This window comes from Xanthomonas sp. NCPPB 2922 (assembly GCF_041520885.1).
Lineage (GTDB): Bacteria > Pseudomonadota > Gammaproteobacteria > Xanthomonadales > Xanthomonadaceae > Xanthomonas > Xanthomonas campestris.
This window is the reverse complement of sequence record NZ_JBGOFY010000016.1, coordinates 1-57,671: the sequence shown is the minus strand read 5'-3', so window position 1 is coordinate 57,671 and position 57,671 is coordinate 1. Positions and strand designations below refer to the sequence as shown.

General features: G+C 66.2%; 49 protein-coding genes, 1 tRNA gene and 1 other RNA gene (1 of these 51 running past the window's edge). 19 read left to right on the top strand and 32 right to left on the bottom strand.

Annotated features, from left to right (window positions below; translation table 11 throughout):
* The 5 genes from ACD584_RS16565 to ACD584_RS16545 all read right to left on the bottom strand — a co-directional run.
* Positions 1 to 302: the start of a DUF1684 domain-containing protein gene (locus ACD584_RS16565; protein ID WP_175611440.1), read on the bottom strand. It extends 637 nt beyond the left edge of the window; the window shows 302 of its 939 coding nt (coding positions 1-302); the start codon lies at positions 300 to 302; its stop codon lies off the left edge, out of view.
* Positions 302 to 2,176 (bottom strand): DNA mismatch repair endonuclease MutL, encoded by a 1,875-nt coding sequence (gene mutL / locus ACD584_RS16560; protein ID WP_076035616.1) that lies wholly within the window; start codon positions 2,174 to 2,176, stop codon positions 302 to 304. The genes ACD584_RS16565 and mutL overlap by 1 nt, the downstream gene beginning before the upstream one ends.
* A 151-nt stretch (positions 2,177 to 2,327) precedes the next feature.
* Entirely contained in the window at positions 2,328 to 4,001 is a 1,674-nt protein-coding gene (locus ACD584_RS16555; protein WP_175611439.1) for an N-acetylmuramoyl-L-alanine amidase, read from the bottom strand.
* A 70-nt stretch (positions 4,002 to 4,071) separates the two neighbouring features.
* Entirely contained in the window at positions 4,072 to 4,572 is a 501-nt protein-coding gene (tsaE, locus tag ACD584_RS16550; RefSeq protein WP_076035614.1) for a tRNA (adenosine(37)-N6)-threonylcarbamoyltransferase complex ATPase subunit type 1 TsaE, read from the bottom strand.
* Positions 4,569 to 6,056 (bottom strand): bifunctional ADP-dependent NAD(P)H-hydrate dehydratase/NAD(P)H-hydrate epimerase, encoded by a 1,488-nt coding sequence (locus ACD584_RS16545; protein ID WP_076035613.1) that lies wholly within the window; start codon positions 6,054 to 6,056, stop codon positions 4,569 to 4,571. The genes tsaE and ACD584_RS16545 overlap by 4 nt, the downstream gene beginning before the upstream one ends.
* A gap of 24 nt (positions 6,057 to 6,080) precedes the next feature.
* On the opposite strand from ACD584_RS16545, the gene queG reads away from it, so the two are divergent.
* Entirely contained in the window at positions 6,081 to 7,148 is a 1,068-nt protein-coding gene (queG, locus tag ACD584_RS16540) for a tRNA epoxyqueuosine(34) reductase QueG (RefSeq protein ID WP_012438133.1), read from the top strand.
* Positions 7,149 to 7,265: 117 nt separating this feature from the next.
* The gene (gene xseA / locus ACD584_RS16535) at positions 7,266 to 8,606 is read left to right on the top strand and encodes an exodeoxyribonuclease VII large subunit (RefSeq protein ID WP_076035612.1); all 1,341 of its coding nucleotides are present in this window, start codon (positions 7,266 to 7,268) and stop codon (positions 8,604 to 8,606) included.
* Positions 8,607 to 8,654: 48 nt separating this feature from the next.
* Here the strand turns inward: xseA and ACD584_RS16530 are convergent, their stop codons facing one another.
* Positions 8,655 to 9,902, bottom strand: a complete 1,248-nt coding sequence (locus ACD584_RS16530; protein WP_076035611.1) for a virulence factor — start codon at positions 9,900 to 9,902, stop codon at positions 8,655 to 8,657.
* A 106-nt stretch (positions 9,903 to 10,008) separates the two neighbouring features.
* On the bottom strand, positions 10,009 to 11,886 hold the full coding sequence (locus ACD584_RS16525) for a formylglycine-generating enzyme family protein (protein WP_175611438.1): 1,878 nt from the start codon (positions 11,884 to 11,886) through the stop codon (positions 10,009 to 10,011).
* A gap of 97 nt (positions 11,887 to 11,983) precedes the next feature.
* On the opposite strand from ACD584_RS16525, the gene rnd reads away from it, so the two are divergent.
* On the top strand, positions 11,984 to 13,072 hold the full coding sequence (gene rnd / locus ACD584_RS16520) for a ribonuclease D (protein WP_076035610.1): 1,089 nt from the start codon (positions 11,984 to 11,986) through the stop codon (positions 13,070 to 13,072).
* An 89-nt stretch (positions 13,073 to 13,161) separates the two neighbouring features.
* Here the strand turns inward: rnd and ligD are convergent, their stop codons facing one another.
* Positions 13,162 to 15,711 (bottom strand): DNA ligase D, encoded by a 2,550-nt coding sequence (ligD, locus tag ACD584_RS16515; RefSeq protein ID WP_076035609.1) that lies wholly within the window; start codon positions 15,709 to 15,711, stop codon positions 13,162 to 13,164.
* An 11-nt stretch (positions 15,712 to 15,722) separates the two neighbouring features.
* Complete coding sequence (locus tag ACD584_RS16510) at positions 15,723 to 15,899, bottom strand: DUF3606 domain-containing protein (protein ID WP_014507988.1); 177 nt, start codon at positions 15,897 to 15,899, stop codon at positions 15,723 to 15,725.
* A gap of 221 nt (positions 15,900 to 16,120) precedes the next feature.
* Between ACD584_RS16510 and ACD584_RS16505 the strand changes: the two genes are divergently transcribed.
* Both ACD584_RS16505 and ACD584_RS16500 read left to right on the top strand, forming a co-directional pair.
* On the top strand, positions 16,121 to 16,525 hold the full coding sequence (locus tag ACD584_RS16505; protein ID WP_076035608.1) for an H-NS family nucleoid-associated regulatory protein: 405 nt from the start codon (positions 16,121 to 16,123) through the stop codon (positions 16,523 to 16,525).
* Between the two features lie 89 nt (positions 16,526 to 16,614).
* Positions 16,615 to 16,690, top strand: a tRNA-Ala gene (locus ACD584_RS16500).
* Positions 16,691 to 17,034: 344 nt separating this feature from the next.
* Here the strand turns inward: ACD584_RS16500 and ACD584_RS16495 are convergent.
* Positions 17,035 to 17,295 (bottom strand): hypothetical protein, encoded by a 261-nt coding sequence (locus ACD584_RS16495; RefSeq protein ID WP_040941188.1) that lies wholly within the window; start codon positions 17,293 to 17,295, stop codon positions 17,035 to 17,037.
* Positions 17,296 to 17,425: 130 nt separating this feature from the next.
* Between ACD584_RS16495 and ACD584_RS16490 the strand changes: the two genes are divergently transcribed.
* On the top strand, positions 17,426 to 17,728 hold the full coding sequence (locus ACD584_RS16490; RefSeq protein WP_175611437.1) for a hypothetical protein: 303 nt from the start codon (positions 17,426 to 17,428) through the stop codon (positions 17,726 to 17,728).
* Between the two features lie 560 nt (positions 17,729 to 18,288).
* On the opposite strand, the gene ACD584_RS16485 is transcribed toward ACD584_RS16490, so the two are convergent.
* Positions 18,289 to 18,465, bottom strand: coding sequence for a hypothetical protein (locus ACD584_RS16485; RefSeq protein ID WP_040941186.1), 177 nt, complete (start codon positions 18,463 to 18,465; stop codon positions 18,289 to 18,291).
* A gap of 315 nt (positions 18,466 to 18,780) precedes the next feature.
* Here ACD584_RS16485 and ACD584_RS16480 point away from each other — a divergent pair, with 315 nt between their 5' ends.
* Entirely contained in the window at positions 18,781 to 19,857 is a 1,077-nt protein-coding gene (locus tag ACD584_RS16480) for a sensor domain-containing diguanylate cyclase (RefSeq protein WP_175611435.1), read from the top strand.
* 39 nt (positions 19,858 to 19,896) lie between these two features.
* Here the strand turns inward: ACD584_RS16480 and ACD584_RS16475 are convergent, their stop codons facing one another.
* Together ACD584_RS16475 and ACD584_RS16470 are read right to left on the bottom strand one after the other, a co-directional pair.
* Positions 19,897 to 20,406 carry a chemotaxis protein CheW gene (locus tag ACD584_RS16475; RefSeq protein ID WP_011037457.1) on the bottom strand — a complete coding sequence of 170 codons (510 nt, stop codon included), beginning with the start codon at positions 20,404 to 20,406 and terminating at the stop codon, positions 19,897 to 19,899.
* Positions 20,407 to 20,415: 9 nt separating this feature from the next.
* Positions 20,416 to 22,074 (bottom strand): methyl-accepting chemotaxis protein, encoded by a 1,659-nt coding sequence (locus ACD584_RS16470; RefSeq protein WP_076035604.1) that lies wholly within the window; start codon positions 22,072 to 22,074, stop codon positions 20,416 to 20,418.
* A 297-nt stretch (positions 22,075 to 22,371) separates the two neighbouring features.
* Between ACD584_RS16470 and ACD584_RS16465 the strand changes: the two genes are divergently transcribed.
* Complete coding sequence (locus ACD584_RS16465; protein ID WP_011037459.1) at positions 22,372 to 22,995, top strand: DNA-3-methyladenine glycosylase; 624 nt, start codon at positions 22,372 to 22,374, stop codon at positions 22,993 to 22,995.
* Here ACD584_RS16465 and ACD584_RS16460 read toward each other — a convergent pair.
* Positions 22,935 to 27,329 carry a DEAD/DEAH box helicase gene (locus tag ACD584_RS16460; protein ID WP_076035603.1) on the bottom strand — a complete coding sequence of 1,465 codons (4,395 nt, stop codon included), beginning with the start codon at positions 27,327 to 27,329 and terminating at the stop codon, positions 22,935 to 22,937. The genes ACD584_RS16465 and ACD584_RS16460 overlap by 61 nt on opposite strands.
* Before the next feature lie 395 nt (positions 27,330 to 27,724).
* Between ACD584_RS16460 and ACD584_RS16455 the strand changes: the two genes are divergently transcribed.
* Positions 27,725 to 28,069 (top strand): DUF3301 domain-containing protein, encoded by a 345-nt coding sequence (locus ACD584_RS16455; protein WP_050912576.1) that lies wholly within the window; start codon positions 27,725 to 27,727, stop codon positions 28,067 to 28,069.
* Positions 28,070 to 28,183: 114 nt separating this feature from the next.
* On the opposite strand, the gene ACD584_RS16450 is transcribed toward ACD584_RS16455, so the two are convergent.
* The 8 genes from ACD584_RS16450 to ACD584_RS16415 form a co-directional block, all read right to left on the bottom strand.
* Positions 28,184 to 28,516, bottom strand: coding sequence for a hypothetical protein (locus tag ACD584_RS16450; RefSeq protein ID WP_175611434.1), 333 nt, complete (start codon positions 28,514 to 28,516; stop codon positions 28,184 to 28,186).
* A gap of 31 nt (positions 28,517 to 28,547) precedes the next feature.
* Entirely contained in the window at positions 28,548 to 28,991 is a 444-nt protein-coding gene (locus tag ACD584_RS16445) for a ClpXP protease specificity-enhancing factor (protein WP_076035600.1), read from the bottom strand.
* Between the two features lie 78 nt (positions 28,992 to 29,069).
* The gene (locus tag ACD584_RS16440) at positions 29,070 to 29,705 is read right to left on the bottom strand and encodes a glutathione S-transferase N-terminal domain-containing protein (RefSeq protein ID WP_011037464.1); all 636 of its coding nucleotides are present in this window, start codon (positions 29,703 to 29,705) and stop codon (positions 29,070 to 29,072) included.
* A 165-nt stretch (positions 29,706 to 29,870) separates the two neighbouring features.
* Positions 29,871 to 30,629 (bottom strand): cytochrome c1, encoded by a 759-nt coding sequence (locus ACD584_RS16435; protein WP_029216995.1) that lies wholly within the window; start codon positions 30,627 to 30,629, stop codon positions 29,871 to 29,873.
* Positions 30,622 to 31,881 (bottom strand): cytochrome bc complex cytochrome b subunit, encoded by a 1,260-nt coding sequence (locus ACD584_RS16430; protein WP_011037466.1) that lies wholly within the window; start codon positions 31,879 to 31,881, stop codon positions 30,622 to 30,624. Before ACD584_RS16430 ends, ACD584_RS16435 begins: the two co-directional genes overlap by 8 nt.
* A complete protein-coding gene (gene petA, locus ACD584_RS16425) occupies positions 31,881 to 32,525 on the bottom strand; it encodes a ubiquinol-cytochrome c reductase iron-sulfur subunit (RefSeq protein ID WP_011037467.1) in 645 nt (214 codons plus the stop codon). The genes ACD584_RS16430 and petA overlap by 1 nt, the downstream gene beginning before the upstream one ends.
* A gap of 363 nt (positions 32,526 to 32,888) precedes the next feature.
* Positions 32,889 to 33,857: a lytic transglycosylase domain-containing protein gene (locus ACD584_RS16420; protein ID WP_076035599.1), complete on the bottom strand. Its 969-nt coding sequence runs from the start codon at positions 33,855 to 33,857 to the stop codon at positions 32,889 to 32,891.
* Positions 33,854 to 34,873, bottom strand: coding sequence for a YafY family protein (locus tag ACD584_RS16415; RefSeq protein WP_076035598.1), 1,020 nt, complete (start codon positions 34,871 to 34,873; stop codon positions 33,854 to 33,856). Before ACD584_RS16415 ends, ACD584_RS16420 begins: the two co-directional genes overlap by 4 nt.
* Positions 34,874 to 34,957: 84 nt before the next feature.
* Here ACD584_RS16415 and ACD584_RS16410 point away from each other — a divergent pair, with 84 nt between their 5' ends.
* The 9 genes from ACD584_RS16410 to ACD584_RS16370 all read left to right on the top strand — a co-directional run bounded on the left by ACD584_RS16410 (position 34,958) and on the right by ACD584_RS16370 (position 44,411).
* Complete coding sequence (locus ACD584_RS16410; protein WP_070691163.1) at positions 34,958 to 35,572, top strand: glutathione S-transferase family protein; 615 nt, start codon at positions 34,958 to 34,960, stop codon at positions 35,570 to 35,572.
* A 66-nt stretch (positions 35,573 to 35,638) separates the two neighbouring features.
* A complete protein-coding gene (gene miaB, locus ACD584_RS16405; protein ID WP_070691160.1) occupies positions 35,639 to 37,096 on the top strand; it encodes a tRNA (N6-isopentenyl adenosine(37)-C2)-methylthiotransferase MiaB in 1,458 nt (485 codons plus the stop codon).
* A gap of 675 nt (positions 37,097 to 37,771) precedes the next feature.
* On the top strand, positions 37,772 to 38,758 hold the full coding sequence (locus ACD584_RS16400; protein ID WP_011037472.1) for a PhoH family protein: 987 nt from the start codon (positions 37,772 to 37,774) through the stop codon (positions 38,756 to 38,758).
* Positions 38,759 to 39,023: 265 nt separating this feature from the next.
* Positions 39,024 to 39,896, top strand: a complete 873-nt coding sequence (locus ACD584_RS16395; RefSeq protein WP_116923769.1) for a hypothetical protein — start codon at positions 39,024 to 39,026, stop codon at positions 39,894 to 39,896.
* Between the two features lie 55 nt (positions 39,897 to 39,951).
* Complete coding sequence (ybeY, locus tag ACD584_RS16390; RefSeq protein ID WP_076035597.1) at positions 39,952 to 40,437, top strand: rRNA maturation RNase YbeY; 486 nt, start codon at positions 39,952 to 39,954, stop codon at positions 40,435 to 40,437.
* Complete coding sequence (locus ACD584_RS16385) at positions 40,437 to 40,955, top strand: hypothetical protein (protein ID WP_076035596.1); 519 nt, start codon at positions 40,437 to 40,439, stop codon at positions 40,953 to 40,955. Before ybeY ends, ACD584_RS16385 begins: the two co-directional genes overlap by 1 nt.
* A gap of 329 nt (positions 40,956 to 41,284) precedes the next feature.
* Positions 41,285 to 42,163, top strand: a complete 879-nt coding sequence (locus ACD584_RS16380; protein ID WP_011037476.1) for an HlyC/CorC family transporter — start codon at positions 41,285 to 41,287, stop codon at positions 42,161 to 42,163.
* Positions 42,160 to 43,398, top strand: a complete 1,239-nt coding sequence (locus ACD584_RS16375; RefSeq protein ID WP_076035595.1) for a DUF4105 domain-containing protein — start codon at positions 42,160 to 42,162, stop codon at positions 43,396 to 43,398. The genes ACD584_RS16380 and ACD584_RS16375 overlap by 4 nt, the downstream gene beginning before the upstream one ends.
* A 14-nt stretch (positions 43,399 to 43,412) precedes the next feature.
* Positions 43,413 to 44,411, top strand: a complete 999-nt coding sequence (locus ACD584_RS16370) for a magnesium and cobalt transport protein CorA (RefSeq protein ID WP_011037478.1) — start codon at positions 43,413 to 43,415, stop codon at positions 44,409 to 44,411.
* A gap of 653 nt (positions 44,412 to 45,064) precedes the next feature.
* On the opposite strand, the gene ACD584_RS16365 is transcribed toward ACD584_RS16370, so the two are convergent.
* On the bottom strand, positions 45,065 to 46,429 hold the full coding sequence (locus ACD584_RS16365; protein WP_076035594.1) for an NAD-dependent succinate-semialdehyde dehydrogenase: 1,365 nt from the start codon (positions 46,427 to 46,429) through the stop codon (positions 45,065 to 45,067).
* Between the two features lie 83 nt (positions 46,430 to 46,512).
* On the opposite strand from ACD584_RS16365, the gene ACD584_RS16360 reads away from it, so the two are divergent.
* Positions 46,513 to 47,103, top strand: a complete 591-nt coding sequence (locus ACD584_RS16360) for a hypothetical protein (RefSeq protein WP_228438064.1) — start codon at positions 46,513 to 46,515, stop codon at positions 47,101 to 47,103.
* 154 nt (positions 47,104 to 47,257) lie between these two features.
* Here ACD584_RS16360 and ACD584_RS16355 read toward each other — a convergent pair whose 3' ends face one another.
* The 9 genes from ACD584_RS16355 to ACD584_RS16315 form a co-directional block, all read right to left on the bottom strand.
* A complete protein-coding gene (locus ACD584_RS16355) occupies positions 47,258 to 48,106 on the bottom strand; it encodes an ABC transporter permease subunit (protein ID WP_012438108.1) in 849 nt (282 codons plus the stop codon).
* On the bottom strand, positions 48,103 to 49,014 hold the full coding sequence (locus tag ACD584_RS16350; RefSeq protein WP_043921803.1) for an ABC transporter permease subunit: 912 nt from the start codon (positions 49,012 to 49,014) through the stop codon (positions 48,103 to 48,105). Before ACD584_RS16350 ends, ACD584_RS16355 begins: the two co-directional genes overlap by 4 nt.
* A non-coding RNA gene (locus tag ACD584_RS16345) (sX9 sRNA) lies at positions 49,006 to 49,081 on the bottom strand. Before ACD584_RS16345 ends, ACD584_RS16350 begins: the two co-directional genes overlap by 9 nt.
* Positions 49,082 to 49,157: 76 nt before the next feature.
* On the bottom strand, positions 49,158 to 50,288 hold the full coding sequence (locus ACD584_RS16340; RefSeq protein ID WP_175611433.1) for an ABC transporter ATP-binding protein: 1,131 nt from the start codon (positions 50,286 to 50,288) through the stop codon (positions 49,158 to 49,160).
* A gap of 102 nt (positions 50,289 to 50,390) precedes the next feature.
* A complete protein-coding gene (locus ACD584_RS16335; RefSeq protein ID WP_175611779.1) occupies positions 50,391 to 51,884 on the bottom strand; it encodes an efflux transporter outer membrane subunit in 1,494 nt (497 codons plus the stop codon).
* Between the two features lie 4 nt (positions 51,885 to 51,888).
* Complete coding sequence (locus ACD584_RS16330; protein WP_070691136.1) at positions 51,889 to 53,475, bottom strand: MDR family MFS transporter; 1,587 nt, start codon at positions 53,473 to 53,475, stop codon at positions 51,889 to 51,891.
* Positions 53,472 to 54,671: an HlyD family secretion protein gene (locus tag ACD584_RS16325; RefSeq protein WP_014508021.1), complete on the bottom strand. Its 1,200-nt coding sequence runs from the start codon at positions 54,669 to 54,671 to the stop codon at positions 53,472 to 53,474. Before ACD584_RS16325 ends, ACD584_RS16330 begins: the two co-directional genes overlap by 4 nt.
* A 202-nt stretch (positions 54,672 to 54,873) precedes the next feature.
* Entirely contained in the window at positions 54,874 to 55,989 is a 1,116-nt protein-coding gene (locus tag ACD584_RS16320; RefSeq protein ID WP_076035592.1) for a polyamine ABC transporter substrate-binding protein, read from the bottom strand.
* Positions 55,990 to 56,206: 217 nt separating this feature from the next.
* On the bottom strand, positions 56,207 to 57,574 hold the full coding sequence (locus ACD584_RS16315; protein ID WP_175611432.1) for an aspartate aminotransferase family protein: 1,368 nt from the start codon (positions 57,572 to 57,574) through the stop codon (positions 56,207 to 56,209).
* Positions 57,575 to 57,671: the final 97 nt, after the last annotated feature.

The following is a 57,671-nucleotide window of genomic DNA, read 5'->3' as shown; positions in this document are numbered from 1 at the left end:
CGCTCGCTGGACACCATGCCCATCTTGGGCGGCCCCACGGCCAGGCGGATGCCGCTGTCGGCACTGCGGCCGATGTAGTGCGCCTTCAACGACAGCCAATGCAGGCCGACCAGGCTGGTCCAGCCATCGGGCGCGCGCAGCTCGGTCAGGCGCGCCTCGCGCCAGGCGGCGTTATCGGCCAGAAACGTCTTGTCCAGCGCCACTGGCGCCGGTGCGGGTTGTGCCTCGCGGCCACAGCCGAGCACACCTACCGCCACCAGCATGCCGAGCAGCCAGCCCCTCCCCCTGTGCAGCACTGTCATCAACGTCCCCTCAGGAACCAGCGATCGATTTCGCCCAGCGTAAACCGGGCCCAGGTTGGCCGGCCATGGTTGCATTGGCCCGAGCGCTCGGTCGCCTCCATGTCGCGTAGCAAGGCGTTCATTTCCGGCACGGTGAGCCGGCGGTTTGCACGCACCGCGCCGTGGCAGGCCATGGTGGACAGCAATTCGTCGCGCGCGGTGGCGATGCGCCGGCTCTGGCCGTGCTCACGCAGATCGCCGAGCACATCGCGCAACAACGCTTCCGGGTCGGCATTGGCGAGCAGCGCCGGAATGCTGCGCACGTGCAGCGATTGCGGGCCGCTGCGGGTGATCTCGAAGCCCAGGCTGGCAAGCGTATCGGCCTCGCGCTCGGCGGTGTCGGCCTCGCGCTCGCCCACTGCCAGCGTCATCGGTACCAGCAGCGGCTGCGCATGCAGGCCAATGCTGTCGTGCGCCTGCTTGAGGCGTTCGTAACCGATACGCTCATGCGCGGCATGCATGTCGACCACGATCAGGCCTTCGGCGTTTTCCGCGAGGATATAGATGCCGTGCAACTGCGCCACTGCGTAGCCCAATGGCGGGACTCCGCTGTCGTGCGCGGTCGCCGGCAAGCCGGTGCCGGACAGCACCGGTTGCCCGTCGTCGCGCAACGCGCTGCCGGCCGCAGGCGCATACAACGCGGCGTAGGCGGCGCGCGCCTCGTCCACGCGCAAACCCAGCGGTGCCTGCGACGGCGCCCAGCTTGCATAGCCGGAGCCACTGCCAGCACCCAGGTGCCCTGCACTGCCGCCAGCAACGTAGCTTCCGCCGCCCTGCGCGGCACCGGCGCCGAGACCGAAGGCTGCCGCCCCGCCGGCGCCAACATCAGCGGGCAGCGCGCCGGCACGGGTTTGCGCTAGTGCGTCCTGCAGGGTGCGATAGACGAAGTCGTGGATCAGCCGCGCCTCGCGGAAGCGCACCTCGTGTTTGGCCGGGTGCACGTTGACGTCCACGCGCGCAGGGTCCAGCTCGAGAAACAGCACATATGCCGGCTGGCGCCCGTGGAAGAGCACATCGCCGTAGGCCATCTTCACCGCATGCGCCACGCTGCGATCACGCACCGAGCGGCCGTTGACGTAGAGATACTGCTGATCGGTACTGGCGCGCGAATAATGCGGCTGCGCCACCCAGCCGTGCAGGCGCAGGCCGGCACCGCTGTGGTCCACGCGCAACGCCTGGCGCGCGAAATCCTCGCCCAAGGTCTCGCCCAGCCGCGCGTCCGAATACAGATCGCCCGGCTTGTAGCGCCGCGACGGTTTGCCGTTATGCGAGACGCGCAATTCCACGTCCGGGCGCGCCAGTGCCAGCGAACGCAGCCACTCTTCGATATGGCCCAACTCGGTGCGCTCGGCGCGCAGGAACTTGCGCCGTGCCGGCACGTTGAAGAACAGCTCGCGCACCTCGACGGTGGTGCCCGGCGCATGCGCACGCGGCATCACCTCGCCCAGGCGCCCGCCTTCGATCTGCAGCGCGGAGCCATGCTCGGCATCCGGGCGACGCGAGGCCAGCGTAAAGCGGCTGACCGAGGCGATGGACGGCAACGCTTCGCCGCGGAAGCCCAGCGTGGCGACGGTTTCCAGATCATCCAGCGAGGCGATCTTGCTGGTGGCATGACGCGACACCGCCAGCGGCAGCTCTTCCGGCGCAATGCCGCCGCCGTTGTCGCGGATGCGGATCAGCCGCACGCCGCCCTCTTCCAGATCGATATCCACGCGCGTTGCGCCGGCATCGAGGGCGTTTTCGACCAGCTCCTTGACGACCGATGCCGGGCGCTCGACCACCTCGCCGGCAGCGATCTGGTTGATCAGGATCTCGGGCAATTGCCGGATCGCCATCAGCGGGCGCTCCCTGGCAGATGCGCTACGCGCACGCAGTGGCTGCCCGCATGGGCGAATGATGAAATCAAGGGGAAAAACGTCGGCACGGCCATCCGGCGGCGCCAGGCGCCGTCATCAAGGAATCAGTGTGGAATGATAGCCGAGCGGCTCAGCGGCTGCCGCCGGCCACGGTACCGACTGCGGCGTCGGCCTCGGCCTGCGCACGTGCCGCGAACAAGGTGCCCGGGGGCGGCTGACGGGTGAAGAACGTATCGATACCGTCCAGCACCGCGGAGGCGATCTTGCGTTGATACGCCGGGTCGATCAGCCGGCGCTCTTCATCCGGGTTGGAGATGAAGGCGGTTTCCACCAGCATCGCCGGCATGTCGGAGGTGCGCAGCACCGCGAAATTGGCGCGTTCCAGCTGCGGCTTGTGATTGTTGCCGATGCGTTTCAAACCGCCCAGCACATGGCCTGCCGCGTCTTCGGATGCCTTCATGTGGCCGCTCTGGGCCAGGTCCAGCAAGACGTTGGCCAACGTGCTTTCGGTCTGCTGCAGGCGCACGCCACCGACGAGGTCGGCGGCATTTTCCTTGTCGGCCAGCCAGCGTGCACGCTGCGACGACGCACCCTTGGTCGACAGCACATAGACCGATGAACCGGTGGCGCTGCGGTTTTCCGCAGCGTCGGCATGAATGGAGATGAAGATGTCGGCCTTGGCCGAGCGTGCCTTCTGCGCACGCATCGGCAGCGGAATGAACACGTCGGTATCGCGGGTCATGTACGCCTTCATGCCCTGCGTGGCGTTGATCTGGCGTGCGAGCTCGCGGCCGATGGCCAGCGTGACGTCTTTTTCGCGCTTGCCGGTCGGGCCCATGGCGCCGGGATCCTGGCCGCCGTGGCCTGGATCGATAGCCACCACTAGCGGACGCATGCCGGGTGCCATCTTGACGCGCGATGCCTCGCTTGGCAGCAGCGGGCGCGGCGGTACATCGTCATTTTGCGCATCGGCGGCAGCCACACCGGCCGACGTCACGGCTGCGCCCTGCGGCGCGACCTGCGCCACGTTGCCACCGTTCAAGATGACCGCCGGCGACGGCGTGCCCGTGGCGATCGCGGCGCGGGTACCGCCGGTCGTGGCGGGCGCGCCTGATGCGGCAACCGTCCCGGGACGCGGAGTCGGCACGCCAGTGGCGATCGTCGTGGGCACCGGGGCAGGCGTTACTGTCGGCATCGCCGATGCAGGCACGGGTACCGGCGTGGGCGCTGGCGCCGGGGTTGGCGGCGGAAGCGCCGAGGCGCGCTGTGCGGAGGCCGCGAGCGCCGCAGTGGCACGTGCAGCTTCCGTCTGTGCATCCAGCGGACGTGTGGCAGGCACTGCGGCTGGCGGCGTTGTTGCTGCTGGCACAGCGCTTGATGTTGAAGCAACCGGCTTGGCCGGCGCGAAATCGCCGGGCCACTCGATCACCAGCGTCGAGGCGCTGCCCAGGGTCTGCATCTGCGGCTTCAGCGCAGTGACTGGCGTTGCCAGCTCGAACACCACCCGGAAGGTCCCCGGGACCGGTTGCCCGGTGCGCACCGACGTCACCAGCCCGGCGGCGGCCGGCAGCTTCAAGCCACTCTTTGCCGAGGAGGCCGGGAAATCCACCACCAGTCGATTGGGATTGGCCAGCGACAAGGTCTTGAACCCGCCGCTGCCGGCCAACTGGATCTCTGCACGCGTGCCAGTGGCACCGGTGCTGACATCCACTTGCTTGATTTCGCCTGCCCACGCACTAAAAACCGCCAGGCTCAGGCCGGCGGTCAGGGCAAAAGCAAAGCGATGGTGGCTCCCCTGGGTCATGGAGCCGGATTCAATCACCCGAACGCACGAATTGCAAGGCAATTTCCCTTAATAATCCATAACCTGGCGTTCATTCCTCTTGTTCGGCGGCAAAAAGCGCCCGCAACTCGTCCCGCGCTGCCAGCTCGTTCACCCATGCCTGCCCGCTTGGGCTCGCGCCGCGCAGGGTCAGCGCGCGTCCCTCCCCGGCCACTGCCAATTCGACCTCCAGATCCGCCGCCGGCAAAGCGCCAGCCCCGCGCTCCGGCCATTCGACCAGCCACAGGGTGGCACTGCCCTCGTCCAGTCCGAGAAAATCCAGCTCCCCCACGTGGCCGATGCGGTACAGATCCAGATGCCAGGCTTCGCCACCGGCAGTCAGTGGATACCGTTCCACAAGCGTGTAGGTGGGGCTGCGAATCGGGCCGGTGACGCCGAGCGCGCGCAACAAGGCACGCGCCAGGGTGGATTTGCCGGCGCCCAGGTCGCCATGTAACTGCACCATGGCGGTGGCGGGCCGGGTGGCCGCCAGGGCCTGCCCGACCTGCTCGGTGGCATCGACGTCGGCCAGAAAGGCGTGCAGCGTGGTCATGCAATGGCTCCAGCGTTGGCCAGACGGCGTAGCGCCGGCAGCAGGTCGGTGGGAAGTAGGCCGCGCTCGCCGTCGGCGGCGGCGGCATCGCCGGCGCAGGCGTGCAGCAAGGCGCCCAGGCTGGCGGCATCGAAGGGCGCCCAGCCCTGGCCGAGCAAGGAGGCGATCACGCCGGTCAGCAGGTCGCCCATGCCACCCACTGCCATGCCGGCATTGCCGGCGTCGATCAGGCGCGGCAGGCGATCTGGCGCGGCAACCACGGTGCCGGCGCCCTTGAGCACCACCACCGCATCAAAGCGCGTGGCCAGCGCATGCGCAGCGCCCAGGCGGTCGCGCTGCACCTGAGCGGTGGATTGACCAAGCAAACGCCCCGCTTCGCCCGGATGCGGCGTGAGCACGCGCGGGCCCCGCGCAGGCACGGCAGTGGATGCGAGCAGGTTCAAGGCGTCGGCATCGATGACGGTGGGCGTGGCCGATGCCAGCACACCGCTCCACAAGGCGCGCGCCCAGCTGTCCTGGCCTAGCCCCGGGCCCAGCGCGACCGCATCGGCGGCCTCGGCCAGCACGGTGATGTCGGCGTCTTCCTGCACCCCGCGCACCACCGCTTCCGGGCAGCGCGCCAGCAGCGGCGCCACATGCTCGGCGCGGGTTGCCACCTGCACCAGGCCCGACCCGCTGCGCAGTGCCGCTTCGGTGGTCAGCATGATGGCGCCGCCGCTGCCAGCATTGCCGCCAACGCACAGCACACGCCCGGATTCGCCCTTGTGGGTGTTGCGTCGGCGCGGCAGCAGATGCGCGGCCAGTGCATCACGCTCCCAGCGCTGCGCAACCGGTGCCAGGCCGTCGAATGCCGAGCCCGGTACCTCCAGCGTGGCAAGGTCGCGCTCGCCGGCGTATTCCAGCGCATCGCCGGTGTACAGGCCCACGTGCGGCACGATGAACTGCAAGGTCGCGCTGGCACGCACGGCGCTGCCCGGTGCGATGCCGCGATCGGCATCGATGCCACTGGGCACGTCCAGCGCCAGCACCGGCACGCCGGCGGCGTTGATGGCATCGAACAACGCGCTCATCTGCGTATCGGGCGCGCGGTTGAGACCGATACCGAACACCGCATCCACCAGCACATCCGCATGCGCCAGCGCGCACGGGAACAGCGTGATCGCACCGCCCACGGCCAGGTAATCCGTACAGGCGCGCTGCGCCAGTTCGCTGGCCGGCCCTTGTTCGGGCAGATGCACGACCTGCACCTGACGCCCGGCCCGGTGAGCCAACCGCGCCAGCACATAGCCGTCGCCGCCATTGTTGCCGGTGCCGCACATCACCACGATGCGGCGTGCGCGCGGCAAACGTTCCTGCAACCACTGCCAGGCGGCTTGCCCGGCGCGCTGCATCAGCGTGTAGCCGTCGCCGCCGAGCAGCGTGGTGGCCTGCGCGTCCAGCATGCGCGCGGCAGCGGTGTCGTAAAGAGCGAGCGGTGCATACATGCCGGGAATTCTATACTTGTCGCCATGTCCGCCGTCCTTGCCCGCCCCGACCCGACCGATGCCGCCGCGCGCATCCGCACGCTTGCGCGCGAGGCCGGCTTTCAGCGCTGCGGCATCACCGGCATCGAGCTGGGCGAGGACGAAGCGCACTTGCGCAGCTGGCTGGCCGAAGGCCTGTACGGCACCATGCACTGGATGGCGCAGCACGGCGACAAGCGCTCACGCCCGCAGGAACTGGTGCCGGGCACCTTGCGGGTGCTGTCGGTGGGCATGGACTACGGCCGCAAGGACGACACCGAGGCCTGGGACACCTTGCACGACGGCCGCCGCGCGTACGTGGCGCGCTATGCGCTGGGGCGTGACTACCACAAGCTGATGCGCAACCGGCTACAGAAACTGGCCGAGCGCATCCAGGCCGAGGTCGGGCCGTTCGGCTACCGCGTGTTCGTGGATTCGGCGCCGGTGCTCGAACGCGCCCTCGCCCGCAATGCCGGGCTGGGTTGGATCGGCAAGCACACCTGCCTGATCGACCGCCGCGGCGGCTCGTGGTTCTTCCTGGGCGAGATCTACCTGGACCTGCCGCTACCCATCGACACGCCGGCCACTGCGCATTGCGGCACCTGCACGCGCTGCATCGACATCTGCCCGACCCAGGCCATCATCGCGCCGCACCGGCTGGATGCACGCCGCTGCATTGCCTATCTCACCATCGAGCACGACGGCGCAATTCCCGAAGACATGCGCAAGCCGATCGGCAACCGCATTTTCGGCTGCGACGACTGCCAGCTGATCTGCCCCTGGAACAAGTTTGCCCAGCGCACCGACGAGCCGGATTTCCGCGCGCGCAACGATCTGGATGTGGCGACCTTGCCGCAGCTGTTCGCCTGGGACGAGGCCGAGTTCCTGCGCCGTACCGAAGGCAGCCCGATCCGCCGCAGCGGCCACGAACGCTGGCTGCGTAACATCGCCGTTGGCCTGGGCAATGCCCCCGGCAGCGAAGACGTGCTCGCCGCGCTGGAGTCACGGCGCCATGACGACTCCGCCCTGGTGCGCGAGCATGTGGGCTGGGCGCTGGCGCAACACGGCCTGTAGCTGCGTCAGCGGAGCGCTGCTGCACGTGGGCGCCGCACTTGCTTCACTGTCCACACCAGATCGTTCGCCGCATCAACCGCTCACGCATTGCGTGCCCCGCTGCGGGATAATGCGGCGATGGCCGACCGCACCGAACAGATCCTCACTCCCAGCCAGCTCAACACGCTGGCGCGCGACCTGCTCGAAGGCAGTTTCCCCCTGGTGTGGGTGGAGGCCGAACTGGGCAATGTGACCCGCCCCGCCTCCGGCCATCTGTATTTCACGCTCAAGGATGCGCGTGCACAGATCCGCTGCGCGATGTTCAAGCCCAAGAGCACCTGGCTGAAGTTCCAGCCGCGCGAGGGGCTGCGCGTGCTCGCGCGCGGGCGCCTCACCTTGTACGAGGCACGTGGCGATTACCAGCTGGTGCTGGACAACATGGAAGAAGCCGGCGAAGGCGCGTTGCGGCGCGCGTTCGAGGAACTGCGCGCGCGGCTGGCAGCCGAGGGCGTGTTCGACGCAGAGCGCAAGCAGCCGCTGCCCGCGCATGTGCGCCGCCTGGCGGTGATCACCTCGCCCAGCGGTGCGGCCGTGCGCGACGTGCTCAGCGTGCTGGCGCGCCGCTTCCCGCTGCTGGAGGTGGATATTTTGCCGTCGCTGGTACAAGGCGACAGCGCGGCCGCGCAGATCACTTCGCTGCTGCAACGCGCCGATGCCTCCGGCCGCTACGACGTCATTTTGATCACCCGCGGTGGCGGTTCGCTGGAAGACCTGTGGGCGTTCAACGACGAGCGCCTGGCGCGGGCGATCGCCGCAGCACACACGCCCGTGGTGTCGGCGGTCGGTCACGAGACCGATGTCAGCCTGAGCGACTTCGCCGCCGATGTGCGCGCCCCCACGCCCTCGGTCGCCGCCGAGTTGCTGGTGCCCGATCAACGCGAACTGGTGGCACGTGTGCGGCGCGCGCAGGCCCGGCTCAGCCAGCTGCAGCAGCACACGCTTGGCCAGGCGATGCAACACGCGGACCGGCTGGCGCTGCGCCTGCGCGCGCGCAGCCCGCAGGCACGCCTGCAGTTGCTGCAGCGCCGCCAGGAAGACGCCGCGCGGCATCTGCGTGCGCGCATGCAGCATATCCTGGAGCGGCTACAGGCACGTGTGCAGCGCGCGCGGGCCGGTGTGCAGTCACACAGCCCGCAGCGCCACCTGGCACCCCTGCAGCAACGCCTGCGCGCTGCACATCCGCAAGCGGCAATGCAGCGGCGCCTGCAGCAGGATCACCTGCATCTGCGCGGCCTGGTGCGTTCACTGGAAGCCGTCAGCCCGCTGGCCACGGTGGCACGCGGCTATGCCATCGTCACCCGTCAGGCCGATGGCAGCGTGGTGCGCAGTGCCGCCGAACTGACCCAGGGTGATCGCCTGCGCGCACAGCTGGCCGATGGCAGCGTGACGGTCGTGGTCGACACCAGCGAGACCGGCTGACGCGCTCATCCAGGCACGCCGTGCAACCTGCCTGCAGCTGCGCGGGCTTCACGCATGCCCCGGCAGTTGCGCTACGCGCTGCCAGCCCTGCAGCAGGATGTCGGCCAGCGCACCCGGGTCACGGTCGAAGTGGTGGCCGCCCGGACGCGCAATAACCTCCACGCCACGCGCGCGCAGCTCCGGGCACAAGGTGTCCTTCTCCTGTTCGCCGTAGATGCATTGCAGCCGATGCGCATCGAGCGCCTGCAGCGCGGGGGCGATCGGGCGTTCGGCCTCGTTGTGCCAGCCCAACCAACCGCCCACCCGCACCTTGAAGTCGGCCTGATGGGCCAGGCCCAGCAAGCCGACAAACTGCACCGCATCGCGGCGCGCCGCCGGCAGTTCGGGGAATGCGAACGGCAATACATCCGCACCGAACGAATAGCCCACCAAGGCCACGTGATGCGCATGCCAGCGCTGCTGGTAGGTGGCGATGATCCGGTCCAGATCCACACCCACCTGCTGCGGCGTGCGGCTGCGCCAGAAGTAGCGCAGGCTGTTGAAGCCGACCACCGACACGCCCTGCTGCTGCAGGCGTGCAGCAATGCCCTTGTCCATCTCGCGCCAGCCGCCGTCGCCTGAGAGCAGCACGACCAGACGATCGCTGCCGGGCGCGTGCAATTCCACCAGCGGCAGGTCGGCCAGGCCCTGCGCCTGTGCGGTCTGGAAATGGCCACGCGTGGCGGCCGCGATCTGTGCCAGGCTGGCATCTTCCACCTGGGCATCCAGGAAACCCTGGTTCGGGTCGGGCACGTCGTGCAGGCACGCCAACCCGGTGTCGGTGGCGTCACCATCGGCTACCACGACGCCGCCGAGCACATCCGGCGCGGCGTTGGCGACCGCCTGACGCGCAAGCAGCGCGCCATCGCCCTGCCCGACCAGCACCGGCGGCAGGAAGGCATCCACGTGCTCGGCGCGCAGCAATTTCTTGCCGAGCCGTTCGGCGTCGTCGGCCAGCGCGCTGCAGGCAGCATGCCGGCTGCGCGCACGGGTGCGGTACCGCGCGGTGTCAACCACCGCGACCAGCGCACCATCGTCGCTGAGCAGGTCGGCCAGTTGCTGTCCCTGCTCGGCGTGTGCACTGTCCGGCAGCAGCACCACCATCGCCTTGGGCGTACCTTCCGGGCGCACCACTTCCACCGCACCATAGTTGCCGGCGGTATTGCCGTCCTGCAGATGCCGGGCAACGGCGTAGCCGCTGCCTGCAATGAACAGCAGCGCCACGATCCAGCGAAACAGTGTGATACCCCAGGTCATCGCGGCGGTCCTCGAAAACGCTGCGGCTTGGACCGGCGCAGGCCGCGCCCGGTTCCATCCATGCAGTGGCGCCGTTTTCCGTGGTTAAGCCTGGCGCCGCGCCAGCCTAGATGCCGCGCGCCAGGCGGAAGCCGATGCGCGCACTGGTGGTGTCGGACTCTTGCGACAGCCGCCAGGCCGCGCGTGTCTGCAGCGGCGAATTGGCCCAGCTGCCACCACGTACCAGGCGCTGCCGGCAACCGGGGTTGAACCACGCGGCGCCGTCGGCCGGTGCGCGGCGGTAGCTGGCGTGCCAGCAGTCGGCCACCCACTCGCTCAGGTTGCCGCCCATGTCGTGCAGGCCCCAGGCATTGGCGCGGAAACTGCCCACCGGCGCCGGCCCCCAGAAGCCGTCGCCATAGCCGACAAAGCCGTTGTTCCAGTGCCGCCCGCTGCGCGAGACGTCGTTGCCGCCGGTGAAGTTGCCCGCATCGGGCGGCGGCACGCCCGGGTTACCCCACGGATAGCGGCCGGTGGTGCCGGCACGCAGCGCGTACTCGAACTCTGCTTCGCTGGGCAGGTGGTAATGGCGGCCGGTCTGTTCGGACAGCCACGTCGCATAGGCTTCGGCGTCGCGGATGCTCACGTGCATCACCGGGCTGTTGGGGGCGGCCTGGGCACCGTTGTAATCCGATTGCCAGTCCACCCCGCTACGGCGGATGAAGTTGCCGCTGCGCTCGTCGTAGACCACCGAATGGCCGCGCCGGGTTGCGCGCGGCCGCGCCTTGGTCGCTTCCACAAACTGGCGGAACTCGGCCACGGTGACTTCGGTGATGGACATCGCGAACCCACGCGCAAAACGCACGTAATGCGCCGGGCGTTCGTTGTCCGATGCGCCCGGCTCGTAGTCGCCTGCGCCCATGCGGAACGCACCATGTGGCACCACGATCATCTGCGGGCCGCGGCCGCCGACCTTCAGGCCATCGGTGAACACCTGGCCGGGACGAAAACTGCCGTAATGCGTGGCCAGTTCCAGCCGCCGCCGAAGATCGCCGGCCACCGGGTCGCCGGGATCGGCAATGCGCAGCACCTCGGCCAGTTTTTCGCCGGCCGGCTTGAGCCCGCGCGGGGTGGTCAGGTCACGCAGGCCGGCATCGCGCAGCGCGGCGATCTGCGCGCGCCGCATGCGCTCGATACGCGCACGTGCATCGGCAATGGTCGGCGCGCGCTCGCGCACCTGGCCGGCCATCTGCAGCCAGTAGCGCGCCGCCACGAAGTTGGCCGTCTCGGCGGCCTGTTCGGCACGCCGCAGCAAGGCGCTTTCGACTGCGGCCAGGCCCTGGCGTGTGCGTGGGTTGTCCGGGTCCAGCTGGGCGGCATCGCGGAAGTTCACCAGCGCGCCGTTGCCGTCTTCGCCCAGGCGCCCGTTGCGCAGATCGTCCTCGCCGGCGCGATTGAAGCCGAGCACGCGCTGGGCCGTTTCCACTTCGAGCTGCAGCGCGCGCACCTTGGGATCTTCCGGCGCCAGGGCCAGTGCCACGATCGCCAGTTCGCGCGCCTGCTCCAGTGCGTTGTCCTGACGGTCGGTCTGCTCGACCAGCGCATGGCCGCGCTCAAGCAGACGCCGCCGCGCCTGCTCCAGGCCACGCCGGCTGGCCGCATCCTTGCCCTCGCTGCGTTGCTGAATTGCCAGATACAGCGGAATGGCATCGTCGGCGCTGCGGTAGAGGCGGTCTTCCTTCAACGCCTCGGCGGCGCGCTGGCGCACTTGCGCCAGCGGCGTCTCGCCCAGGTCCACCGGTGGTGGCTGCCACTGCGCAACGGTCTCGGCGGATTCTTCGCCACCAATGGACACACGCGGTGCGGTGGCCGGCGCTGCGCTGGAAGTGGCGGCCACGCGCGGCTTGCTGGCCGCCGCGGGCGCAGGCGTCGGCTCGCGTGAGCACGCGCCGGCACAGAGCGCGACCAGCGCCCATGCTGCGATCCGATTGCCGCACTGACCCACACCCACTCCTTGCCCGGCACTGCCCCTTCGGCAGGCGATCGCGACGTTAGGCTATTCTGCGCGCTCTACGCAAACCCTTGCTGTCGACGGAAATCACGTGCCCCATTGGATCACCCACCCCTCCGAATTGACCGAACGCCTGCAATCGCGTCCGTCCCGCATTGGCCTGGATACCGAATTCATTCGTGAGCGCACCTACTGGCCGCAACTGGCGCTGGTGCAGATGGCGATCGGTGAGGAGATCCTGCTGATCGACCCGTTGATTCCGGGCATGACAGATGCACTGAAGGACTGGCTGATCGCGCCGGACATCGTCAAGGTGATGCACAGCGCCAGCGAAGATCTGGTCACCCTCAAGTGTGCCTGCGGCGTGCTGCCGCGGCCGTTGTTCGACACCCAGATCGCGGCCGCACTGGCCGGCGTCGGTGGCGGCATGGGCTATCAGAAACTGGTGCAGGAAGTCACCGGCACCCTGCTCACCAAGGGCGAGACCCGCTCTGACTGGATGCGCCGCCCGCTCTCGCCCGCACAGCTGGAATACGCTGCCGACGACGTGCGCTACCTGTTTGCCATCCACGACGCGCTCACCGCCAAGCTGACCGCGCAAGACCGCCTGGGCTGGCTGGCCGAAGATGGCGAGCGCTTGCTCGGCACGGTGGAGCACGACGATGGCGACCGTTGGCCGCACGTGAGCCTGCGCACCGCACAGTTCCTGGAACCGGCTGCACAGCGCCGCCTGCTGCGCCTGTTGCGCTGGCGCGACCTGCAGGCACGGCAGAGCGACCGCCCACGCAGCTGGATCCTGGACAACGAACTGGCCAGCCAGCTGGCGCGCTTCCCGCCGGCGGATCTGGACGCACTGATGCGCCAGTTCGACAAATTCCCCAAGGCCCCGCGCAAGCTCGCCAACGCGGTCTGGGAGGCACTCAACACGCCCTTGCCCGACGAAGACCACGCCCCGCTGGCGCAGGCCTCCACCGATGGCAACAAGGCCACGCTCAAGCGCCTGCAGGATGCAGTGGCGCAGCGCAGCCGCGAGCTCGAACTGCCGGACGGCATCCTCGCCTCGCGCCGCCATCTGGAAACCCTGATCGAGCAGCGCAGCTGGCCGGCCGCGCTCGGGCAATGGCGACGCGACGCATTGGAAGCAGATCTGCTGCCGCTGCTGGATGCGGTAACGCCCTGAGCGGCGTGTTGCGCACGTTTGCCGCGTGACTGCGGCGGCGTGTGGCAACAAACGCATCCGGCGTGCTCTGTAAGAATGGAGCCCGTGCCTCAGCCCTGGTCCGCCCAGCGCGCCAGGTTCTGTTGAATCTGCGCGATGTCTGCCCAGGGGTCCTTACGGCGGCGACGCAACTTGTCTGGGACATCGCGCAGGGTGAAGGCGTCGGCGCGATGCAGCTTGGGCAGGTCTGACCACGGCAGCGGCAATGCCACCGGTGCGCCCGGGCGGCCGCGCAGCGAGTACGACGCCACTGCGGTGGCACCACGCCCATTGCGCAGGTAATCGACAAAAATGCGTTTGTTACGGAAGCGCTTGGTTGCCGTGGCCACGAAGCGGTCCGGCTCGGATTGCGCCAACGCGTCGGCAAAGCCTTTGGCAAAGCGCTTGGTCAGCTCCCAATCGCAGCCGGGGTTCAAGGGCACCACCACGTGCAGGCCCTTGCCACCGGAGACGCGCAGAAACGATTCCAGCTCCAGCTGCGCCAACAGCTTGCGGATATCGGTGGCGGCCCGTTTGATCTCGGCAAATGGCACATCCGGGCCCGGATCCAGATCGAACACCACGCGATCGGCCATATCCGGCCGCGCCGCATGCGAGCCCCAGGGGTGGAATTCCAGCGCATTGAACTGCACCAGTTCCAGCAGCCCGGGCGCATCTTCCACCACAAGATAGTAGGCATTGCTGCCGGTTTCTTCCTTCAACCGCACCGAGCTCACCCGCTCCAGCCCGGCGGTGTGATGCTTCTGGAAAAAGCACGGTTTTTCTGCACCGTTGGGGCAACGGATGATCGACAACGGCCGCCCCACGATCTCTGGCAGCAGGTGATCCATCACCGCGTGGTAGTACTCCCAGACATCGCCCTTGGTGGCACGGATGTCCGGGTAGATCAGCTTGGTCGGGCTGGACAACGTGGGCTCGCCCTGCGCGGGCGCTTGCTTGTTTGCACGCTTGCGCCCGCGCGCGGGCGTGTTAGCCATGTCGGCCTGCGCGGGACTGACATCCCCGGTATCGCTGTCGGCCAGGTCGGCGATGTCCTTGTCCAGACGCACCGCCTTGAGCGAGGCCTGGCGCAACAGCTGCTGCCCCCCGACACCGCGATAGAACACCTCCACCACGAACCGCGGCGCGAACCAGGTGGCGCCACGCAGATCGGTGTCCTCGGTGGGGATATGCGCGGTAGGCCGCTTGCCGCCCCCGTGCAGATGCTGGGTCACCTCCTGCATCAACGTATCCGAAAAGCCAGAACCAACCCGCCCCACATACAACCAGCCGTGCTGCGGGTCCGGCGTGGCCAGCAGCAGCGAGCCGAAGCCGGTACGGCTGCCCTTGGGCGCGGTATAGCCGACGACCACATATTCCTGGCTGGCCAACTGCTTGGTCTTGCGCCAATCATCGCTGCGACCGGCGCGGTACGGCCGGTCGGCACGCTTGGAAATGATGCCTTCAAAGTGCTGCTCGCCGGCGACCCGGAACACCTCCAGCCCATCGCCCTCCACATGCGAGCTGTAGGCCAGATGGCCGGCCGGCGCATTCGCCAGGACCTGCTGCAAGAGCTGCTTGCGTTCGCGCAGCGGCGCCTCGCTGATCTCCACGCCATCGATGTGCAGCAGGTCGAACACCGCCAGCGCCAGCGGCACCTGGCGTTCACCCGACAAGGTCGCCTGCAGCAGGTTGAAATCCTCCTTGGTGCCACGCCCGGCGATCAGCTCGCCATCCAGCCGTGCCGAGCGCAGGTTGAGCGCCTGGATCGCATCGCGGATGTCGGGAATCTTGTCGGTCCATTCCAGCGCATTGCGCGACCACAGCCGCACCTGGCCGTCGGTCACCGTGGCCAGGATGCGATAACCGTCCCACTTGATTTCATGCACCCATTGCGCCCCGTCCGGCGGCGCCTGCCCGAGCTTGGCCAGCTGCGGTGCGAAGGCGGCATCGTCGATGTCGCCGCGCCGCGCGTGCGTGAGTTTCAACGCGGCGTTGGTCCAGGCGTTACGTGCACGCGCCCGTGGCACAGGCACGGTGGTGAGTGCCTTGCGTTGGGCCTTGCCGGCCCCGGCGCGACGTACATCCTCTGCTGGCGCGGCAGCCACATCGGCCAGCAGATCGTCGGCTTCCAGCGTGCCGGCATAGGCGTCGTCTTCCTTGAACAGCAACCACTGCGGCTGGCGGGCCGGCTTGCTTGAGCGCACCAGATGCCAGCCGCCCTTGAGCTTGCTACCGAATAATTCGAAGCGCAGATGGCCCTTGGCCAGCTGCGCTTCCGGGTCACCGGCGGTGGCCCAGACCCCATGATCGAACTGGGCCACGTGGCCGCCGCCGTATTCGCCCTTCGGAATCTCGCCCTCGAACCTGGCGTAGTCCACCGGGTGGTCTTCCACCTCTACCGCCATGCGCTTCACTGCCGGGTCGTAGCTTGGCCCCTTCGGCACTGCCCAGCTCTTGAGCGCATCGCCCACCTGCAGACGAAAGTCGTAGTGGCGCCGGCTAGCATGGTGCAGCTGCACCACGAAGATCGCCCGTTGCCCCTGTGGCAGCAGCTTGCCTGGCTCCGGCTCGCGGGTCTTGTCGAAGCTGCGCTTGCGGCGGTATTCGCTGAGGCTCATGCAAGCCGGGCCTATTTGCCCAGGTGCTGGCGCACCTTGGCGGCCACTGGCCCCACCGCATCCACGGCCGCGCGCAGTTCGTCGGCGCTCACGCCAAGGGCCTTGGTCCAGTACTGCAGTTCGTAGGCTTCGTGCACATTGATCCGGTCACGATCCGGCGTGCCGACATTGCGGGTGTCATCACTCATGGCATGCTCCTGTATTGTTGCGGTTGGGCCTGCCAGCAGACGCGATGCGTCTTGCAGCAGGCGCAGCACGACAATGCGAAAGCGTCCGGCCAGACCCCGTGAACGGCCCGTTTAGCGCATGTGTAAAGCCGTGTCCGTGCAACGACCATCCACGGACCAGTGCCATAATGGCGCGCGCCCATCGGGCGGTGTCTCCACTCTTATTCCGAGGCCATACCTCTGTGAGCAATACTTCTTCGAAACTGGATTCCATCGCGCAAGCCAAAGCCAAGCTGCTGGACGAGCTGCAGAAGCTGGAAGAACAGGAAAAAACCGAGCGCGCCAGTGAGGCATCCTCTGCACATGCCACCATCGTGTCGCTGCTCGAGCAGTTTGCCGGCCACTTCAACACCAAGCAGCGCAACGACATTGCCGCGTACCTGGGCACCACCGCCGCAGCCCGCAAGGACGTTGTGAAGACCGGCCGCAGCGAAGTGCGCCCGAAGTACGAGCTTCCCGGCACCGGCGAGACCTGGTCTGGCCGCGGACGCACGCCGAAGGCCTTCGCTGCATGGGAAGGCACGGAGTCGTACAAGGAATGGAAGGCCAAGAACCCCGACCTCAAGTTCCCGCTGATTCGCGAGTAATCAGACCACCGGCCGCATCCCCCGATGCGGCCAGCCACGCAGGCAGCCCTTGGCGAACCGCGTGGCATGTGGTTAGAATCGAGTCACGTGGGGCGGTAGCTCAGCTGGGAGAGCGTCGCGTTCGCATCGCGAAGGTCGAGGGTTCGATCCCCTTCCGCTCCACCAGATAGCATCCCGAACGGGATGGAAGAAGGCCGGAAACCCTGCTGTAGGATGGGTTGACCGGCCTCCTGCATTTTTGGCCGGAGCGGATCGTTTCGTTGAAATGCGCGGGACAGTGGGGGCAAATCTGGGGGCATTGCACCCAACTGCAAATTTAGGTGCCCTTCTCCCTGCGACAGCGACAAGCCTCCGTCTAGACGAAGAAGCTGCTGGCGGCCTGTACTTGGAGGTGTGTCCGCCTGATGGCCGCTGGTGTCAGCTGGAATACCGGTTTGATGGCAAACAGAATGCTTGGCGCTATGGGGGACTCGGAGTTGGTGCTAGCGCACCGCGAGCGCTAAGTCGCATCACGCCACGCGGTAACCGGCCGGATCCAGGAACTCCGCCAGGCAGCGGCCAAGCTGCATTGCCTGCGCCCGCGCATCGCCGCGATAGCCTGCCTTGCCAGCTTCTTCAATCGTGGCGACCGCCGATGACAGATCGCGATGGTAGACATACGCCGTGGAGCTCCATTGCGGGTCGCCCGGCGCCTGGAACTCGACTGTTTCCACGCGGAACTCGCCGCAATGACCATGCAGCACGGTGCGTTGTAGGGTGCGCTGTTTCATGCGTTGCAGTATCGCAGTGGGCATCTGACGAGCACGTGTGGGCCGACGCATGACCGCGTGCAGCCGCATCGACAGCGCGCTGTTAGACATTGCGCCAGCGCGGAGGCTCTTGCCTCTTGCGGACACCAGCATGCAGCAACTGCGCTGCCTGTATGCCCGCCTGCATTCCCTGGCGGCGCGCCTCCATGCGATCGGGACTACAGCCCACATCGGGGAGTACCCGGATCGCGCCTGCCTCATCGCCGTGGTGGATGTACGCGGTGGACATCCATTCGGTGGCGCCCAGGCGTTTGGTTTCGACCGTAGTCACTCGGAAAAGACCGACGTAGCCGTGCAATGGCATAGAACAAGGGTGGTATGGCCCAGCTGCTATTTTTCTTACGGCGTGGCGCTCGATCAACCCGTCAGCGCGCCAGCGGATGAACACCTTTGATTTTGTGATGGAACTGCGTTGCTCGGTGGCGGGGCAATCGCCAGCGATTTAGCCGCGCCGCGAGTGCCTCAGCGCAGTCCTCTCTGCAGCGCGTACTCGGGTGAATGACGTGCGAGCGCAATCTTGCCAGCCACGTGGAACGAGATGCATGCATCTAGTGATACCGATGCACCTGACTTGGTTTAGAACCTGCAGTCAGGCGTCGCAAACGGCGACGTCCCAAACATGCTGCTGCAAGCGAGGATCACTGGTCGCCCATTAAATTCAACTGCAGACCCAGCGACGTTATGTGTCCGACGCACCGCACACCCGCAGCGTTGATGGCCAACTGCACTGCTTAAAATCGCGGCAGTCGGTAATCCACCAGAGTGCTGACGACCGCGTCGAATTCACGGCATCCGCGGCATCGAAATCGTGCAGCAGGATCGGACCTGTCGTCGAGCTATTGCACTGCAGCCGAACGCTACATACCGCAGTCGATTAGCAACGCTGGCGGTATGAAGCAGCGCGCCTTGCGGCGCACGGCTCACGACTTGCCGCGCAGCCAGATCGGCACGCAGCTATGTGCCCTGCTCGTCGCTGGGCTTGGGGCGGCGGCTTTCGGTATCGCGGATCTGCTGATCGGTCTGGCCGGGGCGCTGCTTGGCGGTTTCGTCCTGCTTTCTGTCTTGCTGGCCTTCCAGTTCGCCATGCTGACTGTCGGGTTCGTTTTCACGCGGTGTGTGGTCGGGCATCATCTGGGCGACTCCATTGAAAGATTGCAAACGAACGTTAGCGCTGCGCCCGTGATGTGCGCGCCACGACGGACGGCGCCTGTTGGCGCGGTTTGAAGTCAATCGAACGCGATGCCTTTGCATGGCGGAAGGCTACGCTCCGCACCGCGCGGTGCGCAGGCTACATTCGAAAGATAAAATGCCCACGCGGCTCCACGTGCAAGCCAACGAGTGTGGCAAGATCGGCGAGCAGCATCACGCTCGCCAGAGCTTGCCGCCCGATGACAACCAGCCATTCCTATTCGCGCCCCTGCGGGCCCCCTGCCGGTACCACGCTCGATGCAGACCCCCGACGCGCCGTCGCTGAACCTGGCCCATGCCACGCTGCTGTCAAGCAATGCGCTGGCTGCTTTGGGCGCACCGCCGCCGGCCAACGAAGACGACCGTCTGGCCGCGCTGCACAGTTACAACATTCTCGACACCGCGCCGGAGCCGCTCTACGACGACATCACCGCAGCGGCCGCGCAGCTGTGCCGCACGCCAATGGCGTTGATCTCGCTGATCGACCAGGACCGCCAGTGGTTCAAGTCGCGCGTGGGCATGCAACCTACCGAAACACCGCGCGACCTGGCGTTCTGTGCGCACGCCATCCTGCAGCCCGACCAGATGATGGAAGTGGGCGACACGTTTGTGGACCCACGCTTCGCGCGCAACGCACTGGTGACAGGCGGGCCACAGATCCGCTTCTACGCCGGTGCACCGCTACTGACGTCCGACGGCGTGGCGCTGGGCACCTTGTGCGTGCTCGATCGCGCCCCGCGCACCTTGTCGGACGCCGAGCGCACTGCATTGCAGGCGCTAGCCCGCCAAGTCGTCACCACCATCGAACTGCGCCAGGCCGCGCGTCTGCTGGAAGGCGATGCCCTGCGCGACCCGCTCACCGATCTGTGGAACCGGGAGGGTCTGGAACACATGCTGGAAGACGCCACGCCGGTGGCAAAGCTGCACGGCCTGGCATTCGTGCTGATCGAGATCGACGGCTTCAAACGGCTAAAGCTGCAATTCGGCAGCGACGCTGCCGACGCAACACTCGTGCAGGCCGCACGTTGTATCGAGACCGAGCCGCAGGAACCCGGCGGTGTCGCGCGCATCGGCGCAGCGCACTTTTGCATGGTGCTGCCCGGCGCAGACAGCGCGCAGGCACTGGCGAGCGTGCAGCGCCTGCAAGCCATGATTGCCGCCGCGTCCTGGCCGGCCGACACCATCAGCATCACCGCCGGGTTGGTCTGCGTCGCGCCTGGCGAGCTAGTGGACAGCCATGTCTTGATGGCGCGTGCCCGCCATGCCTTGCTCGGTGCCGCGCGTGCGGGGCGCAATTGCGTGCAGTGCTTCGATGGTTGGCAGACCGACCGCTGATCAACGCCTCACCGCCGCAGGCGCTCTGTTTCGCGGATTTCAGGCCGCCAGCACGTCGGTTTCGCCAGCAATCTCATCCACTCGCAACACCTGCTCCATCTCCAGCAGCACGACGAAGCGCTCGCCCACCTTGCCCATGCCGCGCAGCAGATCGCGGCGGATGTGCGTGCCGAACGACGGCGCTGCTTCGATGTCGTGATCGGCCAACTCGATCACCGCATTGACCGCGTCCACCAGCACACCGATCACCTGCGGCCCCTGCGCCTGCTCGGTGGCCAGAATCACGATGCAACTGCGCTTGCCAATGCTGCTGTCGGCACGTCCCAGCCGTGCCTGCAGATCCACCACCGGCACCACTGCGCCACGCAGGTTGATCACCCCGCGTACGCAGGCCGGCATCGATGGCACCGGCGTGGGCGCACGGTACTGGATGATCTCGCGAATGCCGAGAATGCTGGTGGCAAAGGTCTCGCCGTCCAGCTGGAAGGTCAGATACTGGGCTGCCGCATCGGCATCGCCCAGCAGCGCATCGGGTGTCAACGCATCCATCGGTCGTCCTCAGAAACGTGCGAACTGGCCTTCGTCCGGGCCCTCGGACATGGCGTAGGCCGGTGCGGCAGTGCCGCGCCAGGTCCGTGCACCACTGCTGCGGGTTGCGCGCGCCGCCACGGCCTTGCCGCGCTTGGGCGGCGTGGTGGCCGGCGCCTGCCCGCCCAGCCGGAAGAACGCCATGCTCTGCTGCAGCTGCTCGGCCTGCGCGCTCATCTCTTCGGCGGTGGCCGCGAGTTCTTCGGAGGCGCTGGCATTCTGCTGGGTGGTCTGGCTCAACTGCACTACCGCCGAGTTGATCTGGCTGACGCCGGAGGACTGTTCTTCGGAGGCGGCAGAAATTTCCTGTACCAGATCGGAGGTGCGCTTGATGCTGGGCACGATGGTGTCCAGCAAGCGGCCGGCGCGGTCGGCGAGCTCGACGCTGGAACTGGCGACCTCACCAATTTCCTGCGCCGCCACCTGGCTGCGTTCGGCCAGCTTGCGCACTTCGGCAGCAACCACCGCAAAGCCCTTGCCATGCTCGCCGGCGCGTGCAGCTTCGATGGCGGCATTGAGTGCCAGCAGATTGGTCTGATACGCGATGTCGTCGATGATGCCGATCTTCTGTGCGATCTGCTTCATCGCCTGCGTGGTGGCCACGACCGCCTCGCCACCTTCGATGGTTTCCTTCGCGGCCTGGGTGGCCATGCCGTCGGTGATGCGTGCGTTTTCGGTGTTCTGGCTGATCGATGCGGTCATCTGCTCCAGCGAGGCGCTGGTTTCTTCCACGCCAGCCGCTTGCTCGCTGGCAGCCTGCGAAATGCTCTGCGCAGTGACACTGACTTCTTCCGACGCGCTGGCCAGGGTTTCGGCACTGGTGTTGACCTCGCCCACCACCTGCGACAGCTTCTGCACCATGGTGCGCATCGACTCGAGCAGCTGCGCGGCTTCGTCGCGACCATGCACCTCGATGCGCATGGTCAAATCGCCTTCGGACAGCCCGTTTGCCACTTCCACCGCACGGCGGATCGGGCCGGTGACGCTGCGGCTGATCACGACACCGAGCACCCCGCCCAGCAGCACGCCGCCGCAGATAATGGCCATCAGCAACTTGGAACTGCTGCTGTGGATTGCACCGGTTTCGGCGTTCGCCGACGCCGCGCTGCGTTCGCGCAAGCTGCTCAGGTCGGTCATCAAGGTATCGACCTCATCCGAGCTGGCGCGCACCGCGCGTGACAGCTCGGCCAATTCGGGGTTGGCCTCGCGCAGTGCTTCGCGGTTGGCGGCCTCGATGAAGCGGCCGCGCTCATCCAGGTATTTATGCCAGGCGCGATCGAACTGCGCCAGCTTGGTCTTGCCCTCGTCGGTTTCGAAGCTGGCCCGCGCACGCGTCATGTAATCGACCACCTTGGCGGTGTACTTGTCGATGTTCTGCACGTGCGACTGGCGCTCTTCCGCGCTACTGGCCAGCAGCAGGTTCGCGCGCGCACGGCCGGCGTAAATCAGATTGATGTTGGCTTCCTTCACGTTGGACAAGCCCAACAATTCGCGCTCGTACAACATGGTGGACAGGTCGTTGAGCCGGCCGGAGTTGGAGTACCCCACCCAGCCAATGCAAGCGCCGATCGCCGAAACGATCAGAAACGCCACGATCAGCCGGATTCCGATTTTGAGGTTGCCTAACATTGGGATGTCTCTTGAGTGAACGTGCATGAGTGCGGTGCGTCGGCAGGCACTTGCTGACACCATCGGTGCAGCGATTGATGTGCCTTGCTAAACCAATCGTTAATGGCTATCGGCGCAGGCAAAACGTGCTTGAGACGGTTCCAGCCTGAATGTGCCGTTCACACGAATGGATGTGTCGATTTGTGACAGTTCACTCGCTTGCCACGCGCCCTATTCGGAAAAACCCTACCCGCGTTATGCACGCTGTCCAGGACAGTCCCGCAGAGACATCACAATCACCGCGTTAGGCTTGCGCGCATGTCATTGCACTCGCCTTTGCCGCGCGCTTTTTATGCAGCCGATGCGCGCACCGTTGCGCCACTGCTACTCAACAAGGTTCTGGTGAGTGCCGACGGCCGCCGTGGCCGCATCACCGAAGTCGAAGCCTATTGCGGCAGCGAAGATGCCGCTGCGCATTCGTTTCGCGGCATGACCCCACGCACGCAGGTGATGTTCGGTGCGCCCGGGCATTTGTATGTGTATTTCATCTACGGCATGCACTGGGCAATCAACGCAGTGTGCGGCGGCGCGCCCGGGCACGCGGTGTTGATCCGTGCGCTGGAACCGCTGGCCGGCTGTGATGCGATGCATGCCGCACGCGGGGCAGCGCCGTTCAAATCGCTGACTACTGGTCCAGGCCGCCTGGCACAGGCCTTTGGCGTGAGCGCAGTCGATAACGGACTGGACCTGACCACTGGCGTGGCGCGCTTGTGGATCGAGGACGACGGCACTCCGCCACCAGCGGCACCGCTTGCCGGCCCGCGCATCGGCATTCGCAAGGCCGTGGAATTGCCGTGGCGCTGGGTTGTGCCTGGCAGCGCCTATCTGTCGCGTCCGCTGCCACGTGTGAGCGGCGCACGCGCATCAGTAACCGGCGACTGAGCGAGCCATTGCTGCAGTGGCGTCTGCTCGGCGGCGCCCGGCCCACGTTGCAGCAATCGCAATGCCTGCTCACCGTGCTCGTGTGAGAGCTCTTGCAGCGGCTGGAAGCGATCGCCGCTCCAGGCGGCCATCGGTAGGCCATCCAGAAACGCCACGCGATTGCCAGGCACGCGCGCGATGCGTTCGCCGGGCAACAGGTTGCCGAGCAGATTGGCCGGGTCACTCGCGCTAAGGCAGATCCACCGTTGCGCCAACGGTTGCGCGCGCACGCGACGCATCGCGGCAATGGCATCGGGCAACGCGAATTGTTCGCCGGACACGCCGGCAATGAAACGCCCGCCACGCAGTTCGCCACGCGCTTCCAACCGCTGATACACACGCAGTAACTCGCGCCAGGGCGGCAGCCACGCGGCCTCGCGTTCAAGCAGCCGCCAACACACCACGCCATAGCGGCGCAGCAACGCGCGCGCCACGTGCTCCAGCATTTCCTGGTGCCGCTCGCTGGCCTCGGCCAAGGGCAGCGACGGCAAGTTGCGCACCGGCGCCCAACGGCCGGCATCGCGGATGCCCAACGCACTGGCACGCCGGCGTTGCCGCGACAGTGCCGAGGGGCGTTTGGACGCCGGCACCAGCAGTGCACGCAGGCCGGCATAACTGTCGCAATGCACGCGCCCGCGCATCACCAGTTCGCTGAGCGCATCTTCCAGCTCGGTGGCCATCAGCCGCGCAGCATCGGCAATCTCGTCGAAGAACAGCGCGCCCTGCTCCTGCAGCACCTCCACCACGCGCTGCGCACGCGAGCCCAGCGGCGCGTCATCGTCCGCGCGTGCCAGGGCATTCCAGCGCTGCGCTTCACGCCGCGGCAGCAGCACGATTGGCGTGCCGCGCAACGCATTGCCGCTGCGGCCACCGCCTGGACGCAGGCGCGCCCATACCGTGCGGCCGGCCGTGCACAGTTCGTCCAGCCAGGCGGGTTGGTAGTCACGCACGCGCGCGGGCAGCAGCTCGCTTTCCCAGAGCGCGGCCGGCGCCTCGAAACCCTCCAGCTGGCCAACGATACCGGCCAGCGCGTCCGGCCCGGCCACGCGGTGGTCGGCATCCAGGTGCTGCCATTCGAACAGGAAACGCGCGTAATCGCGCTGCGACACCGGCTCGATCTCGCGGCGCAAGTGCCCCAGCGTGTAGCGATGGATGCGCGCCAGCAGATGCCGCTCGCACCATTCCTCTTCAAGTGCCTGCGCACTGAAGCGACCCGCCATGACATAGCCTTCGCGCTGCAGCCCGATCAAGGCGAGTTCGACCTCCGCTGCCGGCAGGCGCACTGCGCTGCACAGCGCAGACACCTGCGCCGGCCCCACCGCCGACAGGCGCCCGCGCACCAGCTCGCGCACCGCCCACTCGCGCTGCCAGTCGTCCACACGGCAATCCGGTGGCGCCTGCAGCAGCGGTTGCGCCACGGCGTGCGGATACAACGGTGCAAACCACTCGATGCGCTCGGCGCTGATCCACAATGCAGCGCCGCCATCGACTGCCAGGCAGGTGGCGCGCCCGGCCGCCGACAACGCCGACAGCCATGCCTGCCACTGTGCATCGAGGGCTTCTTCCACCGGCAGCACACCCAGGCCCACCAGCGCCTCGTGCATCTCTTCGGCATCGCGTGGTTGCGGCCAAGCTTCTTCGCGCACGGCGGCAATCGCCTGCGGATCCAGCTGCCCCAAATCATCGCTGCTCTGCGGCGTGTAGCGCCTGCCCTGCACGGCCTGGGTGCGACGCTCTTCCAACGGGGCATCGTCGAGAAAGGCGTACGGACGTGCATTCAAGGCTTCCGCCGCCAGCGGCGACGGCGCGGCCAGATCACGTGCCACCAGCGTGATGGCGCCGGACTCCAGGCCGCGCAACACCTGCAGCCAACCCTCGCTATCCATCGATTGATGCAGGCAATCTTCCAGCGTTTGCGCCACCAGCGGATGGTCAGGCACCTCGCGCTCGCCAACCAGATTCTCCGCACATGCCACCTGGTCCGGGAACACCGTGGCCAACAGGTCTTCGGACTTCATCCGCTGCAGTTGCGGCGCAACCTTGTTGCCGCCGGAAAAGCGCGGCAGCGCCATCGCGTTGGTGGCATTCCAGCGCCAGCGCACACCGAACAGCGGCGCGTCCAGCAACGCCTGCACCAGCACGTGCTCGGCCGATGCGGAATGCAGATAACGCGCCACCTCTTCCAGCGCAAAACTATGGCTGGTGGACAGCGACAACACGATCGCGTCCTCGGTCGCGGCAGCTTGCAGTTCGAAATTGAAGGTGCGGCAGAACCGCTTGCGCAAGGCCAGGCCCCAGGCGCGGTTGATCCGGCTGCCGTAGGGCGAGTGGATGATCAACTGGGTGCCGCCGGTGGCATCGAAGAAGCGCTCCATCACCAGGCACTGCTGGGTCGGCATCGCACCCAATGCCTGACAGGCGTTCGCCAGATACTCCACCAGTTGCTGCGCCGGCTCCGCGGCCAACCCAACCTCATTGCATAGCCATGCCTGGGCCTCGGCATGCCGTGCACCGTCGAGCCGCGTGGCAATTTCTTCGCGCAGGCGCGACACCGCCAGCGACAATGCATCGCTGCGGCCTGGCGCCTCGCCCAACCAGAACGGAATATTGGGCGGCGCCCCCTTGGCATCCTCAACCCGCACCTTGCCCGCATCCACGCGCAGGATGCGGTAGCTCGCATTGCCAAGCTGGAAGACATCGCCGATGAGGCTTTCGACCGCGAAATCCTCGTTCACCGTGCCGATGTTTTCCGCCTGTGGCTCCAGCACCACGCTGTAATCGCCGGTTTCGGGAATGGTGCCGCCGGAGGTGAGCGCGGTCATGCGCGCGCCCCGCCGCGCATGCAGGCGGCGATTGACCGCATCGCGGTGCAGATAGCCGGCGCGTGGCCCCACCCGGGTGCTGAAGCCCTCGCATAACATCCGCACGACCGCATCGAAGGTGGCGCGGCTCAACGTTGCGAATGGCCAGGCGCGGCGCACCAACGCAAACAGCGCATCTTCGTCCCAATCTTCGCAGGCAGCTTCGGCGACGATCTGCTGCGCCAGTACGTCGATCGGCGCGATCGGAAACCGCAGCGCATCCAGTTCACCGCGGCGGATGCCATCCAGCAGCGCGGCGCATTCGACCAGCTCGTCGCGCGTCTGCGGGAACAGCCGCGCCTTGGGTGTGCCGCCGACCGCATGCCCGGACCGGCCAGCGCGTTGCAGGAAGGTGGCGATCGAGCGCGGTGAGCCGAGTTGGCAGACCAGGTCTACATCGCCGATATCCAGGCCCAGCTCCAGCGATGCGGTGGCTACCAGCACGGTCAATTCGCCGGCCTTGAGTCGGCGCTCGGCCAGCAGCCGCGTCTCGCGCGACAGGCTGCCGTGATGCGCCGCCACGCGCTGCTTGCCCAGCAGCTCGCCCAGGTGGCGCGCAGCCCGCTCGGCCATGCGGCGCGTGTTGACGAACAACAGCGTGGTGCGGTGCTGTTGCGCCAGCGCAGCGACCTCGGCATACACCTGCAGCAATTGGTCGTTGGACATCACCACACTCAACGGCGTGGGCGGCAGCGCCAATGCCAGATCGCGTTGACGGGTGTAACCGATATCCACGATCTCGCACGGCGCCGCCGCGCCGTCCTCGCCAACACCCACCAGAAACTGCGCCACGGTGTCAATCGGCTTCTGCGTGGCAGACAGACCCACCCGCGTGATGGGCTGCTCGGCCAACCGCTGCAGGCGCTCCAGGGTCAATGCGAGATGGCTGCCGCGCTTGTCCGCTGCCACTGCGTGGATCTCGTCCACGATCACCGTGCGCACATGGCGCAACGCGTTGCGCCCGGAGGCCGAGCCCAGCAGCACGTACAGCGACTCCGGCGTGGTCACCAGAATATGCGGCGGCACACGACGCGCCTGGGCCCGCTCGCGCTGCGGCGTGTCGCCGGTGCGCACCGCCGTACGCACCGGCACATCGGGCAGGCCCTGCGCCAGCAACTGCGCACGGATGCCCTGCAGTGGCGCCTCCAGATTCAGATGGATGTCGTTGGACAAGGCCTTGAGCGGCGAGACGTAGATCACCCGCGTTTGGTCCGGCAGCGCACCGTCCTGGGCCAGGCCGTCACGGATCAATGCATCGATCGCTGCCAGAAACGCGGTGAGGGTCTTGCCGGAGCCGGTCGGCGCCGCCACCAGGGTATGCCGCCCGGCCTTGATCGCCGGCCACGCGGCGATCTGCGCCGGGGTGGGCGCAGCAAAGGTCCGCCCGAACCAGGCGGCGACCACGGGATGAAAATGCTGCAGGACTGGATGCATGGGCGGGGCCCGAGGCGCACCAGGCAGGGCCGTGCGGCACTCGGCGTCGACAGGGGCAGAGTCTTATTGATGGGGTTTGCCGACCGCCAGAACAAGCCAGCCGCTATGGGCACGGTGAATTATTTAATGGCGACCAACGCAATCGCGCTGTGCTTGGGCATGCATGGCATAGGCAAGCCAAGCCCCCTCGGTAAAGCGCAGTCCTCGGTGCGCATCCTGCGAACACGCCCAATGCCTGAGCACACGCGCCGGCTGCGCGCACCGCTCGCGCTTGCCTGGCGACTGCGAGCGCTGTGATCACTGGCCTCGCGCCAATCTGCACGCGACAGCACCGCAACGCTGCGGCCCGGCACCCGCGATTGTCCATCGCCCGCGCGGCATGGCACATTGTCGGCATGCCCAGCCTGATTCTCTTCATGATTGCCGGCGCCGCGCTCTACGCGTTCTGGAATGCGTCGCGTGCCGCGGCCGAACGCGCCGAAGTGCTCGGCCGCAATGCCTGCCGTGCAGCCGATGTGCAATGGCTGGACCAGAGCGTGCACTCCACCAACCTGCGCATCTGCCGGATGCCCAACGGCTGGCTGGGATTCGAGCGCACGTTTCGCTTCGAGTATTCGCACGATGGCGTGGACCGCCACAGCGGCCGTCTGATCCTGCGCGGCGAGCAGCTGATTGCCTTCACCGGCCCACAGGTAGCAACCGTGCGGGCATTGCATCCGGAGCAACAACGCCTGGAGTGATGGGCACCGATCCCGTGGCGGCGCTGGCTAGCTAGTGGCGTCACTGCGCTACTACCTCAGCAGCGCGCCGCGGCAGCAAAATCCGCCAAGACCTCGCTTTACCGCAACGACACATCAAGCGCGCGAAGGCACGCCGCCAGGCAGCGGCTCGTAACCGTCTCCCCGGCCACTCAACCAACGCAGCTCCCGCTTGCCCTCCTGCCGCAGGTGCGCCTGCGCCAGTGCAAACAACGGCTGCGCCAGGTCAGCCTGCGTCAACAGGTGCAGCGTGCCGTTGACCTCGATTTTGAGGAAATGCGCCTCTTCCGGCGTGTCGGTGTAGCTACGCGCAATCAGACCGATCCCGCCATCCACGAAATGGTAGATGTCGTACTCGTAGTCGTACGCGTACTCGCCGGACGCATCCGGCGCGCTGCAATCGGTATGGCGGACGCGCGAGACCTGCATCGGTGCAGTGCTCGACAACGTCCGCGATCGCTTACTTGACCACGCGCAGGTGCGGGCGCTTGCCGGAGCTCGGCGGTTCGTCCGGCGGTGGCGGGCTCGGCGGCGACGGCGTACCGGGATCCGGTGGCTCGGTGCTGGTGCCCGGGATGTCGTCCGGCAATGCCATGCCCTGCCCGGTCTCGCGCGCATACACGGCCAGCACGGCCGGCATCGGCACCATCACCGGATAGCTCACGCCACCAAAGCGCGCGGTAAACCGCACGCTCTCGTTGTCGACGTTCAGGCCAACCACGGCACGCTCGGCAATGTTCAGCACCACGCGGCCGTCCTTGACGGCACTGGCGGGCACCTGCACGCCGGGCAGCCCGGCATCGACCAGGATATGCGGCGTCATGCCGTTGTCGTTGATCCACTCCACCAAAGCCCGCAACAGATACGGGCGGTGGCTGGTCATGCGGGGGAAATCTTCGCTCATTGCGTCATTTTACCCGCGCACGACGCGCAGCGGCGGCGGTGCCATCGGAACTCGGTCTGTTGGCATACAGCCGCACCATCAACCCGGCATGTCGCGCAGTTTCTTTTCCTGATCGGTCAGGCTGCGGATGAAGCCGGGATTGCGGAAGATGCGGTTGCCATAATCCTCGATCGCCTTGCTGTCCTTGGGCAGGCTGATCTCCAGCGCATCCAGCCGCCAGATGATCGGCGCCATCGCGCAGTCGGCCAGGCTCATTTCAGGATTGAGGAAGAACTTGCTGGCCTTGAACAACGGCACCGAGGCGGTCAGCAGTTCCTTCAGGCGCTTGCGCCCGGCTTCGGCCTGGGTCTTGTTGCCCAGCTGGATCGCCTGCACCTGCGGCACCCAATCGTGCTCGATGCGCAGCATCGCCAGACGCAGGCGCGCACGCGACAACGGGTCGACCGGCATCAACGGCGGATGCGGGTAGCGTTCGTCGAGGTATTCGCTGACCACCGAGGCGGCGTAGAGCACCAGGTCGCGTTCGACCAGGGTCGGCACCGAGTGGTAAGGATTGAGATCGATCAGATCTTCCGGAGGATTCTGCGGGTCGACTGACACCAGGTCGTAGGTCACCCCTTTTGCCGCCAGGACCAGTCGGACCCGGTGGCACAACACATCATCGTTGGACGAAAACAAAGTCAAGGTATTCCGCATACGCACACTCGTCGCCATTCAAGGCTCTCCGACGACCGGAATCCGCCGGCCGCATCGGTGCGGCCGGCCCAACGCCGACCGTCACCACGGTCCATCGAGTGTGCAATCACGTCACGCAAAAGCCAATAGTGCTGAGGACACGGTCGCCGCACTGGCGACGCCGTATCCGGCTTTTGGGCGTGATCAGTGCACGTCCTTCCAGTATTCCTTCTTCAGCAGATACGCGATGAAGGTAAGCAGGGCCAGGAACAGGATCACCCACACGCCCATGCTCTGCCGCTTGAGCGCTGCAGGCTCGCCGGCGTACTCCAGGAAGTTGGCGATGTCGCGCACCGTCTGATCGAATTCCACCGGCGTCTGCCGCCCGGGCTGGCCGAGCTTCAATGCCTGCACCGGGCGATCGCCGGTGGCCTTGTCAGGTGGGCCGAACTGCGCCTGCTGCAGGCCTTGCAGCTCCCACAGCGGGTTGGGCATGGAGGCATTGGGGAACAGTTGATTGTTCCAACCCAGTGGACGTGTCTGATCCAGGTAGAACGACTTGAGGTAGGTGTAGACCCAGTCGGTGCCACGCACACGTGCAATCAGGGTCAGATCCGGCGGCGCCTTGCCGAACCACTTGGTGGCCGCATCGTGCGGCATGGTGCCTTCGATGTGCTCGCCCACCTTGGCGCCGGTGAAATTGAGGTTGGCCATGACTTCGGCCTCGCTCAACCCCAGGTCGCTGGCCATGCGCGAGTAGCGCAGATATTTCAGCGAGTGGCAGCCGGAGCAGTAGTTCATGAACAACTGCGCGCCGCGCTGCAGCGATGCGCGGTCGCCCAGGTCGTTGCCGGCCTGTTGCACCGCCCCGCCCTCTGCCGCCAGCGCACCGCCGGCAAACAGCACACCACACAGCAAGGCGACCACGTGCGACTTCCATGACCTCACGATGGGCTTAGTCATGTGTGGTCACCCGCTCCGGTACCGGTTTGGTTTTGTCCAGCCGCGTCCACACCGGCATGGTGATGAAGAACGCGAAGTACAGGAAGGTCAACACGCGCCCGACGTAGGTTTCATGCGCGTCTGTGCCAGGGCCGGAACCGATCACGCCCAGCCACACGAAGCACACCACCAACACGGCCAGCGCCACCTTGGAGATCCAGCCGCGGTAGCGGATCGAACGCACCTTGGCGCGGTCCAGCCACGGCACCAGGAACAGGATGGCGATCGCCGAGAACATCACCAGCACGCCACCGAGCTTGTTGGGCACCACCCGCAACATCGCGTAGTACGGCGTGTAGTACCACACCGGCTTGATGTGCTCCGGCGTCACCAGGCGATTGGCCTCGGTGAAGTTGTCATGCTCCAGGAACAGGCCACCGAAGGCCGGCGCAAAGAAGATGATGAAGGCGGCGATGACCAACAGGAAGCCGACGCCGACCAGATCCTTGACCGTGTAATACGGGTGGAACGGAATGCCATCGGCCGGCTTGTGCGCATCCCAGCGGTTGCCCTTGGGCCCCTTCTTGATATCCACGCCGTCGGGGTTGTTGGAGCCCACTTCATGCAGCGCGCCCAGGTGCAGCACGATCAACAACAGCAGCACCAGCGGCAACGCGATCACGTGCAGCGCGAAGAAGCGGTTGAGCGTGGCGTCGCCGGGCAGGTAATCGCCCATGATCCATTCGGTCAGCCCATTGCCGATCACCGGAATGGCGCCGAACAACGAGATGATCACCTTCGCGCCCCAGAACGACATCTGGCCCCAGGGCAGGACGTAGCCCATGAAGGCTTCGGCCATCAGCACCAGGTAGATCAGCATGCCCAGGATCCACACCAGTTCGCGCGGCTTCTGGTAACTGCCGTACATCAGGCCGCGGAACATGTGCAGGTACACCACGATGAAGAACAGCGAAGCCCCGGTGCTGTGCATGTAGCGGATCAGCCAGCCCCACTCCACGTCGCGCATGATGTATTCGATTGACGCGAAGGCATCAGCTGCGCTGGTCTTGTAGTGCATCGTCAGGAAGATGCCGGTGACGATCTGGTTGACCAGCACCACCATGGCCAACGAACCGAAGTAGTACCAGATGTTGAAATTCTTCGGCGCGTAATACTCGCTGACATGCTTGCGATACACCGGCATCAGGCCGGGCGCGCGTTCGTTGACCCACTCGAACACGCCGTTGGCGGTACGAACCAGGATATTGCTCATCAGGCAGCCCCCGTGCTGTTGGCCGGCTTGCCGGCTGCGTCCGGATCGACGCCGATCACCAGCGTGTTGTCATCGACATAGTGGTGTGGGGGCACCAGCAGATTGATCGGTGCCGGCACGCCATCGAAGACGCGACCGGACATGTCGAAGCGCGACTTGTGGCATGGGCAGAAATAGCCGCCCTTCCACTGCGGGTCGTAGGGCTCGGGCCGGATCTCGGCCACCATCTCCGGCGAGCACCCCAGGTGCGTGCACAGGCCGACCAGGACCGAGATGTCGGACTTGATCGAGCGGTACTCGGGGTTCTTCAGCACGTAGTCCGGCTGCTGGTCCTTGTTCTCGGACTTTGGATCCTTGAGCCGGTCGTCCAGGGATGGCAATGCATCGAGCATCGCCTTGGACCGCTTGACGATCCAGATCGGTTGGCCGCGCCATTCCAGGATCAGCCGCTGGCCTTCCTGCAAAGCGCTGATGTCGGCGGTCACCGGTGCGCCGGCCAACTTGGCACGTGCACTGGGATTCCACGACTTCACGAACGGGACTGCGAGAAAACCTGCTCCGACCGCACCGACCACGGCGGTTGTCGCGGTCAAAAACCGACGACGTCCTGTGTCGGCAGGTGCGTTAACCCCATCGTTGGCCATCCGGCTCTCCGATCTTGATTAGGTAGCGTGAGGCTGCCAGCGGCTGGCGGGGGGTCCAGCCGCGATGAATCGACCGCAGTGTAGCGGAACGCTTAATGCACAGACAATGCAATGTACGCAGTCGGGCGTGCGCGATGCAAACCCTCTCGTGCAATGGCATGCAGGCGGGTATGGCAGCAGCACACCCGCGTGGGCCGCGTGCGTGATGCAGTCCATGAAACCGCGCAGCTCAAGGCGCGGCGCGCGGCGATGCAGGCATGGCCGGAACAGCGCGCATGCAGGCAGCACACGCGTGCAATCGCATTGCACTGCATCATTGGGCATCCGTGTCGTGCAGCGTGCGTGCTTGTACGCAGGGGCGCACTAATTGGCGGTGGAGGCCTGCCCGCGATAGCGGCCAGCCAACAGGCCGACGCGTTGCACGTAGCGCTGGGTCTCGCTGTAGGGCGGCACGCCACCATAGCGATCCACCGCACCCTCACCCGCGTTGTATCCCGCAGCGGCCAGGGTGAGATCGCCGTTGAAACGCTTTAAAAGCCACGACAGGTATTGCACACCGCCGCGGATGTTCTGTCCCGCATCGTAGGCATCACTGACCCCGAACCTGCGCGCGGTGCCCGGCATCAGCTGCATCAGTCCTTGTGCGCCGGCGCGGCTCAAGGCCAGCGGGTTATACGCGGATTCGGCATGAATGATGGCCCGCACGATCGACTCCTCGACCCCGAACTCGCGCGCGGCGGCAGCGATCTCCTGCTGGTAGGCACTGGTGTTGAGCCGGATCGCCCCGAAGTTGACGCCCGGCTTGGCGCCACAGGCGTAGCAGGTCTCGATGAAGCTGTAATGGATGGTGCGCAGGCCTTCGATGCTGGCCACCTGGCGCGGGCGCGCACTGGTGTAGTGCCGCACGCCGTCCTTCATATACGAATACACCTGGCCGCTGACCACCCGGCGCGGGTTGACTGCAGCCGCTGCCGGCAGTGGCGCGATGGCGCTCTCAGACACTGGCATGCTGCGGCCCGCCGGCAGCGGCGCGCTGGCGACCTCGGCCGTGCGGCGTGCGCTGACCGGCGGGCTGATGATGGTGGCCGGGGCACCGCTGTTGATGTCGGGCACAGCACGCGCCGGGCTGGCGGCCAGGCGAGCGGACGACCGGCTGGCCGAGCGGTCTGGGGTGTACTGGCTGATGATGCTGCAGGTGGCGCCGCTCTGGCGCTTGCTGACGTAACTGGCAATGCCATCGGCGCTGACGCACTTGTACAGCGTGCCGGCGCTGGCGGGCGCAGCCGCCAACGTGACAAACAAGAGCCCCAGTGTTCTTGACATCCCCTTCATGCGGCGGAGTGTCCCAGCTTGCCCGGCACTTGCCAAGTGTCCTCGCCGGTGCTTGCCGGCAAGTGCTCCAGCCGGGTCCGCAGCTGCGTCAGCGCCTCGCACAACGGAGCGCGCAGGTGATCTGGCGCGAGCGCCTCGAACGGCTCCTCGAGCAGCAACAGGTTGGCCGCCAATGCCGGCAGGCTGGGCGCGCCCAGGCCCAGCCAGCAGTGGTCGGTGCCGTCCGCCTCCAGCGCGCCCAGCCAGGGCGGCACGCGGGCAGCCAGTTCCTGCAGGCTGCCGCACAGGCGCACCCGGGCCCGATGCGGAAACGGCGCCTCGCCGATCGCCTTGCGCAACAGCTGCAAGGGCTCGTCTGGCAGCGCGCGGGCTTGCGCCTGCATGCCGGTGGGCTGGGCCTGATCGATGCGGTCCGCGCGCAGGGTGCGCCAATCCTGGCGTTCGCAGTCCCAGGCCAGCAGGTACCAGCGGCGTCCGTAGTTCACCAGCAGGGCTGGCTCGACCCGGCGGCGGATCTGCTCGCCGGAATGGCGCCGGTACTCCAGCTGCAAGGTGGTGCGATCGCGGCAGGCCCCGGCCAGCAGGGTCAGCATCGACGCGTCCACCAGGCTGCCTGGCGCGGCGGTGGGCAGGCTGGCCATGGCGGCATGCGCGGTGCTGGCACGTTGCTGGTGGCGGCGCGGCAGCAGTGGATCGAGCTTGGTCAGCACGCGCGCGGCCGCGTCGTCCAGGCCAGCAATGGCCGGGGCGGCCGCGCGCAGCGCGATGGCCACGGTCAGCGCTTCGTCTTCTTCGAACAGCAGCGGCAAGGCCGCCGCGCCGTGCCCCAGCCGGTAGCCGCCGCCGATGCCGGATTCCGCGCGGATCGGGTAACCCAGCTCGCGTAACCGCTCGATATCGCGGCGCACGCTGCGCGGGTGAATCCCCAGGCGCTCGGCGAGAGCCGCGCCCGGCCAATCCCGCCCGTTCTGCATGAGCGCGATCAGACGAAGCAGGCGGGCTGCGGTGGAGGCCATGCCGGCACCGTATTGCGGACAGAAACTGTCCGCAAGTGCTCGGTAGGCTGCATGTCTCGCCTTCCTTCCAGCCAGGAGCTTCCGATGCATAGCGACCGCCACATCACCCTGTTCCACAATCCGCAATCGCGCTCGCGCGGAGTCCTGGTGCTGCTGGAGGAACTGGGCGCCGACTACAGCCTGCAGCGGCTGGATCTGGAGCGCGGCGACCAGCGCGATGCCGCGTTCCTGGCGATCAATCCGATGGGCAAGATTCCCGCGATCACGCATGGCGACAGCGTGGTGACCGAACAGGCGGCGATCTACCAATACCTGGCCGAGCTGTACCCAGACGCCGGGCTGTCGCCTGCGCCGGGCGACCCGGACCGCGGCGCCTATCTGCGATGGCTGGCGTTCTACGGCTCGGCCTTCGAGCCGGCCCTGATCGACAAGGCCATGAAGCGCGATGCACCGCCACGCTCGCTGTCGCCATGGGCCGACTTCCCCACCGTGCTGGCGGTGGTGGATGCCCAACTGGCCAAGGGCGACTATCTGCTCGGCGCACGTTGTTCCGCCGCCGACGTGCTGTGGGGCAGCGCGCTGGGCTGGATGACCGGCTTCAAGATGATCGACCCGCCTGCCCCGACCCTGGCCTACATCGCACGCATGGCCGCGCGGCCAGCGGTGGCGCGGGCCGCGGCCGTGGATGCCGGCGCCTGACCGCCACCGGGGCGGCGTCAGCGGGTAAACTGCGCGGCTCTCTTCTACCCGCCTGGAATAAGCGCCATGCCCGGGACATCCGTTTCCGATCTGCCGACCACGGCCACCGCCGTGGACGCGCCCGCCCTGCTGCCCCTGCCCGTTGGCCGCCCGCAAGCGCCTGCCGTGGTGCGCGGCAAGCTGTACATCAAGACCCACGGGTGCCAGATGAACGAGTACGACTCGGCCAAGATGGCCGACGTGCTTGCCGCGTCCGAAGGACTGGAGCTCACCGACAACCCGGAAGACGCGGACGTGGTGCTGGTCAACACCTGCTCCATTCGCGAAAAGGCGCAGGAAAAGGTGTTCAGCCAGTTGGGCCGCTGGAAGGCGCTCAAGGCCGGTGGCAAGCCGGTGATCATCGGCGTGGGTGGCTGCGTGGCGTCGCAGGAAGGCGAAGCGATCGTCAAGCGCGCGCCGTACGTGGATCTGGTGTTCGGCCCGCAGACCCTGCACCGGCTGCCGGAGTTGATCCGTGCACGCCGTGAGTCCGGCAAGTCGCAGGTGGACATCAGCTTCCCGGAGATCGAGAAGTTCGACCGCCTGCCCGAACCGCGTGCCGATGGCCCGTCGGCGTTCGTGTCGATCATGGAAGGTTGTTCCAAGTACTGCTCGTTCTGCGTGGTGCCATATACACGTGGCGAAGAAGTCAGCCGGCCGTTCGAGGACGTGCTGGTGGAAGTGGCGCAGCTGGCTGCACAAGGCGTGCGCGAGATCAATCTGCTCGGCCAGAACGTCAACGCGTATCGCGGTGCGTACGGTGCCGATGCTGGCGAGCCGGCGCAGTACGCCGATCTGGGGTTGCTGATCCGTACCATTGCGCAGATCGACGGGATTGGCCGGATCCGCTTTACCACCTCGCACCCGCTGGAGTTTTCCGATTCGCTGGTCGATGCCTACCGCGATGTGCCGCAGCTGGCCAATTACCTGCATCTGCCGGTGCAGGCCGGCAGCGACCGCATCCTGTCGGCGATGAAGCGCGGCTACACCGCACTGGAATTTAAGTCCAAGATCCGCAAGCTGCGCGCAGTGCGGCCAGACATCTCGATCAGCTCCGACTTCATCGTCGGCTTTCCGGGCGAGACCGACGCCGATTTCGACAAGACCATGAAGTTGATCGAGGACGTGGGCTTCGACCAGAGCTTCTCCTTTATCTACTCGCGTCGCCCCGGTACGCCGGCATCGGATCTGGAAGACGACACCCCCGATGCGGTGAAGCAGGCGCGCCTTGCACGTCTGCAGGCGCATATCAACGCGCACGCGGCCGGCATTTCGCAACGCATGGTCGGCAGCGTGCAACGCGTGCTGGTAGAAGGCCCGTCGCGCCGTGATGCCAATGAGCTCACCGGCAAGACCGAAAACATGCGCCCGGTGAATTTCCCGGGGAATCCGCGCCTGGTGGGTCAGTTCGTGGATGTACTGATCACCGAAGCACTGAGCAATTCGCTGCGCGGGCGCATCCAATTGGACGACAGCGCGGCCTGAGCGGGCAGCGCGCGTTCTTGCCCTCCGGAAGACCCCACACGCTGATGCAGTTGGCGTGTGGTGGTCGCCCAGGTGCAGGCCGACGACGGTGGCGAGACATGGTGCAGGCGACGCAGTGCTGCGCCATGGCGCAAGCATCACGCGCTGCGGTGGTCATAAGTAATGCCCGCAAGCGCGAAACGATTCTTGTCGGATGGCCAATGCGTCATTGACTAGCGCGCCGTGGCACGGTTCTGCACCGCAGCGATATCGCGCTGACATGTACGTCCATATGCATCGCTCCCCAGTGCAGCATCGCAGCGACGTGCTCAAACACGCGCCACGCGTCCTGGTCATTTTTTCGCCATGCAACTGCAAGGCCTTGTCGCAGTAAGCGCATCGCCACTTACCCACAGGCTTTGGCGAAAACCATCCACATCCGGTGTGGACAACCTGCCACCCGCTGGTCATTTTTTCGCCACATACTGTGCGAGCCTTGCGGCAGTAAGGCAAACCGAATCTATCCACAGGTTACTGGTACGACGCTCCACACCCGGTGTGGAAAAGTCCTGGCTGCGCTCTGCACCTATGCACGACGCGGTGCTGCGCCGCCCGGTTTGCTGGTGGGATCACGCCCCCCGCGCTACCCTTTTGCTCCCGTCCTACCGACGCCGCATTGCGGTGTCCGATCCAATCATGAACTCACCAGCGTCCCGCGATTTCACCCTCGACCCGGCCGACACCGAGCGTCTGGCCAACCTGGCCGGCCCGTTCGATGCGCACCTGCGCCAGATCGAGCTCAAGCTTGGCGTGGAGATCGCCAACCGCGGCAACATCTTCCGCGTCACCGGCCCGGAGCCGGCCGTCGATGCCGCGCAGCATCTGCTGACCGCGCTATATGACGAAGCCGCCTCCACCACGTTCGACAACCACGCCATCCATCTGCGGCTCAACGATGCCAATGTCGAGCAGGTGGCGCAGCGCGCATACGAACCACAGGACGTGGCGATCAAGGTCAAACGCGGCACCGTGCGTGGCCGCGGTGCCAACCAGGCCAAGTACCTGCACGCGATCACCACCCACGACATCAATTTCGGTATCGGCCCGGCCGGCACCGGCAAGACCTTCCTGGCCGTGGCCAGCGCCGTGGAAGCACTGAACGAGTCGCGCGTGCAGCGGCTGATCCTGGTGCGCCCGGCGGTGGAGGCTGGCGAGAAGCTGGGCTTTCTGCCGGGCGATCTCAGCCAGAAGGTCGATCCCTACCTGCGCCCGCTATACGACGCGCTGTATGAAATGCTGGGCGTGGAAAAGGTAGTCAAGCTACTGGAAAAGAACGTCATCGAGATCGCTCCGCTGGCCTACATGCGTGGGCGCACCCTCAACGACGCGTACGTGATCCTGGACGAGGCGCAGAACACCACCATCGAACAGATGAAGATGTTCCTGACCCGCCTGGGCTTCGGTTCCACCGCGGTGGTCACCGGCGATCTCACCCAGATCGACCTGCCCAAGCACGTCAAGTCCGGCCTGCGCGATGCCATCGACGTGCTGCGCGAGGTGGACGGGGTGAGCTTCACCTTCTTCGAAGCCCGCGACGTCGTGCGCCACCCGCTGGTACAACGCATCGTCACGGCGTACGAAAAGCACGATCTCGCCCACACGCCGGCCGAACCCGCGGCCTGAAATCACGCCGATGCAGGCACCGCCAGGTGTCCTGCGCCCAGGTGGTGCGTCGCAATGTCGGCGTGGCGCGGGCATCTGCGCAACCATGACCATGCGACCTCATCGCTTCGCAGTGCCAGCGTTGCCCCGTAGGTCGGGTGCCTGCACCGGACAAGGCTTAGTGCGTTATCTGAGCCCGGCAGCACGGATGTGCCGCTGACCTGCACGTGTTGGCCAGCAGCCCATTGGCCGTAAACTAGCAGGACGTTTCGCACAGGAAGTGCCCATGTTCCGTGACTGCTTGCTGCTTTGCGTCTATTTGCTGAGTGCGGTGCCCGCTACGCTGTTGGCCAAGCCCAAAGAGGCTCCAACGTCACCGCGCGCCTACATCGAAACCAGCTATCTGATCGCACCCAGGACGGTAGGCCCGTTCTCTCTGGCCCGCAGGGCCTACAACCCGGATGCCAAGGCCGCCGGCGCCGCTTTCCATTACGCGATGTCAGGCCAACCGGACCTATCGATCGATGTATTCGTCTACCCACTCGGGCAGCGCGATCAGGCGCAAGCCATTGCAGAGGGCATGGCGGCATTTCGCAAAGACCTCGCGTCGGCAATGACGCAGGGCAACTATTCGCGTCTGGACGAGCTGGACCAGAGCACGCTTGTGCTGCCGACCAATGATGCGCCTGCCGCCGCGCCCGCCAATGGCACCGATGCCAGGGTCATCGCGGCCATCGCGGATGCCCAGCGGGTTGTCGGGGAAAAGCTGCGCCTCAGGACGCAACTGTCCTCGACCGGCAAGCCGATGCGTTCCAACGGCTATCTGTTTTATAAGCAGCTCTATTACTTCAAGGTGCGTGTGTCTGCGGACGAGGACGCTGTGGCTCAGGACGCTTTCGAGGCGTTGGCGGACCAAGCTGCACTGACACTGGTTCCAGCAATTCAGGTCACCAGCATCGGCGGCTGCGCCAAGGCGAGCATTCGCGTCGACGCTGACGCCACACCTGAGGAGCAGGCCGTGGCAATGGCGCGCGAGATCAAGACCCATCTGGGCTTCAACTGCTATCGCACGCTCAAGGAGGCAGGGATCGACGATGCAGCGAGAACGGCCGATGTGGTCGAAATCGCGTATGACGCGGGCGACTGGAAGTCGCAGTAAAACAACACACGCGCGATACTGTTGCTCCTGTCTGATAAGAATGATTGGTGTCCCCATGACCAAAGGTCCGGTCCGCCTCGATGTCGGAGTCAGCTATGCGCTGCCGCGCACCGGGCTACCGTCGTCGGTGAGTTTTCGCAAGTGGGTGGCGGCCGCGCTGAAGGGGCGGATCCGCGAAGCCGATCTGGCGGTACGCGTGGTCGACGAGAAGGAAGGCTGCTCGCTCAACCACCACTACCGCGGCAAGGATTACGCCACCAACGTGCTCAGCTTCCCGGCGGAGATGCCTCAGGGCCTGCCCAAGGGCGTCAAGATGCCGCTGCTTGGCGATCTGGTGATCTGTGCGCCGGTGGTGGCCCGCGAGGCCGCCGAGCAAGGCAAGTCACTGAGCGCGCACTACGCGCACCTCACCGTGCACGGCACCTTGCACCTGCTGGGCTGGGACCACGAGGACGACAAGGAAGCCGACGCGATGGAACAGCTGGAGCGCGAGATCCTGGCCGAACTCGGCATCGACGACCCGTACGAGGGAGAGCGCTGATGCGGCGGTGGGTGATGGTCGGCCTGCTGGTGGCAGCTGCCTGCCCGGCCTGGGCGCAGACCGCGCCGGTGCGCCCGGATCTGCCGGCGCTGATCGAGTGCCGCCAGCGCATCGGCGACTTCTCCGCGTTGGCACCGATCCTGGCCGACCCGCTCAAGGCGGTGGCGCTGGGATGGGCACCGCAGGCGCAGTCCAACCTGTTCATGACCGAGTACACGCTCAATACGCCGATCACCGTCTTCGGCCACAGCACCAACCATATTGCGTTTTCCGGTGCCAGCGTCATGGCGCTGCTCGACCTGCCCGACCCGCGCCCGCTGGCCAAGCAGCTGGACCTGGAGCTGGGTGTGGATAACGCCTACAAGGTGATGTACGGGCGCGAGGTGGTCAGCGAAGACACCACCAACCTGAAGACCGGCGAGGCGATGATCGAATCGATCGTGCTCAGCGTGTCGAATGTGAAATCGCACCCCGGCAAGACCGTGGTGGGCTGCGGTTACAGCCTCGACTTGCCCTGAGCGCTGCGCGGCCCCGCTCGCCCGACCATGCGGGCTGCGTCGCGCGTCTGGTCTGCCTCGACTTGGAATCAGCTCCGCGCTCCGGTGCTGAGCCGCGCCGATCTGGTGCTATCGGGACGGGATGGTCCCGACACGGCCCGACGTAGATGGCCTGACGGACGCAGGGCAGCGCTGCGTCACAGCGACCTGGATGCTGGCCCCACCGCCGCGCCGACCCACACCCTGCCCTGCGCGCCAGGTCAGCCACAGCCCCCAGCCACAGACCACGCACGGCTTCCTGCTAGACTTGGCACTATCGCCTGGTTCGCCGGGTGCCGTTCCCCGTCAAGATGTCCGAAGACGACAGTAGCCAAACCTCAGAATCCCCGGAAAAACGCCGTAGCTGGCTCGAGCGCTTGAGCGCGGCCTTCTCTGGCGAACCGCATACCCGCGACGAACTGGTCGCCCTGCTGCGCACCGCCGAACAAGACGGCCTCATCGCCGCAGACACCTTGCGCATGATGGAAGGCGCGATCTCCGTGTCCGAGCTCACCGTGGGCGACGTGATGATCTCGCGCTCGCAAATGGTGTCGCTGCCGGTGGAAGCGCGCTTCCTCGACCTGATGAAGCAGGTGGTCGAATCCGGCCACTCGCGCTTCCCCGTGCACGGCGAAAACAAGGACGAAGTGCTCGGCATCCTGCTGGCGAAGGACCTGCTGCGCGGCGTGGTGGCCGACAACGGCCCGGGCAACGTGCGCGAACTTCTGCGCCCGGCCGTGCTGATCCCCGAGTCGAAAAAGCTCAACGTGCTGCTCAAGGAATTCCGCCTCTCGCGTAACCACATGGCGATCGTGGTGGACGAGTACGGCGGCGTGGCCGGGCTGGTCACCATCGAAGACGTGCTGGAGCAGATCGTCGGCGAGATCGACGACGAACACGACGATGCCGAAGAAGAGAATTCGCTGATCGCCATCCAGGCCGACGGCCGCTACGTGGTGGATGCGCTGACGCCGATCGAGGATTTCAACGAGCGCTTCGGCGCCGATTTCCCCGATGACGAATACGACACCGTAGGCGGCCTGGTCACCGATGCGATCGGGCATCTGCCGGAAACCGGCGAGGAGCTGACCCTGGGCCGGTTTGCGTTCCGCGTGGCCAAGGCCGACGCGCGTCGCGTGCACGCCTTCCACGTCACCATCCTGCCGCCCGACCCGCAGGACGACGCTTGAAGCTGCGCCAGCGCAGCACCGCCGTGCGCGGGCCGGCACGCCGCGCCGCCGCCTGGTGGGCAGGCTGCAGTGCACTCGTGCTGCTCGCCCTGCTGAGCCTGCAGAGCGCCATGGCGCAGGCGCCGCGCATCGGCGTGGCCACCATGCAGCCGGGCGAAGTGTTCTTCGAGCGCTTCGGCCATGACGCCATCGTGGTGGTCGACCCGGCCACTCAGCAGGTGACCTCGTACAACTTCGGTTTCTTCGATCCCGGTGAGCCCGACTTCGTGCCGCGTTTTGCGCGCGGCGAGATGATGTATTACCTGGTGGCGCTGCCGCTGGAAGAAGACCTGGCGCAATACCGCGACGGCGGCCGCGGCGTGAGCATCCAGTGGCTGGATCTGCCGCCGGAACAGGCGCAGGCCCTGGCCGATGGTCTGGCGGTGCGCAGCCGGCCGGAAAACGCGCGCTACCACTACGATTATTTCGTTGCCAACTGCGCCACGATGGTCCGGGACACCCTGGATCGTGCCATGGGCGGCGCGCTCAAGTCGCAATTGGCCGGCCGCTCGCGCGGCAACACCTTCCGCAGCGAAGCGGTGCGCCTGGCCTCCCCTGCCCCATGGATGTGGCTCGGCTTCGACCTGGGCCTGGGGCCGTACGCAGACCGCCCGCTGTCGCGTTGGGAAGAAGCCTTCGTGCCGATGCGCCTGGCCGACAGCCTGACCCAGGTGCACAACAGCGCCGGACGTCCGCTGGTGCAATCCACCCAGGTGCTGTTGCCGCATCGCATTGCACCGGAGCCGGCCGAACAGCAACGGCACTGGTGGCCTTGGCTGCTGACCGGCGTGCTGGTCGCCGCGGGCGTGTTGGCAGTGCGCCGCAGGCAGCGTTTGCTTGCCGGCGTGGCGCTGCCGTTCTGGCTGTTGTGCGCCATCGGCGGCGGCCTGCTGGTGTATCTGTGGGGCTTCACCGCGCACCAGTCTGCATGGGCCAACCGTAATCTGCTGCTGGTCAATCCGCTATGCGTGTTGCTCTGCGTGGGCGGCATTGCGCTGCTGCGCGGCCGCCGGCCGGGGCGCTGGTTCGATGTGCTGTGCTGGGTGGTCGCTGCGTGCGCGCTGCTGGCGCTGGTGATTCACTGGCTGTCGTTCCAGGCGCAGTACAACCTGCAGTGGGTGTTGCTGCTGCTGCCGATTCACGCCGCACTGGCCATCGCGCTGCGTCCGCGCGCCTTGCCGGTGCGTGCGCGCTGATCCACGATGCGGCCATGAACAACCGTCGCCACCCGGAAAACCCGTCCTGCGTCATCACCTGCGCCTATTACGACGGCCACGGCGCGCGCCACGACATCAGCCTGGAACAGATCAGCGACGAGTTACAGCGCCCGGACGGCTTCGTCTGGGTTGGTCTGTACGAGCCGCAGGAATCGGTGCTGCGCAAACTGCAGGAAGAGTTCGGCCTGCATGACCTGGCGATCGAGGATGCGCTCAAGGCGCATCAGCGGCCCAAGGCCGAGAGCTATGGCAATTCGTTGTTCGTGGTGGTCAACACCGCGCAGCTGGTCAACGAACGCATCCGCTACGGCGAAACGCATGCCTTCCTCGGCGCACGTTTTTTGCTCACCGTGCGCCACGGCGCCTCGCTCTCCTACACGCCGGTGCGCCACCGCGTGGAACGCGAGCCGGCGATGCTGCGCATGGGCTCGGCGTTTTGCCTGTATGGCGTGCTGGACTTCGTGGTGGACAACTACCTGCCGATCATGGACGAGTTCCGCGACACCCTGGAAGGCCTGGAAAAAGACATCTTCGCGGAGAACTACAAACGCGAAACCGTGGTGCGCCTGTACGAACTCAAGCGCGAACTCAACAAGATGCGGCTGGTGGTGGCCCCGCTGCAGGACGTGCTCTCGCACCTCAAGCGCAATCCCGGCTCGCTGATTCACGGCGAAGTCGGCGTCTACCTGCGCGATGTGCTGGATCATGCTGTGCGCATCAACGACGCCATCGACACCTTGCGCGAAATGCTGGGCACCGCGCTGAGCGTCAACCTCTCCATGGTGACCCTGGCGCAGGGCGAAACCGTCAAACGCCTCGGCGCCTGGGCCGCCCTGCTGGCCGCCCCTACCCTGATCACCAGCTGGTACGGCATGAACTTCACCCACATGCCCGAACTCGACAAACCCTACGCCTACCCGCTGCTGGTCGGCGGCATCGTTGCCTCCTGTCTCGTCCTGTATCGCCTGTTCAAGCGCGCGCGCTGGCTGTAGGGCCACCGTGTTGCGGTGGCGGAATGGGGAGTTGGGAATGGGGAATTGGTAGAGCGGCGGTCGCTGAGCTTTTCACTTGCGACTGCCCGTGGCATTGCTGAGGAGCATCGTTCCCGGTTGTTGTTCTTGGCCATCGTTCATGGACGTCACTTGCGTTGAGCTATTCGCCGTTGCTCTTGGCTTGAGTCTTCGCTTTCGTTGTTCGCCTTTAGTTTCCTTCGCCCTAAAGCGAGCCGAGCACCGCAGTCACGCGTGGCCGAAGAGGCGCCCTTGTCTGAGCGCAGCGAGTTTGGGCGCCGTGCCGCGCGTGGCGAGGAGCACAGGGCACCGGTGCGGCTTCATCGCACCGGATCGCGTCGGGCGAGCACGGTTTTGGTGATTTTTGCCAAGACAAAAGTCACCTGCGCCACAGGCGCGGAAGCCTTTGCTTTTGCCTGAAGCCTCCGCCCCAAGAAGAGCGGCAACCCGGGATTCGGGATTGGGGATTCGCTAGAGGCCAAAGCGACGTTGCCTACAAATCAGCGAATGAATCAGCTAGACCACCAGCACTGCAAGAGCAACGCAGCCTCACCTACTCTCTGCATACCTTGTCCCAACGGGAAAAGAACCGCTGCCCTTGCAAATCCCGAATCCCGACTCCCAAATCCCCACCCTCAAGCCACATAAATCGTTTTGATATTCATGAACTCATGGATCCCGTGCTCGGCCAATTCCCGCCCGAAACCCGAACGTTTGATCCCACCGAACGGCAACCGCACATCGCTCTTCACCACCGAATTCACGAACGCAGCACCGCACTGCAACTGCTGCGCAACACGCTCACCCCGCTTGGCATCGGCGGTCCACACGCTGCCGCCCAAACCGAAGGTGGTGTCGTTGGCCACGCGCACCGCTTCGGCCTCATCGGCGACGCGAATCACCGCCGCGACCGGCCCGAACAATTCCTGCTCGTAGGCCGGCATGCCTGGGCCGACCTGGTCGAGAATGGTAGCCGGGTAACCCGCATGCGACCCCGCCACCGGCTCGCCGCCAAGCAACACCTTGGCACCCTTGGACACGCTTTCCTGCACCTGCTTGTGCAGTTCATCGCGCAGGTCCGCACGTGCCATCGGCGCAAGTGTGGTGGCGTCCTGCTGCGGGTCGCCGAGCACACGCTGCGCGGCGGCAGCAACGAAGCGCTCCACGAACTGGTCGGCAATGGCATCCACCACGATGAAGCGCTTTGCGGCAATGCAGGTCTGCCCGCTGTTGTCGAAGCGCGACTGCACTGCCGACTGCACGGTGCGCTCCAGATCCGCATCGTCGAGCACCACGAAGGCATCGCTGCCGCCCAGTTCCATCACGCACTTCTTCAGCTGATCGCCTGCATTAGCGGCCAGCGAGCGGCCGGCACGTTCGCTGCCGGTGAGCGTGACTGCCGCAATGCGGTCGTCGCGCAACACCTCGGCGGCCTGGTCGTTGTCGATATGCAGCACGTCGAACACACCCGGCGGAATGCCGGCAGCGTCTAGCACTTCCTTCATCGCATCGGCGCAACGCGGCACGTTGCTGGCGTGTTTGAGCAGCGCGACATTGCCGGCCATCAGGCCCGGCGCGAGAAAGCGAAACGCCTGCCACAGCGGGAAATTCCACGGCATCACCGCAAACACGCAGCCCAGCGGTTCATAGCGCACATAGCTGGACTGCGCCTCGGTTGGAATGGCGCGTGGCGCCAGGTACTCGGCCGCATGCTCGGCGTAATAGGCGCAGCCCTGTGCGCATTTATCGATCTCGGCCAGAGCTTCGCGACGCAGCTTGCCCATCTCGGCGGTCATGATGCGCTGCAGGTCCTCGCGCCGCTTGGTCAGCTCCTCGCCCACCCGCCGCAGCAAGGCGCCGCGCTCGGCCAAGGGCAGGGCTGCCCACGCCGGAAACGCCCTGGCAGAAGCAGCCAGACGCGCCTCGATGGCCGCGGCGTCCAGCGTGTGCTGGGTATGTTCGACCTGGCCATTGGCCGGGTTGACGGTGTCGTAGGACATGATGGTCTCCTGTTACAAGGCGGCCATGCTAGTCGCCGGGAAGTTGCAGCCGCGTCACAACCGCTGCAAATCGCTGCAACGCTGTGTTTACCGCACCGCGCAGTGACGCACCTCCACCGCACAGCTGGCTGATCAATGGCAGCCGGGATGATGCACCCAGACAAGGTAACGAAAGCAGCCCTGCCCTGTTCGCCGGTGCAACCGCGCAAAATGCTCTAGCATTCCGCAATGGCAGATTGATCCACCCATGGAAGACCACCACGATGCGCCGGAATCTCATTGTTCTGGTTGTACTTGGCACCAGTGCGTGTCTTGCTGGATGTGCAGCCCTCCAGGACCTTCTGCGTGACCCGCGGCCCGGCCCAGCCGGGTTTGTCACTGTGAGCTGCACCAGCCTACAGCCCGACCCCGCGCAACCCTGCGAGCAAGAAGCGCTGCAAGCGTGCTCGGACACTGCCATCCGGCAACTCATCACCGCGCGGTCGTCGCCGAACATGGTCCCGATCTTTCCCGATAAGCGAAAGTCCAAGAACGACGGCAAGGACAACCGCAAGGACCGCAACGACGAACAATCCAGCGTGGAGCAACGCGGCTACGACATCAGGGCCGAGTATCAGTGCTACCTGACCAAGCCACAGCCCTGGGACAGCGGATACACGCCTTCGGCCAGGTAAGCACCGCCGATCGACTTGTTGCGCTTATCGGCCGGACTGCGCACTACGGGGTCGTAATCGACTTGCAGCATTCGCACACACCGGTGGCTCTAGCGTTTGCATCTATCTGTCGGTAGGTCGCTGCGGTCATTGGCACCTCAGCGCCGGCGCGCCCTCAGGGAGCAGACTGCAGCGCAAGTTGCGCATCACGCAGGCGGCGTTTTTCACTGCGCGCCAGCAACCACCACCCGATCACCGCCGCCACCGACACCGCCAGCACCATCACCGTGGCCAGCGCATTGATCTTGGGGCTGATGCCCAGGCGTACCGACGAAAACACCTTGATCGGCAGCGTGGTGGAGCTTGGGCCCGCCAGGAAACTGGCAATGACCACATCGTCCAGCGAGAGCGTGAATGCCAACAGCCAGCCCGACGCAAGTGCTGGCGCGATGATCGGCAAGGTGATCAGGAAGAACACCTTCAGTGGCGTGGCGCCCAGATCCATGGCGGCTTCTTCCAGCGAGCGGTCCAGTTCCTGCAGCCGCGAGGAAATCACCACGGTCACGAATGAGACGGTGAAGGTGACATGCGCCACCCAGATGGCGACCGCGCCGCGCGGCGCGATGCCGAGCACACCGCCCATCGAGACCAGCAGCAACAGGATCGACAGACCAATGATCACCTCCGGCATCACCAGCGGTGCGGTGATCAGCGCACCGAAGAGCGTTTTGCCGGGAAACCGCCGCATGCGCACCATCGCCATGGCCGCCATGGTGCCGAGCACGGTGGACGCGCATGCGGTCCAGAACGCCACTTCCAGGCTCACCCAGGCCGCGTCCAGTAATTGGCGGTCACGCAGCAACTCGCCATACCAGCGGGTGGAAAAACCGCCCCACACCGTGGCCAGGCGCGAGGCGTTGAACGAATACACCATCAGCAACAGGATCGGCAGATACAAAAAACCGAACCCCAGCGCGAGCACACTGCCGCCCAGCACACGCCCACCGCGCGCGGCGCGCATCATGTCAGCCGCCCTTCCAGCTCGCGCTGCTGGTAACGATGGAAGATCACGATCGGCACCAGCAGCAGCACCAGCATCACCGTCGCCACCGCGGCGGCCACCGGCCAGTCGCGGTTATTGAAGAATTCGCCCCATAGCACGCGGCCGATCATCAGCGTATCGGGCCCGCCCAGCATTTCGGGGATCACGAACTCGCCCACCGCCGGAATCATTACCAGCATGCAGCCGGCGACGATGCCATTGCGCGACAGCGGCAAGGTGATGCGCACGAATGCCTGCCACGGCCGCGCGCCCAGGTCGTAAGCCGCCTCCAGCAGCCGCGAATCGTGCTTGACCAGGTTGGCGTACAGCGGCAGCACCATGAAGGGCAGATAGCAATAGACGATGCCGATGTAGGCGGCGATCGGCGTGTACAGCAACTGCAGCGGCTGCTCGATCACACCCAGCGCCAGCAGAGCCTGATTGAGCAGGCCGTTGCCATCGAGAATGCCGATCCATGCGTATACACGGATCAAGAGCGAGGTCCAAGACGGCAACACCACCAGCATCATCGCCACGTTGCGGGTGGCCAGAGGCAGGCGCGCGATCACGTATGCCATCGGGTAGCCGATCAATAGCGCCAGTGCGGTGGAAATCGCAGCGATCTTGATCGAACTCAGGTAAGCGGCCACGTACTGGCTGTCGCGCAGCAGGGCCAGGTAGTTGCCCAGATGCAGTTTGAGGCTCACCGCGCCATCGGCCGCATACGCAAACAGCGGCGTGTACGGCGGCATTGCGGTTGCGCGTTCGGCAAACGAAATCTTCAGCACGATCAGGAACGGGATCGCGAAGAACACTAGCAACCACAGATACGGTGCAGCGATCACGCCCCAACGCGCACCCGGCAGACCACGACTAAGAGTGGTTAGCAAAACGTAGCGAGCAGTCGCCAGGGGGGCGCGGACGGCGCGGAGGAACCGCAGTGTACGTGTGGTACATGAGGATTCCGAGCACCGGCCGCGCCCCCCTAGTGGCTGCGCAGTAGTTTTGCTGGCCACTCTTGGCAGGCGCTGCCTCATGCGGTGAGGACCACGCCGTCGTCCTCGCCCCACCCGACCCACACCGCATCGCCCCAGGTCAGCGCTTCGCTGGCCCAGCGTTGCCGGTTGGCGAAATGTGCCATCAGCTTGATGCCGCTGGGCAGGCGCACGTGGTAGACCGAGTGGCTGCCGAAATAGGCAATGTCTTCGATCACGCCCTGCGCCTTGTTGCAGGCCTGCGCCGGCTCCTGCTTGCCGATGCCGAGTTTTTCCGGGCGTACTGCAAATGCCACAGCCTGCCCTTCGAACCCGGTGATGCCGTGGCCGATGCGAATCGGCGCGGCGAATGCCGCGCTGGTGAGGCTGACCGAATCCGGCGCGTCTTCGGCGATGACCGCCTCGATCAGATTGACCGAGCCGATGAATTCGGCTGCGAAGCGGTTGGCCGGCTGCTCGTAGATTTCATCCGGCGTGCCCACCTGCTGGATCCAGCCGTGGTCCATCAGTGCGATGCGGGTGGCCATGGTCATAGCTTCTTCCTGGTCGTGGGTGACCATCACGCAGGTGACGCCGGAGGTTTCGATGATGTTGACCAGTTCCAGCTGCATCTGCGAACGCAGCTTCTTGTCCAGCGCGCCCATCGGCTCGTCCAGCAGCAGCAGCTTGGGCCGCTTGGCCAACGAGCGCGCCAGCGCAACGCGCTGCTGCTGCCCACCGGACAGCTGATGCGGTTTGCGCTTGGCCAGGCGCGCAAGTTGCACCAGCTCGAGCATCTCGCCCACCCGCCGGGCCACCGCCGCCTTGGGCAGGCCTTCCTGCTTGAGCCCGAAGGCGATGTTCTGCTCCACCGTCATATGCGGGAACAATGCATACGACTGGAACATCATGTTGATCGGCCGCTCGTACGGCGGCAATGCGTCGATCGGCTGGCCATCGAGCACGATGCTGCCCTTGGTGGGCCGCTCGAAGCCGGCAAGACAGCGCAGCAAGGTGGATTTGCCGCTGCCCGAGCCACCCAGCAGCGCGAAGATCTCGCCCTTGCGGATCTGCAGGCTGACATCGTCCACCGCCACGAAGCCGTCGAACTCCTTGCGGACCTCGCGGATCGACAGATACCCCGCATCGGCGGCGGCAGGTGCAAGCAAGACGGCTTCGGAAAGGGCCATGCATCCCCTCGGTGACAACAACGTGCCGGCGCCACCGTAGCGCCGTGCACGCATCATGGCAAAAGCGTGCCGGCGCTGCAGTGCGCGCCGACACGCGTGGCGTTAGCGGACGGCGGCCTGCGGCGGCTCGCTCCAGCCCAGACCCAGGCTCTTCTGCAGCGCCACGTAATACACCAGCAATTGCACCTGCGCCTGCGCGGCGGCGTCCTGCGCGGACAACTGCTGGCGCTGCACATCGAGCAGGTCGATGCTGGAGGTGGCACCGGCATCGCGGCGTTGCTGCATGAGCCCGGCAGAGCGCGTGGCCGAGGCCTCGGCCTGACGCGCCACCACCAACTGCTGGCGTGCCGAGCCAAACCGCGACAGTGCGGTATTGGCGTCCTGCAGCGCCGCCAGCACCGCGCCTTCATAGGCGGCCTCGCGCCCGGCATTGCCGGCGCGCGCCTGTTCGACCTGCGCGCGGGTGCGGCCGAAGTCGAAGATCGACCAGCGCAGCATCGGCACTGCCAGCTTGGTCAGCGCATGGGAATTGAAATCGCTGGGCGAGCCGGCCACCCAGCTCAGGCCGCCAAGCAGGCTGACCTGCGGGAAGTAGCCATTCAACGCCTCGCCGATCTGCGCACTGGACGCGGCCAGCTCGCGCTCGGCCTTGCGCACGTCCGGGCGCCGACGGATCAACGCACCGGCATCGTCCACGCGCACCTGGGTGGGCAGCATCGGCAGCGGTTGCGGCGCGGCGAGCTGCGCATCCAGCGCGCCCGGCTCGCGGCCGACCATCAACGCCAGCTGGTCCAGCGCTTCCTGTTGCTGCATCTGCAGCGGCAGGCGCTGGGCCTGCTGCTGCTGCACCTGGGTGGCGATCTGCTCGACCTGCAGGTCCGAGGCGGCACCCTGGCCGCGGCGCTGCTGCACCAGCGTCAGCGACTGCCGGATCTTGTCCAGGTTGCTGTCGGCAATCGCCAGGCGCGCCTGCAGCCCGCGGTAGTTGAGATACACCTGCCCCACTTCAGCGGCGAGCTGCACCTGCGCGTCGGCCAGTTCGGCTTCGGAGGCCTGCGCCTGGGCCAGCGCGCCTTCGGCGGCGCGACGGCGGCGGCCAAAGAAATCGAGCTCCCAGCTGGCATCGAAACCGGCGCTGTAGATCTGGGTCTTGTCCAGATCCAGCGCCCGGTTGTCGGGCGCCGATGGCTGACCGGGCTGCCCCTCCTGCAGACCGCCCAACGTGTCGACGATGGTCTGCGGCGGTTCGGCGTAGGCGTACAGCGCACTGGCGTTGAGCTTGGGCAGCCGCTCGGCGCGGCGCTGGTTGGCCAGCGCCCGATTGGCGCGCAGACGCGCCTGCGCCGCGCGCAGGTTGGGGCTGTCGGCCAGGGCCTGGGTCACGAGCTGGGTCAGCTGCGCATCGTGCAGGTCTTCCCACCAGTGATTCAGTGGTGCGGCGGCGACCACGTCGGCCGCACTGGCGCGATGCAGCGTGGGCGCCTGCACGGCGCTTTCGGCCACCGCGGGCGGCTTGGTGTAGTTGGGGCCGAGCATGCAGCCGCCCAGCAGCAGGGAGGCCAGCGCTGCCGCCAGCGGCATGCGCGCCAGGCGCAGGGAATCAGTGCATTGCAAGGTGCGTCCCCTTGGGTAACGGCTTGAGCAAAAAGGCCAGCGGAATCGTGCAGACCACGATCACGCCAAAGATCCAGAACAGGTCGCTATAGGTCATCACCAGCGCCTGCTGTTGCACCAGGCGCGCAAGTTGGGCAATCGCGCGAATCGCCGCCTCGCCACCGGCGCTGCCCTGCATCTGCGCGTTCAACCCGGCCAGGAAATCCTGCGCGCGGCTGGCGTTTGCAGTGACGGCGCTGCCGATGGTCTCGGTGTGGAAGGTCATGCGCCGCTCCTGGAAGGTGGAGATCAGCGCCAGTCCCACCGAGCCGCCCAGGTTGCGGCCGGCGTTGAACAGGCCGGACGCATCGCCGGCCAGCTCGGGCGGCACCGAGGAAATGGCCGCCTGGTTGAGCGACATCATCGCCAGCGCCAGGCCGCAGCCCTGCAACAACTGCCCGGCGACAAAATGCATGCCCACGGTGTCGGCGGTCAGCGACAGGTTGACAAAGCATGCCGCGGCAAAACACAGCAGCCCGGCGATCACCAGGATGCGCACGTCCACCACCTCCAGCAGCTTGGGCATCATCGGCATCAATAGCACCGTGGGCAGGCCGGAGAGCAGCAACACATAGCCGGCCTGTTCGGTGTTGTAGCCGGAAATCACCGAGAGGAACTGCGGGATCATGTACATGACCCCGAACAGGATCATGCCTACCGCCATGATCATGATGAACACCGCGCCGAAGCTGCGATGCAGCAGCAGCGACAACCGGATCACCGGTGCACGCTGACGAAACTGCGAGATCACCAGCGCCAAAAATCCACTCAGCGCGAATACGCTGAGCGTGTTGATTTCGCTGGATTCGAACCAGCGCTCGCGCTGGCCTTCTTCCAGCACCACGGTGAGCCCACCCAGGCCGGCGGTGAGCCCGTAGATGCCCAGCCAGTCCGCATCCAGCAGGCCGGCCCAGTTGCCTTTTTCGTGCTTGAGCCCGAGCAGCAACAGCGCCACCAGGCCCACGCAGATCGGCACGTTGATGAAAAACGCGTAGTGCCAGCTGACGTTTTCGGTGAGCCAGCCACCGAGCAGCGGGCCGATCACCGGGCCCATGATCACGGTCATGCCGAACAAGGCGGTGCCCATGGTCTGCTGGCTGGGCGGCAAGCGCGTGGCGACAATGGTCAGCGCGGTAGGGATCAACGCACCGCCGGCCAGGCCCTGGCCCACGCGGCCGATGATCATCATGGTCAGCGAGGTGGACAGCCCGCAGACCACCGAGAAGGCCGTGAACATCACCGCGCAGATCAGCAGGAAGTTGCGTAGCCCCAGCGTGCGCACGAACCAGCCGGTGAGCGGGATCATGATGATTTCCGCCACCAGGTAGGCGGTGGAGATCCAGGTGCCCTCGGTGCCGCTGGCGCCTACTTCGCCCTGGATGGTGGGCAGCGCGGCGTTGACGATGGAGATGTCCAGCGTCGCCATGAACGAGCCGATGGTGCCGGCCAGTACCGCCAGCCACGCGCCCGGTTCGGCTTTCTCGCGTCCGGCGCTGCCGCCGGCACGCTCGCCGGTGGCCGCTGCGGCATTCATCGCGCGCGCTCCTGCGCCTGCACGCGGTCCGATTCCTCCTCGGCGCGCTGCTTGGCGTCCTTGGCCGAGCGCGTATCCACGGTGACCTCTACCGACATGCCCGGCACCAGCACCTTGCGCGCTTCCTCACCGGCCAGCACGCGGATGCGCACCGGCACGCGCTGCACCACCTTGGTGAAGTTGCCGGTGGCGTTCTCCGGCGGCAACAGCGCGAACTGCGAGCCGGTGCCGGGCGACAGGCTTTCGACCTTGCCGTGCAGCTTCACGCCCGACAGCGCGTCGACCTCGATCTCGGCCGGCTGGCCGGGGCGCATCAGGCCGACCTGGGTTTCCTTGAAGTTGGCCACCAGGTACAGCGACTGCTGCGGCACGATGGTCATGGTGCGGGTGCCGGCGGCCAGGAACTGCCCCACCTGCACGGTCTTGTCGCCCACCCGGCCGTGGATACGGCTGGTCAGGCGGGTGTCTTCCACCGCCACGCGCGCCTGGTCGGCATCGGCGGTGGCCTGCTTCACCCCGGCCTTGGCCTGCTCGAGCTGGGCGCTGCTGGCCTGGATCTGGCTCTGCGCCCCCTTGGCCTGCGCCTGTGCGGCCTCGTACTGGGCGCGGGCGCGCTCCAGATCGTGCTGCAGGCTTTCCTGGTGTTCGTGGGTGTCGGCGCCGGAGGCGGCCAGCGGCGCGAAGCGCTTCACCTCGGCCTGGGCAAAGCGCAGGCTTGCCGCGGCCGAGGCCACCTGGGTGCGCGCCTGCACCAGCGACGATTCCTGCGCGGCCACATTGGCGGTGGCGGCGGCGATGTCGGCTTCGCGCGCGGCGATCGCGGCTTCGGCCTGTTGCAGCGTGGCCTGGTAGGTGCGGTCGTCGATCTGCAGCAGGGGCTGGCCGGCGTCGACAATCTGGTTGTCGCCCACCATCACCTGAGTGACATAGCCGCTGACGCGCGGGGCCACCGCCACCGAGTCCGCCTGCAGGTAGGCGTTGTTGGTGTCCTGCATGTAGCGGCCCTTGATCAGGTAGTAGGCCAGCCAGATCACCAGCAGCAGCACCACCAGCACGCCGACGATGATCAGCGTCCACTTCACCTTGGGATTCTTCAGCGGCGAGGGCTTCTTGGCGTCGTCGTCGCGGGACGCATTGCCCTGCCCGTCCGCTGCTGTGGACTGGCCATCGGTGGACTGCTGATCGTGGTTGCTCAAAGGGGGCGTCCTGTGTCGTGGGCTGGGCGCGCGCGCTGGCATGCCCGCATCAGCGGGCCCGGCGAGGCGGCGCAACCATACAATTATTTGAACCGCCCAGTACAGATTGCGTGATGACCCGGTCAGCCGCCGCTGTGACTCTTTGGCACTTTGCTAGTCCTGCCCTCGCACGGGCCGCACAGGGCATGTGAGAGAGCCCGCGTCAGCGACCCGTCTTGATCTCGGTCCACAGCCGCGTGTACAGGCGGTCCACCTCGGGCGGATTGATCGCGTAGGTGAACATCCGGGCGGTCACCTCCGGCGGCGGGTAGATGGTGGGGTCGTTGCGAATGGCCGCATCCAACAGCGGCGTGGCGGCGCTGACCGGGTTGGCGTAGTGGATGAAATTGCTGTTGGCGGCCGCCACCTTGGGCGTCAGCAGATAGTTGATGAAGGCGTAGGCGTTTTCCGGGTGCTTGGCATCCTTGGGGATGGCCAGCATGTCGAACCACTGCGGCGCGCCTTCCTTCGGGATGGAATACGCCACCTTGACGGTGTTGCCGGCTTCGGCCGCGCGGTCGCGGGCCTGGATGATGTCGCCCGACCAGCCCACCGCCAGACAGGTGTTGCCATTGGCCAGCGAAGTCACGTACTGGCTGGAGTGGAAGTTCTGCACGTAGGGGCGGATGGTCTTGATCAGCGCGGCGGCTTTTTCGATCTCGGCCGGCGCGGTGCTGTGCGGATCCAGGCCCAGGTAGTTCAGCGCGATCGGAATCATGTCCGAGGGCGTATCGAGGATGGTGACCCCGCAGTCCTTGAGCTTGGACAGGTTCTCCGGCTTGAAGATCAGGTCCCAGCTGTTGGCGATCTCGGTGCTGCCAAACGCTGCCTTGAGCTTGTCGACGTTGTAGCCGATGCCGGTGGTGCCGATCATGTACGGCACGCCATAGGTGTTGCCGGGGTCCTGCGCGGCGATGCGACGCATGATGTCCGGGTCGAGATTGGCCAGGTTCGGAATCTTGCTTTTATCCAGCGGCAGGAACACGCCGGCCTGGATCTGGCGGCCAAAGAAGTTGAGCGTGGGCACCACCACGTCGTAGTCGCTGCCACCGGCGAGCAACTTGGTTTCCACCATTTCGTCGCTGTCGAATACGTCGTAGGTGACCTTGATGCCGGTGCTCTTTTCGAACGCGGGGATGGTGTCTTCGGCGATGTAGTCGGAGTAGTTGTAGACGTTAAGCACCTTGGCCTGTGCATCGGCCTTGCCCGGGGCGCCACCGCCGCCACAGCCGGACAACAGGGTGATGGACAGGGTCAGGGCGAGCAGTCGCAGCGTCATGTGGGTCTCCAGGGCAGCGCGGTGGGGCGGCCCGGCATCGCGGCCGGTCTGCGCCCAGCCTACCCACCGCGTCCGGGTTTGCACAGCGTGCGGCCTCTGGGCGGCGGTGGACGGCTGCGATGCGCGGCAGCGTTCGGAGACGGCAAAGCTCACTGCGGCGGTGGCGCTCGCTGCGCCGTGGCTGCGCAGCTCGGCGGCGCGAGGCCTGCCGCCGCGCTTACTTGCCCAGCGCTTGCGCGGTGTCGTCCAGCGCGGCCCAGGTTTTATCGAACAACTCATCGACCTGTTCGCAGGTGATGATCAACGGCGGCGACAGCAGCATCGCATCGTAAGTGGCCCGCAGGATCAGCCCGCGCCGCAGGGCAAAGTCGCGGCACAGCGCGCCTACGCGGCCGCGCTCCGGGAAGTACACACCACGGCGGCGCTTGTCGGGCACCAGCTCCAGCGCACCGACCAGCCCGGCGATGCGCGCCTCGCCCACCAGACGGTGCTCGCCCAGTTCGGCCCAGCGCTGCGCCAGGTACGGCGCAATCTGCGTGCGTGCGGTGTCCACGATGCCCTCGTCCTGCAGTAGCCGCAGGTTTTCCAGCGCCACCGCAGCGCATACCGGATGCCCGGCATAGGTACCGCCGTGCGCCAGTTCACCGCCCTGACGCTTGAGCACACCGGCCACGCGGTCGTTGAACATCGCCGCAGCCAGCGGGATGTAGCCGGAGGTGATGCCCTTGGCCAGGGTCATCACATCGGGCTGGAAACCGAAATACTCCGCACCGAACCAGGCACCGGTGCGGCCGAACCCGCAGATCACCTCGTCGGCCACCAGCAGTACGTCGTAGCGCCGGCAGATGCGTTCGATTTCCGGCCAGTAGCTGCGCGGTGGGATGTAGACCCCGATCGCGCCCATGATCGGCTCACCGATAAAGGCCGCCACGGTGTCGGGCCCCAACTGCAGTATCTTCTCTTCCAACCGGCGCGCAGCGAGCAGACCGTAGTCGTCCGGGTCCATCTCGCCACCCTCGCCGAAATGATTGGGTGGCGCGATGTGCTCGATCCCCGGAATCGGCAACCCACCTTGCCGATGCATCCCGCGCATCCCGCCGAGACTGGCCCCGCCCATGGTGGTGCCGTGGTAGCCATCGTGGCGGCCGATGAAGATGTGCTTCTGCGGCTGCCCCTGCACCGCCCAGAAATGCCGCACCAGCCGCAGGATGGTGTCGTTGGCCTCCGAGCCGGAATTGGCAAAGAACGCATGATTCAAATCGCCCGGCGCCAGCTCCGCCAATTTGGCAGCCAGGTGCACGGTGGGCTCGGTGGTGCATTGAAAGAAGCTGTTGTAGTACGCCAACTGCTCCATCTGCCGCGCCGCCGCCTGCGCAAGCTCGGCCCGCCCATAGCCCACGTTGACGCACCACAACCCGGCAAACGCATCCAGCAACTTGTTGCCGTCCGCATCCCACACATACACCCCCTCGCCCCGCGTCAGGATGCGCGTGCCCTTGGAGGCCAGTGCCGCGTTGTCATTGAACGGATGCAGATGATGCGCAGCATCGAGCTGTTGCAGGGACCTGAGCACAAAAGGATCCACGACCCGCCCCGAACATGAGAAACAACGAGCATACCCGCGCACTGTTGCCATGCCGTGGATGGAGCGCACAGGCATGCATGGCGACGTAAGAACTACC

Bases quoted from the DNA above. Each gene is read 5' to 3' on its own strand.
- mutL (WP_076035616.1), bottom strand. From the start codon at position 2,176: ATGGCGATCCGGCAATTGCCCGAGATCCTGATCAACCAGATCGCTGCC.
- ACD584_RS16555 (WP_175611439.1), bottom strand. From the start codon at position 4,001: ATGACCCAGGGGAGCCACCATCGCTTTGCTTTTGCCCTGACCGCCGGC.
- tsaE (WP_076035614.1), bottom strand. From the start codon at position 4,572: ATGACCACGCTGCACGCCTTTCTGGCCGACGTCGATGCCACCGAGCAG.
- ACD584_RS16545 (WP_076035613.1), bottom strand. From the start codon at position 6,056: ATGTATGCACCGCTCGCTCTTTACGACACCGCTGCCGCGCGCATGCTG.
- queG (WP_012438133.1), top strand. From the start codon at position 6,081: ATGTCCGCCGTCCTTGCCCGCCCCGACCCGACCGATGCCGCCGCGCGC.
- xseA (WP_076035612.1), top strand. From the start codon at position 7,266: ATGGCCGACCGCACCGAACAGATCCTCACTCCCAGCCAGCTCAACACG.
- ACD584_RS16530 (WP_076035611.1), bottom strand. From the start codon at position 9,902: ATGACCTGGGGTATCACACTGTTTCGCTGGATCGTGGCGCTGCTGTTC.
- ligD (WP_076035609.1), bottom strand. From the start codon at position 15,711: ATGAGCCTCAGCGAATACCGCCGCAAGCGCAGCTTCGACAAGACCCGC.
- ACD584_RS16510 (WP_014507988.1), bottom strand. From the start codon at position 15,899: ATGAGTGATGACACCCGCAATGTCGGCACGCCGGATCGTGACCGGATC.
- ACD584_RS16495 (WP_040941188.1), bottom strand. From the start codon at position 17,295: ATGAAACAGCGCACCCTACAACGCACCGTGCTGCATGGTCATTGCGGC.
- ACD584_RS16490 (WP_175611437.1), top strand. From the start codon at position 17,426: ATGCAGCAACTGCGCTGCCTGTATGCCCGCCTGCATTCCCTGGCGGCG.
- ACD584_RS16485 (WP_040941186.1), bottom strand. From the start codon at position 18,465: ATGATGCCCGACCACACACCGCGTGAAAACGAACCCGACAGTCAGCAT.
- ACD584_RS16480 (WP_175611435.1), top strand. From the start codon at position 18,781: ATGCAGACCCCCGACGCGCCGTCGCTGAACCTGGCCCATGCCACGCTG.
- ACD584_RS16475 (WP_011037457.1), bottom strand. From the start codon at position 20,406: ATGGATGCGTTGACACCCGATGCGCTGCTGGGCGATGCCGATGCGGCA.
- ACD584_RS16470 (WP_076035604.1), bottom strand. From the start codon at position 22,074: ATGTTAGGCAACCTCAAAATCGGAATCCGGCTGATCGTGGCGTTTCTG.
- ACD584_RS16465 (WP_011037459.1), top strand. From the start codon at position 22,372: ATGTCATTGCACTCGCCTTTGCCGCGCGCTTTTTATGCAGCCGATGCG.
- ACD584_RS16460 (WP_076035603.1), bottom strand. From the start codon at position 27,329: ATGCATCCAGTCCTGCAGCATTTTCATCCCGTGGTCGCCGCCTGGTTC.
- ACD584_RS16455 (WP_050912576.1), top strand. From the start codon at position 27,725: ATGCCCAGCCTGATTCTCTTCATGATTGCCGGCGCCGCGCTCTACGCG.
- ACD584_RS16450 (WP_175611434.1), bottom strand. From the start codon at position 28,516: ATGCAGGTCTCGCGCGTCCGCCATACCGATTGCAGCGCGCCGGATGCG.
- ACD584_RS16445 (WP_076035600.1), bottom strand. From the start codon at position 28,991: ATGAGCGAAGATTTCCCCCGCATGACCAGCCACCGCCCGTATCTGTTG.
- ACD584_RS16440 (WP_011037464.1), bottom strand. From the start codon at position 29,705: ATGGCGACGAGTGTGCGTATGCGGAATACCTTGACTTTGTTTTCGTCC.
- ACD584_RS16435 (WP_029216995.1), bottom strand. From the start codon at position 30,629: ATGACTAAGCCCATCGTGAGGTCATGGAAGTCGCACGTGGTCGCCTTG.
- ACD584_RS16430 (WP_011037466.1), bottom strand. From the start codon at position 31,881: ATGAGCAATATCCTGGTTCGTACCGCCAACGGCGTGTTCGAGTGGGTC.
- petA (WP_011037467.1), bottom strand. From the start codon at position 32,525: ATGGCCAACGATGGGGTTAACGCACCTGCCGACACAGGACGTCGTCGG.
- ACD584_RS16420 (WP_076035599.1), bottom strand. From the start codon at position 33,857: ATGAAGGGGATGTCAAGAACACTGGGGCTCTTGTTTGTCACGTTGGCG.
- ACD584_RS16415 (WP_076035598.1), bottom strand. From the start codon at position 34,873: ATGGCCTCCACCGCAGCCCGCCTGCTTCGTCTGATCGCGCTCATGCAG.
- ACD584_RS16410 (WP_070691163.1), top strand. From the start codon at position 34,958: ATGCATAGCGACCGCCACATCACCCTGTTCCACAATCCGCAATCGCGC.
- miaB (WP_070691160.1), top strand. From the start codon at position 35,639: ATGCCCGGGACATCCGTTTCCGATCTGCCGACCACGGCCACCGCCGTG.
- ACD584_RS16400 (WP_011037472.1), top strand. From the start codon at position 37,772: ATGAACTCACCAGCGTCCCGCGATTTCACCCTCGACCCGGCCGACACC.
- ACD584_RS16395 (WP_116923769.1), top strand. From the start codon at position 39,024: ATGTTCCGTGACTGCTTGCTGCTTTGCGTCTATTTGCTGAGTGCGGTG.
- ybeY (WP_076035597.1), top strand. From the start codon at position 39,952: ATGACCAAAGGTCCGGTCCGCCTCGATGTCGGAGTCAGCTATGCGCTG.
- ACD584_RS16385 (WP_076035596.1), top strand. From the start codon at position 40,437: ATGCGGCGGTGGGTGATGGTCGGCCTGCTGGTGGCAGCTGCCTGCCCG.
- ACD584_RS16380 (WP_011037476.1), top strand. From the start codon at position 41,285: ATGTCCGAAGACGACAGTAGCCAAACCTCAGAATCCCCGGAAAAACGC.
- ACD584_RS16370 (WP_011037478.1), top strand. From the start codon at position 43,413: ATGAACAACCGTCGCCACCCGGAAAACCCGTCCTGCGTCATCACCTGC.
- ACD584_RS16365 (WP_076035594.1), bottom strand. From the start codon at position 46,429: ATGTCCTACGACACCGTCAACCCGGCCAATGGCCAGGTCGAACATACC.
- ACD584_RS16355 (WP_012438108.1), bottom strand. From the start codon at position 48,106: ATGATGCGCGCCGCGCGCGGTGGGCGTGTGCTGGGCGGCAGTGTGCTC.
- ACD584_RS16340 (WP_175611433.1), bottom strand. From the start codon at position 50,288: ATGGCCCTTTCCGAAGCCGTCTTGCTTGCACCTGCCGCCGCCGATGCG.
- ACD584_RS16330 (WP_070691136.1), bottom strand. From the start codon at position 53,475: ATGAATGCCGCAGCGGCCACCGGCGAGCGTGCCGGCGGCAGCGCCGGA.
- ACD584_RS16320 (WP_076035592.1), bottom strand. From the start codon at position 55,989: ATGACGCTGCGACTGCTCGCCCTGACCCTGTCCATCACCCTGTTGTCC.